The sequence below is a fragment of the Pandoraea sp. genome (assembly GCF_004297875.1).
Classification (GTDB): domain Bacteria; phylum Pseudomonadota; class Gammaproteobacteria; order Burkholderiales; family Burkholderiaceae; genus Pandoraea.
On record NZ_SCSK01000035.1, the window covers coordinates 287,416 to 335,701 of the forward strand.

Consider the following 48,286-nt stretch of genomic DNA (forward strand, 5'->3'; position numbering starts at 1 on the left):
GAGCCGCCCGCCGCTGTTCAGCAACCCCGTGATAAGTTCGTCCATCACGGCACCGTTCTGACGCACGTCATCCGGCACGAGCCAACCGCCGGTCGCGGCGTCGATCTCGACTGCGGGTTTTGTCCCCGCACGCCCTTCGAACGGGTACGCAAAGCGGATCGGCATTGCACACCGGGGGTTGACGTCGATCTGGTCCGGAGTCAACGGCAATCCACCCGGCCGGATCGTCGCGATTACGCTTTGCGGCGGCACAACGCCGTCCACGCCCACCGCGCTGCTGTCGACGATCGCGACGCCGTGCGACTCATTGGCTATCCAGCGAGCTTCGCCCAACGAACCGTAGGATGAACTCAAACCGTGCTGCGCCGGGTCTTGAGCATCTGGTGCGAACACGCCGTAAGTCACCCCCTCGATGCGGCCGTACGAACGCAGCACGGCAGATATCACCTTCGCCAGCGCGACGGGATTGGCGCGGGTTTCGGCGGGGATCTCGTAGCTGCGCATCGGCGGCGCGACAGGCCACTCCGCCGGCTGGTTGCGCGCCGGCGGTTGGGTCGGCACATGCGCGTCCCCGCTGCTCGGCCCCAGCGACATTGGAACCGCTATGGCGCCCCCCGGCGGGTCCGTCAAACCGGCGCCGGGCTCATCGGCCTTGACGATCGGCAGCGACGGATAGAACCGCGAGAAGCGCAGGTCTCCGGTGTCGATGATCGACACCTGCCGCTGACTCAGCCAGGTCGCCACGGCCGGCGAGTTCTGCCAAGCCTCCTGCGACGCGACGTGGACCTCCGTCGCATAGGGAGCGACGTTCGCGCTGGATACCGTATCAATATCAACCAGACTGTTCGCCGCGATGGTGTGAAAGCCTGCGTCGACCGGCTTGCCGCGCATCAGCGGGTACAACCGCTGCAAGGCATCGGTGACCCGCTGGATGACCGGCGTCGGAATCAGTTGATCGCCGCCTGGGTCGATCTGCGTGCTCGGCGCGCACGAGTAAAACAGGATCGGTGCCTTGCCGTCCCACCCCGCGCCGATGATCAGCGCCGCTTCGGCTTCGGGTATCAACACCGCGTCGGAGCGATTGACGAACCCAATCGGGTTCGAATGCTGCTCGACAATGAAATAACCCGGCGGCGCGGGCAGCAATGAGGCGTTGCCCGATTCGTCGCTGCCGGGTACCCGGTTCTGCGGATCCGTATTGGCGCTGGAAACCACAGAGAGATCGGCCCCGCGGCGTGGATAACTCGCGAGTTGCGTGGGGCCATCTCCGGTCAACGCATTGATGGCGTCAATGCCATTGCCGCGAATCAGCGGCTTGCCCGCTTCGAAATTGTCGGGATACGCGACCGATACGTTTGCGCTGTAATCGCCCAGGAAGCCAGCTAGCCAACGGTTCCTGACTGGATCGCGGTATAGCGTCGCAACCATGCGGCCCGAGTCGTCGACGATCGCAGCGAGGCGGGGCCGATACCTGTTGTTGTTTGCGTCGCCTTGTCCGCCGCTCGATCCCTGCTGGGGTGACGTATCGATCGCCCGCGCGAGGGCATCGAGGTTGCCGAAGTGTTCGACTTCATCGGCTTGATCGCCGATCGCGTGCGCCGGATCGATGCGCCCCTTCGGGCTGAACAGCGCGTAGTGGGTGCCCGCGAGCCGCCCGCCGCTGTTGAGCAGTCCGGTAACGAACTCGTTCATCAGCGGGGCATTCTGACGCACTTCGCCAGGCACGAGCCAGCCGCCTGTGGCTGGATCGATCTCGACCGGGGGTGGCGCGCTCGCGCGCCCTGCAAACGGATACGAAAAGCGAATCGGTTTCACGTAACCGGTGTTGATGCCGATCTGCTTCGGGCCCGGCGAGAGTCCTCCCGGCCCGACCGTCGCGATCACATCTTGCGGCAGCACCTGGCCGTTCTGGCCCACCGCACTGCCATCGACCATCGCAACGCCATACGACGGCGACGCATTCGCGACCATGCGCGCGTCGGCCAGCGAGCCGTAGCGCGTCGGCGGTAGCGCATTGCGGCTGGCCAGATCGATCTCTTCCAGCAGTTTGTCAGCCTGCGTCGCGGTTTGCGAGGCATTGGACGAATTCAAGCCGCGCTGCGCCGGGTCGAGATCATTCGAGTACACGACGTACGTTGCCCCGTCGATGCGGCCATGCGTGCGCAGCACGAGCGACATGACCGTCGCCAGCTCGAGTGGATTGGAGCGCGTTGCTGCGGGGATCTCATAGCTGCCCGGTGGTGGCGCGGCGATGCTGGACACCTGCGCCGTCAGGGCGCGTGCCGTCTCGTCCGAAACGCCGACGCTGCGTAATGCCGGGTGGAGTTCAGCGGGATTGATTCCGGCGATCGCCTGCAGCGTGGTCGGCGATGGATACTGATCCAGCACGCCGGAATGCAGCGGGTTGGCCAGGTCCATCAAGCCTTGCCGCCACCCGTCCTCGGGCGTCACTGGAACGGAGGGATTCAGGTCATACGCCGCCGGCACCCCGCCCTGCCCGCCCCCCGCCGCCCGCTTCCCCGGTGGCAGCGTTAGTAAGGCATCCTGCAGATTGAGCGCGTTCGGCTTGACGAAGCTGTGCAACCCTCCTTGATTGCCATGCGCCCCATCCCTCCCGCCGATGCCAGCGACCGCGTCCTGCCCCTGCTCGCTTTGCTGCCCCTGTCCGCTCTGGTTCTGTCCTGTCTGGTTCTCCAGCCTGGCGATCACGTTGCCCGCCACGCCCATCGCCGCGGCTTGAGTGATTTCCCCGCTCCCCCGCGGCGTGAATGCCTCGCCCGGCGCGCCCACCGCAGGCACCATCGCGGCGTTCGGGTTGCTCGCCGCCAGCGCGTTGCGCTGCGACACAATGGTCTTGTCCACCGCGAAAGGCACCAGATTCATTGCCATCTGCGCGGCCTGCCACCACTTCTGCCCGCTCGAGAGCGCACTCCAGTTCTGCACCAGCGAGGCGCCCTGCTTGAGCGACATGTATCCGCCGCCGGCCATCGCCGGCAGATTCGTCAGTCTCGCCGCCCCCTCCCAACTGCGCGCGCTCGCCCTGACCGCGTCCACCGCCGCCGGATCGGCCCCCGCCTGTTCCATGCCGTTCGCCAGCGCCGCCACCCGTGCACCCTTGAACGCGAGCCCGCTGGCGCCCATGGCCACCAGGCTCACCGTCCCTGTCATCCAGTCCTGCGTGGCCTTGCCGCCGGCGAACGGGTTGATCGCCTGGCCGTGCTCGCCGAGGTTGGCCAGATCGTCGAACGAGCGATACGCGCCCCATCCCATGCCCGCCGCCATCACCCCCAGCAGCGATGCCCCCGCAACCGAGCCCACCCCGGTAAACATCAGCCCCACGCCAGCCGCGACGGTGGCCACCGTCGCGATGCCGTCCATCGCGCTCTCCACTTCCTGACCGAAGCTGGTCTTGTGCGAAGCCACTTCGGCGTAGCTCGCGCTGGCATTGCCGCTGGCGCCGGCGCTGCTGCCCGGGCTGTAGCTCGCCAGTTCGATGTCCGATCCGGGCGCCGCGTTGCCGTTCTTGAGCCATGTGGGCACATACAGCTTGCCCCCGGCCAGCGCGTTGCTGTGCTGGTAGTCGTTCAGATTGTCGTACCGCCACCCCCGGTCGTCGATCAGTTTGGTGTGACCGTCCCGGTCTTTTGCGCTGAAGAGCGCCGAGGGGCTCGCACCCACCCCGTTTGATGCGTAGAACGTGGGGATCAGGCTCACCGTAAGCACCGCCCCGGTGCCGCCCGCACTGCTCTGACCAGGCAGGCTCACGCCCGCCGTCGTTTGCAGCTCCTTGGCGATCGGATTCACGATCTGCTGCAATTTCGGGTTGTGCGCGTACAGGTTTTCGCCCTGATACGTCCCGATGCTGATCTGGTGCAGCAGCGCGCCTTCCGTGAGCGGCTTGCCATAAATGTCCACCGGCACCGCGTGCCGGCCGTCCAGCGTGCTCTGCGCGCTGAAGTTCACCAGCCCGCCGGCCGGGATCTGGTATTTCCCGGCGCTCAGCGCCTGGGCAATCTGCTGCTCGCTCATCGCCTTGCCCTGGTTGTCCGTAGGCGGGGCCACGTGCGCGTACTGCCCGGTGGCCAGCAGTTTGGCCAACTGCTGCGGCGTGAGCAACTGCGCCTGGCCGCTCAGCGGTAGCGCATATTGCCCATTGACGATCAGCTGCGCCCACGCTTCATTGGAGACCGGCTTGCCCCCGCTTTGCGGCGCCGCATACCCGGCCTGCCTGAGCCACTGCGCGGCCATCAGCGGCGATTGCGCCTGCGCCGGCTGTCCGTTGGCGCCCGGCACGGTCGGCATCGCGATCGTGTCCGGCGCCATGTTCAGCCCCGCCGCGATGAAGTTGTCCAGCTGGGTCGTGTCGCCGAACTGCGACGCCCCGGTGCCGTAGTGTTGCCCGATGTCGTTGAAGTACGCTTGCAGCGTGGCCGGCGCGGCCTGCAGGAAACTCTGGTAGCTTTGCTGCGCATATTGCGCATTCTGCTTGCCGGCGGCTTCCTGTGCGCCCAGCTGGTACGCCTGGGTGAAGTTGTTCGCCGGCACATTCTTGGCGTTGTAGATTTGCGCGTTCAGCGCATCCGACAGATCCGTGCCATACCCGCCGCTCATCGCGTCGCGCACGCTCTGGAACAGCATCATCCCGCTGCCCGCGCTGCCCTGGATGACATAGATCAGGGTGCCGGACTTGCCTGTCGCCGTGGTGTTGCCCGCATCGAGCAGCCATGCCGCCATTTTATTGGCCTCGGCGTGACTCGGGTCTTGCTGGTCGGCCACTTGCACCGCCTGGCTCAAGCCTTTGTAGATGTCCTCGCCGCGCATGGCATCCGGCATGCCGCTGTTGGACTCGAACCACTGGCCGTTGAAGTTCTGCCGCAGCGTTTGCAGCGCCAGCGCCGCAAACTGCGGCGGCGCGTTTTTGGTGACCTGCTGCAGCCACACCCCGACCTTGTCCGCGTTCATCGTCGCGTCGTTTTTTTGCGCCGGCGTGGCGTTCTGCCCAGGGCTTTGAATCAGCGCCGCGTATTGGCTCTGGATGTAGCTCGCGCTGAATTTGGGCGCCCCGATGTTTTGCCACAGCGCGTCGGCTTCGCCCGGCAGCAGCGCCTGGCTCATGTTGGTGGCCAGGACTTGCAGCGCCTTCTGGTCGTTGGCTGTGCTGCGCGCGCCGCTGGTCAGCGCGTTCACCTGTGCCTTGACGCTGTCGTAGCGCACCGCTTCGCCCGCCCCCAGGATGAGGCCAATCTGCTGCTGCGTGTCCGGGCTCGCGTGCGCCATCGCGTATTGCAGGTATTGCTGGTTGTGCAGTTCCGTCTGGTCGGTAGCGCTCAGACTCGGGTCGTCGGGGTTGACCGCCGTGGCGTTGACCCCCGTCATTTTGTAGATCGCGTATTCCAGCGGGTCGCTCTGCGCCAGGTTTTTTTCCCAGGGGTTGCTGATTTGGCTGGGATCGATCCGCACCCCACTCATCTGGATTTGCGCCACAGCGATCGGGTTGGTCTGGGCCAACTGCTGTTCGGCCGGGCTGAGCATCGGATCGCTCGGGTCGAGCGTCGCCACGTAGTGCTGCAGGGTTTGCCTGGCCGAGACGACGCCGATTTGCCCGGCCAAGACCAGCGGCGGGGCATTGTCGCCTTGCGAATAGATTTCGCCGTTGTGCGCCTGGCCGACGGCTTGCTCGGCTTGTGTCTGTTCGTCGGGCGTCACGCTGTTACCGGCCAGGTCATCGCCCGCTTGCACGCGCGCGTATTCCCTCTTGGCTTCGGCAAGCGCCGAGTTCACGTCGCCCTCGTCGGCTCGACGCGCGCCGAGCGGCTCCTTGGCCAGTGCCGCCAGTGCCGCCTGCGCGTTGTCTAGATGCAGTTTGGCCGCGGCCAGCGCGACTTCGTGAGCCAGCGCCTGGTTCATGGCCGCGCTGGCCACGCTCATTTGTGCGGGAGTGGCCCCGGGGCTGTTGCCCACGACCTCCACCCGGAATGCCGCTTCGCTGGTCGCGCGCGACGCCGCGCTTTGGCTCTGGACCTGCGTGAGCGAATCGTCCACCACAGCGTCCAGGGTCGGGTCGTCCTTGCCGGTTGCCTTGATTTGCTTGGCTTGCGCGGCGATTGCCGCGTTCACGCTGCTCGTGTCGCCCGGGTCCCTCGCCGCATCCGCGGCCAGCCTCAGTTCGTTGGACACCGAGCGCTGCACCGCCGACCAGTCCGCATTGAATTTCTGGCCCGTCGGGTCGTTTTGCAGGAACGCACTGAATTGCGCGTCGGTCATCCCGTTCGGATATTGCTTCTGCAGCGCAGTCTGCACCGCCTTCGTATCGGCCTGGGCGATCGCCAGACGCCGCGCAGTCTCCGCCGCGGCGGCCAGCAGCGCCTGTTGAGTGCTCTGGCCGGGGGCGTTCACCTGGGAAGCTGGGGGCGTCGCTGGATCGCCGCCGTTGGGCGATCCGCCTGGGGTGTTGGCGTTAGCCGGCACATTCGCCCTGGTTGCAAGCGCAGATGGGTCGACGAGACTGCCGTCCACGCTCGCTATGTACATGTTCCATCCCCCTTGAAATGACGCCGGCCACGCAGTATCACTTGGCCGCCCGCGAGCCACGGAACGGCCGGGAATACGTCTGACGTCTGGAATCGGCTACGAAATCCGTAGGCGCGTCGGTTCGAGCAGCACTTGCCCCGATAGCTTCGGTGCCGAAGACGTTACAGGAGAGCAGGCTTGCGCAGACCGTCAGCGCGACCCATTTTGCGATATGGCACGGTACCGCTCAATCCAGCCATTTCGTAGTTCAAGACGGATGCTTTTGGGAAAACTTTGCAATCCTCGGTATTTTCGTAGGAGAGGGGCTATTCGGATTGAAATACCGAGGCAATCCAATGTGGCAATAAGCTTGGCAATGCCAGTGTCCACATTGCGTGTGGTACAACTGGGTCATCGTTGACCGCCGGCTTACCCCGACATTTGAGGGCCGGAGGCAGCTCTTGGAGGATTTCGCCGCGGCGTGTTAATTGCCCGCCGGGCTAACGCCGCCGCCGCCCACTTCTGGCAGCCTCGAAAATCATCGAGCGATGACGGGTGAGTGCTTTACGCCACGCGCCGATCCTGTCCCCGCCAATATCGCTCCTTGACGTCCTTGCGCGATAATTTTCCGTTGCCATTCTTCGGTAATTCGGCAACAAACTCGATCGAGCGCGGCTTTTTGAAGTCGGCCAGCAGGCCCCGGCAATGTTCGATCAAGTCGACGCTGCTGGCTTTGGCACCGTCGCGCAATACGACCACGGCCTTGATCGCCTCACCCCAGTGTTCGTCGGGCACACCGATGACGCACGCCTCGTAGATTGCCGGATGCCGATATAGCACCTGCTCGATTTCTGACGGGTAAACATTGAATCCGCCGGATATGATCATTTCCTTCTTGCGATCTACGATGTAGATGTAGCCCCGCTCATCGGTGCGCGCAAGATCGCCCGTGTGCAAACGCCCGCCCACCAGGGCGGCCGCAGTCAGTTCAGGCTCCCGCCAATAGCCGGCGAACACATCTGGACCGGCAATGACAATTTCACCGACTTCGCCATGGGGCAGCACATGACCGGCATCGTCGACCACCAGTACCTGCGACTCGCCGAACGGCCTGCCGCACGACGATAACAGATGCTCCTGCCCGCCCTCGATGGCAAGCCGGTGGTCATCGGTGCTCAATGTCACGAGTCCGCCGGTCGTCTCGCCGGCACCATAGCCTTGCGAGAGCACCGGACCGACGTTTTGCCACGCTTCCCTGACCAGCGCTGGTGCAATCGGCGCGCCGCCATATGACATCGTCTGTAGTGCACTTAAATCGTAAGCACCGATACGGGGATGCTTGACCAGCATGTTGATCATCGTCGGCACCAGGAAGCACGCCGTCGCGCGATGTCGTTCGAGCGAGGCAAGATAGGCGTCCGGCTCGAAGCGATCGTGCAGCAGGATCGTGCCACCCTGACTCAAGAACGGCTGAATGAACATGCCGCTGGCGTGCGTGATGGGGCCAGCCAATGCCAGCACATCACCCGGGCGCGCGCGCATGCGTCCCATGACGACCTTGCGCAGTGAAGCCATCCGGTTTCCCACGGTTTGCATCGCCGCCTTGAGCTTGCCGGTGGAGCCCGAGGTGAAATGCAGTACGGCAAGGTCGGTCTGCGCCATCTCGACGTCGGGGCTGGTGGATGCCCCCTGCGAAAGCAGAGTCTCGTATGCAATGAAATCCGGCGCCTCGCCGTCGATTGCGACATAGTATTCGACGCTTGGCAGCGAGGCACGCATGGCGTCGATCGAGCCCAGGTGATGTGCGCCTGCGAGCACGATGCGCGCCTGCGCGTTGTCTATCGTCTCTTGAGTCTCGGCGGGCGACAGTCGCGCATTCAAGGCAACCTTCACGAGCCCGGCTTTATATAGCGCACACTCGAGTTCGATCAGTTCCGGGCAGTTCCAAGCTTGCACGGCAATGCGGTCGCCCTTGACTGCGCCAAGCCCCAGCAACGCGTTGGCGAGGCGATTCGAGCGTTCATCCAGCGCCCGGTAAGTGATCCGCCGGTCCCGGAAAATGACCGCGATATGCTCGGGCCAGTAAGTCGCACTGCGGCTGATAAAACGTCCCTGGTTCATCAAAAGCTCCATTGGCATCGGTTTTGGTAGCGATTGATGTTAGGCGGGCGAGCGCCGCAAGCCGATGCGCCAACACGCCAAGACGATAACCCGGCGGAATGACCCCGCTACGGCTGGTTTGGCACGGCCTCTTTGAGCAGTTCGATGAAGCGCTGAGCCAGCGGCGACAGGTAGGCGCCTTTGCGAGTCGCGACACCGATGGTGCGCGGCCACATGCCCTCGCCCAATGGCAAAGCGCGCAGGCCATGACCACTGCGCGACAGGGTCAGGTCGCCGGTGATGCCGAGTAGATCGGAGCGCAACAGCACGCTCATGAGCGACCCGATGGTGGAATTGGTTTCGATCACCAGCCTCGGCGGCGGCAGCCCGGCATCGGCGAAACGCGCCTCGAGTCGCTGGCGGGCCGACACGTGACTGCCTGGCAGCAGCCAGCCAGCCTGTGCCAAGTGCACCAGGCGCAGGCGCGGCACTGAGAACAAGGGATGATCCTCTCGCGCGACGATGTGCATAGGGTCGTCGAACAGAGGTTGTTGCTCGAGGTCCTCGGCGTCGTGTTCAGTCAAGGCGCCGATGCACAAATCCAGATCGCCAAGACGCAGCGCGGCCCGCAACTTGTCATTCAAGCCGCTCATCACGCTCAAACGGGCGGCTGGGCGCAGGCGCAGCAATTCGGCGCAGGCGTCGCCAAAGAAGGTTTCAGCATAGTTGGGTGGCACACCGACGCGAACCAGGCCTATCTTGCCCAGACTCAGATCGCTGGCTTCCTTGATCGCATCGTCCAGATGCGTGCGCACGTGCTGCGCGCGCATGAAGAACGCCTGGCCGGCCGACGTCAGCGTCATGCCCTTGGCGGTACGGTCGAACAACTGCAAACCCAGTTCACGCTCCAGTCGCTGGATGCCCTTGGTCAGCGCCGGTTGCGTCTGGCCGACACGCTCCGCGGCACGGCCAACGTGGCCGGCTTCGGAGACCGCCAAAAAATAGTTCAGATCTTCCAGGCGCATTTCATTCCGCCGCGTTATTGAAAAGTCTTTGCAGATAATCCTTCGTCACATCCGAACTGTCAACATGGGGTTCCGACGTTCTCTTCAGGTTTGCCCTCATGGCCTATGAAATCAGTCCCCGTTTGCAAGCGCTACGTGAACGCTTGGCTACGTATCTCAATGACGAGTTGATCCCTCTCGAACGATCTGCCAATTATGGTTACGAAGACATCTTCCCAAGGGAGGTCGTTCGCGCCGTCTGGCAGCGTTCACGCGCGCTGGGGCTCTACGGACTGCAACTCCCGCCCGAATTGGGCGGCGCAGGCCTGCCTGTGAGCGAGTTGTGCGTGCTCAAGGACGACGCGGCGGCGTCCGGCGCCATTCTTTTCCCGCACGTGCTGGGCGACTGGGGCGGTCCGTCGCGCATCGGCAACCTGGTCAAGTATGCGACGCCGTATCAGGCCGAGCGCTACATTCTGCCGGTCGTGCGCGGCGAGAAAGGTGCGTGCTTCGCGATGACCGAACCGGCCTCCGGGTCGGATGCCGCCAGCATTCAGACGCGTGCCGTGCGCGATGGCGATGCTTTCATCGTGAGCGGTCGCAAGCATTACATCAGCGCATCGGCTTTTGCCGATTTCGCGGTAACGATCTGCGTGACGACACCGGGGTGCGGGACCGACGGCATCTCGGCGCTACTGATCGATCTCGATCAGCCAGGCGTGACGCTGAGCTACGACTGCGTGCCGATGACGGGCCAGCATGTCGACGCGGACATCACGTTCGACAACGTTCGGGTGCCAGCGGCAAACCTGATCGGTGCTGAAGGTCGGGGCTTCAAGATCGCCATGGACCGCATCAGCGTTAACCGCTTGCTGCACTGCCCGACCATGATCGGGCTGGCTCGCCAGGCGTACCGCATGGCGCTCGACTATGCCCACAAGCGCCAGCAATTTGGCGGACCGATCAGCCGCTTTCAGGCAATCCAACACATGCTGGCTGATATGGCCACGAGCCTGTATGCCTGCGAAAGCATGGTGACTGCCGCGGCGCGCGCGGTCGATGCAGGCCAGGACGTACGTGTCGAGGCGTCGATGTGCAAGCTCTTCGTCTCTGAGAAATGCTTCGAGATTGCCGACAAGGCGATGCAGATTCACGGCAACGTGGGCGTGACCAGGAACCATCCCGTCGAATTCATCTTTCGCCGACTCCGGCTCTACCGGATCGTCACCGGCACCAGCGAGATTCAACGCAATACCATCGCCAAGGCGATTCTGAACTGAAGCCGGCACATAATAAGCAAATCACGGAGACAAGCAGATGCAAGCCCTATTGAAGCACTACAAGATCATCACCATTCTGTTTCTCGGGTGGTTTTTAAGCTACGTCGATCGCTTCTTGATCAACATCGCCTTGCCTTTCATAGGCAAGGACTACCATCTGAGCGCGGCCTCCCAGGGATTGATGTTAAGCGTCTTCTTCGCCGGCTACGCACTCGTACAGATCCCCGGCGGCTGGCTTTCCGATCGTATAGGTTCGCGCAAGGTAATGGTGTTCTCGGTATTGATGTTGTCGGTCTTTACCGCGCTGACCGGTCTGGCGTGGTCGGTCACGTCGCTACTGGTGATCCGCTTTTTGTTCGGCATGGCTGAAGGCGGCTTTCCGACGGCCAGCTTCAGAGCGCTGTCGGAATATTTCCCAGCCACCGATCGATCCAAAATTCAGTCGGTTCTGTTATCGTCCAATCCCTTGGCGCTGGTGATCGCCCCCCTGGTGGCAGCACCACTGATTTACTGGCTGGATTGGCGACGGATGTTCATGATCGTGTCTGCCATGGGTATTCTTGCCACTGTGCTCTACGCACGCGGACTCGGCCGCCCCACGCAGTCGTCTTCAGCCGCGCAAGCACCTGGGCGGCACGGACCATTGATCAGCGTGCTTCGCGATCCGGTGGTGTGGAAAATCTGTGTCGTCAATTTCGGATTGAACGTGCTCATCTGGGGCTTCCTGTCGTGGTTGCCGTCGTATTTGTTGCGGGTCCGGCATCTGGATCTGCTGCATGTCGGTGTGCTCTCGTCGTTGCCTGGCATTGCAGGCATCGCAGGCATGTTGATCGGAGGGTGGCTGGCGGACTCGTACTTCGCCTACCGCGAAAAGTATCTCCTGATGATTACCGTGGGCCTGGCCGCACTGTGTTTGCTGGCCATGATCAATGCCTCATCGCTCTCCGCGGTGATCGTTTGCCAACTGATCATCGCCTTCTCTCTGAAGGTCGCCTTTATCGCCATCTGGTCGATGCCGCTTAAGTTCGAGAATACCAATGCAACAGGATCCACGGCTGGCGTGATCAACATGGGCAGCCAACTGGCAGGGGTTGTTTCGCCTGCCGTCATGGGATTTCTGATTTCCGCCTACGGCGGGTCATATACCGGCGCGTTCGTCTTCCTTATCGCTTGCGCGGTGCTGTGCATCGTCATTTCTATGACGATGCGCGTCGCATCACAGCGAAACTACCCGGCCTCCATCGAGCAGCAGACCCAGCCGCATTGACAGTTGCCGCGCGCCCGGCGCGGCAACTGTCATTCACGAAGTAAAGCGCCCGGTTTCGCCCTCGGGTGCAGGGGTTGCACACCCCCAGCGACTTGCGCGGTGCGCGACGCGCGGCGCGTTATCCGTGATCGGCTCTTAATCCATAGCAATTAATTCACCATTAAAGATAAGCACTGCTATTTATAAATAGCGTTGAATTCGTGATCCCGAATTCGGCATCGACGAATTCACTAAAAAGGAGACATTGATGAAAAAGTATTTGGTTGGTGCAATCGTCGCCGGACTGATGGCGGTAAACGTGCACGCCCAGAGTCATGTCCAGCTCTATGGCATCCTCGATGCCGGAGTGACCTACGTGAACAATCTCGGAGGCAGCCGCGCGCTTCTGGAGAACGCCGGCATTATGCAGGGCAATCGCTGGGGACTGCACGGGACGGAGGATCTGGGTGGTGGACTGAAGGCCATATTTGTCCTCGAAAACGGCTTTGTCCTGAATAGCGGCGCCTTTGCGCAGGGAGGCCGGGAATTCGGCCGCCAGGCCTTTGTGGGCCTTGCGTCAGCTCGCGCGGGCAGGGTCACCCTCGGCCGACAATACGATTTCATGCACGACGCATTGATCGCCGACACCGCCGCCGTGCAGGTCACCACCGCCAGCGGTTTTCACCTGCTCGATGCCGACCGGCTGGCAGGTCAACGCGTGGATAACGCGATCAAATACCTGACGCCCGGATTCGCGGGCCTTCGGTTGGGCGCCCTCTATGGCTTCAGCAATACGCCCGACGCCTTTGCGGGCACGGCAAGCGCACCGCGCGTCATCAGTTTCGGTGCGATGTACCGACGAGGCCGCTTGTCACTTGGCGCGGCGTACGCCAAGGCAGACGGCAGATCGGGCAGTTTGGCTACCGAGGCGCTGGCAGGGGACTCGCTGCGCACCATGGGTCTTGGCGGTCGCTACAATTTCCGCAGGCTGGTGGTATTCGGAAACGTGACCAATACCCGCCTTACACATATGGCCGGCGGCGGGAATGCGATCATGAACAACTACGAGCTAGGCGCCGCTTATCAATTGACGCCCGCCATTCGCTACGGCGGCGGCTATACATATACTACTTTTTCCGGTCATCCGTACCACCAAATCAACGCCGCAATTCATTACTATTTCTCGAAACAGACCGACCTTTACCTCGGTTTGAATTTTCAGCACACAAACAATAATAAAACCGGTGCTGGCATGTTCCTGATCGCTACGCCAGGCAGCTTCAAGGGCTTTTCCACATCAGGCAATCAGTTGGCCGCTCGCATCGGTCTGCGGCACATCTTTTGATCGACGCCGCGCATGAGCGCCTACCGCGCACCCCGCCGCGCCGCCCAATAGGTCGCGCCCTGTGGGCCATATCGTTCCGAGTGAGGCGCCTGGCGAGCAACGGCGAAGGTGTCGCCCTCGCTCAGATGGCGTGTTACGCCATCGCAGGTGAGCCACATATCGCCCTGTGTGACGAGGCCGCGCGCGTCGAAATCGTGAGTATGCGTATCGAGATTCGTATCGGGCGCCCAGCGACGCTCGAGCATCTCGTCGAAACCGGCGGCGCGGGCTTCGGCGGCAAACTCGTCAAAGGTCTTTGCGTTCATGATTTTTCCTGGACAAACGGTTTGGCCGCGACGCGTCGAACCGGCCGGGTAACAGCCTGGCAATAGCTCCACCGATCACCGCAGGCGCGGGTGTCTGCGCCCAATCCCCGGAGTGGGGCCGGCCAATACGGCACCCGGCAAACGCCGCAGGACTCAAACCAGCGTCAACTCGACTTCGATATTGCCGCGTGTCGCGTTCGAGTAGGGGCAAACCTGGTGCGCGGTGTCGACCAGATCCTGCGCCACGGACCGATCGAGGCCAGGCAGATGGATCGCCAGTTTGACTGCAATGCCGAAGCCGGCCGGAATAGGGCCGATGTCGACGCTCGCGTCGATGGAGGCGTCACCAGGAACCACAACTTTTTTCATTCCTGCCACATGCTTGAGTGCCCCCATGAAGCACGCCGAATAGCCGGCGGCGAAGAGTTGCTCGGGATTGGTCGCGTTGCCGGCGCCGCCCATGACTTTGGGCAGTGCGAGCTTGACGTCCAGCAATCCGTCGTCGCTCACCGAGCGGCCGTCGCGGCCACCCGTGGTATGCGCTTTTGCGGTGTAAATCACTTTATCGAGTTTCGTCGTCATCATGCATCCTTGGATAGGTGAACAGGTGAGATTGAGGGGAAATCAGGCCATCAGCCGTTGACGGAAGGCCTTGACGCTTTGGCCCAGAGACATTAATTCAGATACCGAACAACCCGAAAGCTGGCGAATGCACGAGGGTATGCTCGCGGCCGCGCCCTTGAGGTCGTTACCCGCCTTTGACAACTTGACGCGCACGCGACGCTCGTCGTCGGCGTCGCGTAGCCGGGTGAGCAATCCGTTTGCCTCCATGCGTTTAAGTAATGGCGTCAACGTACCGGAATCCAGAAACAGACGTTCGCCGATTTCCGACACAGTCAGTCCATCGCTCTCCCACAACACCAGCATCACCAGGTATTGCGGGTAGGTCAGCCCGATCGCATCGAGCAACGGTTTGTAGATTTTCGTCATGGCAAGCGACGTCGAATACAGCGCAAAGCAGAGCTGATTCTCTAGACGCAGGTCTGGACTTAAGGCTTGATCGGCGGGTTTCGATTTCTTCGGCATGGCTCCAATATAGTACACAATTAAATTGTGTGCAATTTAAAATTTCAATCGATCACATGATGAGCACTGTTGAAAACCTTCTTTGGAGCCTGCCTGCCAGCAATTGCGGGAAACGCCGCGCCGGATTGTTCATTCAGACTGCAGAAGCGAATATTCGGCCGAATCTCATATTTCAAAATGACGCCGACTCGCATAATGCATGCACCTCTTTGTGCAGAGGTCGGCCTTTTCATCCCCGTGAAAGGCCCGTTTTTACACCCGCCCTCGTGGCGGGTTTTTTTTAGCCCGCGGCGCGTGCACGAATGCCCCGCACACGCCATATCAATGCGCGCCAACTCAATAAAATGGGATCGAGAAGTTCGCGTTGAGCGACTCGAAACGATAAGCCCAGCCGCCGGCACCGGGCGCCGCCGGCGCCAGCGGCGAACCCACCCGCTGCAATAGCGAGAAATCGACATACCCCATGCCGAGATAATGGCGCTGCGTCAAGCCAATTTGGGCGTAGGTGTTGCCTGTCGTTTGATCGCCAGCCGCCTGATCGATGCTGCGCGTGACCGTGAACAACAGAGATGTCTGGCCATCGCGCGAGCCATTCAACACGTGCCGCACCCGCCATTGCAGCGAGTGGAAAGCATTGTCGCTCGACGGCACGCTCTGATCGGTCGAAAAGACCGAACTGCCGGAGACGCCGAATGTCCACGCGTCGCTCCACGGCACTATGTAGTTGGCCCTGAGGCCCTGGTTGGTTGGATCGTTCGCCGCGTTCTGCAGATCCTTGCTCCAGGTGGTGTTGAGCAAGCCTCGCAAGCCCAATGGATCGTTGACAGTCAGGCCGGCGGTACCCTCCATTTTGCCGGTGCTGGTCATGCCGTTGTTGTTCAGACCGACGTTGAATTGCCAGGGCCGCTCGTTGATGACTTGCCAACCGACATCACCCTCGCCCGGCACGCTGCTGCGCCGCACATTCAGGGTCGGCAGCCAACTGCCGCGTTGCGGTTGGTATTGGGTGATCGCGTAGCGGATATTTTGCGTGATGCGGTTCGCGCCACGCGCTTCGAGCCGGAAGCAGTCCGACACCAGTGCGGTTCGATTGGCGAGCACAGACGGCGCGTTTGCCGATGCGTTTGCCGGCGAGGGGACGCTTGCCGCGCTGGCGGGGTCGGGCGCGGTGCCGTCGACCTGGGACGCGCCCGGCGGTTGGGGCAACGGCGTGACCTCGACGCCGCCTGACGTTATCGGAGCGGCCGTCACTTCGGTCAGCGGCGCAGTCACGATCGAATGCCGGCCGAGCTCGCCGCCGCTATTGAACGTCTGGCGGGGCAGCGGGACGTCGGTCGATGCCGATGACCATTGGCTTGCCGGCAACGTGAACCCATAGGCGGCCGACGCCACGAAACAAGGCATGCCGGCCGCCTGGGCCAAGCCTGGAAAAGCAGTGACGCCAGCGACACCCAGCCAGAACCACTTCACGAAACGTCCGAGAGAAACCATACTGCCGTCACTTGAATAACACTTCAGTGGTCAAAGCGATATTTTAGTGCCTTATATTTGTTCGGTGAACGCATGCGCGCGGAACCAACTGGAGATTTGTCGACTCCCATGAATGCAGGACTTCCCCAGAAGTAATTTCACCCGCCACCGGTATCTCGCCGTCGGCGGGTTTTTTTCTTCTTCGACTCGCCCCAGGATTCAGTCGAAGATCGGCCCGCCCTTCTCTTATCGATGCCTTATGCATGGCAGTGCGTCGTCGGCGTCGGCCGCGCTAGACGTCGACGCCGGGCCTCACCCGCCGCGCCGATAGGGTTCCGACTCCCGATAGAGTCGCTCGAATTCTTTCCGATACCTGTCGAGCAACGCCGGCGCGCCACGAAAAATATTGAAATTCTCGGCATTTTTTTCATCACCGGCACGCGTGAAATTCATTGATCCGAATCCCAAAGTACGATCCGCAATAATGAACTTGTGATGCATGATCGCGTACTTTTTATCGATCGCCACGTCGACGCCCGCTCGCGCCAGATAGGTGGCGCCGCTATATCGGTCAGTTTCATTGGCGGAATCGAGCACTACCCGCACGTGCACGCCGCGAGCGTGGGCTTGCTTCAGCGCCCGTGCGATCTGGTACGAGGTCAGGAGATACCCGGCCAGCATGACACGCTGACGAGCGCCGTCGATCATTTCGACCACTGCGCGTGCCGCGCCGCCGTCGGGAGAGAAGACCACCTGCACGGTGGCGCCGTGCAATGCCACCGGCGGGTTGGGTTGCGCATGTAACGCGCCGGCGAGGCACAACAACACGGCGGCATAGCGTGAAAAGCGTCGCATAGGGTTCGGCAGGAAGCGTTTGAGAGGCCGGCCATTGTAGCGGCACGGCACGCGTTACGAATGAGCCCCGTCGACGCCAACGCGACTCCCGGAAAATTCCTGTCGCCATCGGGGCGTTGTCCAGCGCCTCGAACGCAGGGTGCATCCAAATCGCGCTCCCGACCGTATTTAGAGATACCTTTGCCAACCAGCATTTTTCCGCGGAGCTTTTATGCCTGGCCCGATCTGGTCGAGACTTTTTCTGACGCCGCTCTTACTGGCCTCGCTCACCGCCTGCTCGCCACTGCGCACCATCGATCGCCTGACGCCCGACAATACCTATCGCCTGAGCGCGGGCATCGCCTATGGCCCGCTGGCCAGACAAAAGCTCGACATCTACGCGCCGCTTGGCGCGACCCGGCCGACGCCGGTCGTCGTGTTTTTCTACGGCGGCAACTGGGACAGCGGTGCCCGCGGCGAGTACCGCTTCGTCGGCGAGGCGCTCGCCGCGCGCGGCATCACCGCAGTCATTGCCGATTACCGCCTGTATCCGCAGGTCGTCTATCCGGCCTTTGTGGAGGATTCCGCGCGCGCGGTTGCGTGGACGCTCGCGCATATCGGATCCTATGGCGGAGACCCGCATCGGCTGTTCGTGATGGGACACAGCGCCGGCGCCTACAACGCCGCCATGGTGGCACTCGATCCGCGCTGGCTGGCCAGTTATGGCGACTCGCCAGGCATGCTCAGCGGCTGGATCGGGTTAGCCGGTCCGTACAATTTTCTGCCGATCGACGTCGACGAAATCAAGCCGATTTTTTTATTCCCGCACACGCCGCTCGCCTCGCAACCGATCAATCACGTCGCCGCAAACGCGCCGCCAGCGTTGCTGCTCACGGGCTCGGCCGACACGATCGTCAGTCCGGTGCGTAATTCCGGCGCCCTGGCCTCCGCGTTGCGCGCCGCGCACGACGCGGTCCAGACCGAAAACTACCGAGGGGTGACGCATGCGCTGCTGATCGGCTCGTTCGCCAAGCCGCTGCGCTGGGTCGCGCCGGCGCTGGCCCAGGTGGTGGCCTTCGTGAAGGATACGGCGCCGGCTGCGCGCCCGACGCCCAACCATGTGGCGCAGATCCTGCCGCGCGGGGCGTCGTGATGGCCGGCCGCGACATGGGGGGCGCGGCGGCCGTGCGGGGAGTCGGGTCAGCGCAGTCCGTCGAAACAAACGCGCAGCATGCTGGCGACGATCGCCTCGTCGTCGAGCTGGCTGTACAGACGCAGGTAGTCGACCGACGGGTCGCAGGTGCGGGCGTAATAGCTGAACAGGATCACATCGTCGGGCAATGCTGCGTCGAGTTGCCCGGCGGCCTTCGCCTGGCGCACCAGCGCCTTGAGTTGTTGATGCAGCTTGAGCACGCGCGCGACGTAGCGCAAGTTGCGCGTCAGCATATCGCGCACGTGGGGGCTGGTCGACGGCAGGAACGGCAGGCCGCCGCCGAGCCGCACGCGCAGCGCCCATTCGAGCAGATCGCTCAGGCGCTGAAGCGGCGTGAGCGTGGCCGGCATTTGCCCGAGATGCTCGATCGCGCCGTCGATCAGGCGGATCAATGCCTCGCCCACCAGATCCTCCTTGGACTTGAAGTGCTTGTAGAGGCTCGGCTTGGAAATTCCGACCTCGAGCGCGACGTCGTCCATCGTCATCAGATCGAAGCCCTTGCCGGCGAGCATCCGCGTGGCGGCGTCGAGGATCGCATCCTCGCGCAATTTGAAGGCTTGGTCCTTGAAACTCAATTTGCTGAAAATACTCATTGGTAAATATCGCTACTGTGTAGTAGTATTTTTTCCATAACGGTTTAAAGCATCTTAGCATCGTTCCGGGCAAAGACAACCGAAAATGCCGAAAAATCAGTATAAATCTTTATTTAACAATAACTTACGGGAAACCCCGGAGATTAATCAAAGTTGCCGGAGAAGGTAAATCCATGGGGAAGCAAGCGATCAACAGCGTCAATCCGACAACACCGAATGGACTGCGCATTGCCGTGGTCGGCTCCGGCATCAGTGGTCTGGCCAGTGCCTATTTTCTGGCCAGGCGTCACGCAGTCACGCTGTTCGAAGCGGGCGGCTATCTCGGCGGCCATACCAATACCGTCGAGACCGAACTCGACGGCGAGCGTTATCCGGTCGACACGGGTTTCCTGGTTTTCAACGACCGCACTTACCCCAATCTGATCGCTCTTTTTGACGAACTCGGCGTGGCGAGCCATCCCAGCGACATGACGTTTTCAGTGTCGCTCGACCAGGGCCGGCTGGAATGGGCCGGCAGCGATCTGAATACGGTATTCGCGCAACGCCAAAACCTGTTTTCGCCGAGCTTTCTGTCGATGCTGCGCGACACGTTGCGTTTTAACGACGCTGCCGAGCGCCACCTTGCCGAATCGCAGCATACTGGCTGCTCGGTGGGGGAGTTGCTGATGGCCGGCGGATACGGCGCGCCGTTTCGCGACAACTACCTGCTGCCGATGGCCGCAGCGATCTGGTCGAGCGCGACGGCCGATATCCTGCGTTTTCCGGCCGCGACGTTTCTGCGTTTTTGCCTGAATCACGCGCTCCTGCAAATTCGCAACCGCCCGCAGTGGCGAACCGTGCTCGGCGGTGGCCGCGAGTATGTGCGCCGCATCGCCGCGCAGTTGGACGACGTGCGCCTCGATACCCCGATTCACGCGATCCAGCGTGACACGGATGGCGTCACGCTGCTGACGCCGTCGGGCCCGGCGCGCTTCGATGCGGTGGTACTGGCCACCCATGCCCCGACTTCGCTGCGCCTGCTGACCGACGCCGACGAGGCCGAGCGCGATACCCTGGGCGCGGTGCGTTATCAGAGGAATATCGCCCTGCTGCACACCGATACACGCCTGCTGCCCAAGCGGCGACGCGTCTGGTCTGCCTGGAATTACCTGGGCGGGCGCACAGTCGCGGGCAATCGCCCGGTATGCGTGAGTTATTTGATCAATCAACTGCAGCCGCTGCCGTTTCGCCGCCCAGTGGTCGTCACGCTCAATCCGATCGAGATGCCGGCCGAGGGCACCGGGCTGGAGCGTTTCGAGTACGAACACCCGCTGCTGGATTTGTCCGCCATCGCTGCCCAGGAGCGCCTGCCGGCCCTGCAAGGCAAACGGCGCACCTGGTTTGCCGGTGCCTGGACCGGTTACGGCTTCCATGAGGACGGCCTCAAGTCGGCATTGCGGGTCGCCAAAGATTTCGGTGTGTTGCCGGCCTGGGCCAAGCTATGAAAACCTCCCATCCCCCGCAACGCATCGGCGATGACGCCCTGTTGCTCACCGGGCAGGTCATGCACGAGCGCCTGCGCCCGACGCGCAATCGCTTCGTCTACCCGGTATTTTGCGTGCGCGTGAATCTCGATCGCCTGGCGGGCCTGAGCCGCTGGTGGTTCGGTGTCAACCGCTGGCGGCTTTTGAGCCTTTTCGCGCGCGATTACGGTCCTTGCGACGGCACCGACCTGGCAACCTGGATGCGCGCGCAACTGGCCGGCGCCGGCCTGCCGAACGACGGGCCGATCTGGCTGCAAACCTTTCCGCGCGTGTTCGGCTATGCCTTCAATCCGGTCAGTTTCTGGTACTGCCACGACAGTGCGGGGCAATTGCGGGCGCTGCTGGCCGAAGTCAACAACACCTTCGGCGAACGCCACCGCTATTTGCTGGCCGCCGGCGACGGCGAAGCGATCGGCCCGGGCACGACACTGACTTGCCGCAAGTCATTCCATGTGTCGCCGTTCTGCCGGGTCGAGGGGCATTACGAGTTTCGGCTGCGCGAGAGCGCCGAGACCGCATTCACCGGCATCGATTACTTCGATCGCGACGGCCTGCTGTTGCGCACCTCGGTGGGCGGACGCAAACAGGCGTTCTCGCGCGCGGCGGTATTGAGCGCCGTGCTGCGACAACCGCTGCTGACCTTCGGCGTGGTCGCGCGCATTCATCGGCAGGCACTGCGCCTGTGGCTGCGCAAAGTGCCGTTTCATACCAAGCCCGCGCCCCCGACGGTCGCGCAAACCATCCACGTCAATGAGTCCTCGTCGGAGAAACACCCATTATGAATCTCTCCCGCACTCTCTATTCGTCGCGCACGCACATCCCGGCATTGGCACGCGTTTTCGTCTCGCTGCTCGAGCAAATCCGCTGTGGACATCTCGTGCTGATCACGCCCTCCGGCGAGCAGCGTGTGTTCGGTGATCCGCACGGCAGCCCCAGCGCCCGCCTGGAAGTGGCCGATTGGCGCGGCTGCGCGCTGGTGTTGCGCGCCGGCGATATCGGGTTTGCCGATGCGTATCGCCGCGGGTGGCTCAGGACGCCTGATCTCGCGGCATTGCTGCGGCTGGCAATCCGCAATGAAAACGCCGTCTCGCAAACGGTGTGGGGTAACCGCCTGGCGCGCCTGTGGTACGGCCTGCTGCATCGGCTGCGCCCCAACACCAAAGCGGGTAGCCGGCGCAACATTCACGCGCACTATGACATCGGCAACCCTTTCTATGCGCTGTGGCTGGACCCGACATGGAGCTACTCCAGCGCATGGTTCGACGGCAACCTGCAGCGCTCGCTGGCCGAAGCCCAAACCGCGAAATATCAGCGCATCATCGACACACTCGGCCTGCGGCCTGGCATGCACGTGCTCGAAATCGGCTGCGGCTGGGGCGGCTTTGCCCTGCATGCCGCGCGCCAGGGCGTTCGCGTGCATGGCGTGACGATTTCCGAAGCTCAGCTTGCGCTGGCGCGCCAACGCGTTACCGAGGCGGGCCTGGGTACGCTGGTCACACTGGCGCTGTGTGATTATCGCGACATCGCCGGCAGGTATGACGCCGTGGTGTCGATCGAGATGTTCGAGGCGGTCGGCGAGCGCTTCTGGCCAGGCTTTTTCAATGTGCTGCACGACCGCTTGGTGCCGGGCGCCAGTGCGTTGCTGCAGTCGATCACGATCGACGAATCGCGTTTTCTCGCGTATCGCGCCAGCAGCGATTTCATCCGGCACACGATTTTCCCGGGCGGCATGCTGCCGAGCCCGGAACGGCTGCTCGACACGGCGCGCCGTGCCAAGCTGGCCGGCCGCGTTTCACTCGCGTTCGGCAAGGACTATGCCGAGACGCTGCGGCGCTGGCGCCAGGCGTTCGAGACGCGGCTGGCCGACGTGCGGCTGCAGGGATTCGACGAGGAGTTCATCCGCCTGTGGCGCCTGTACCTGGCCTATTGCGAGGCGGGCTTCGACGAGGCTCGTACCGACGTCATGCAGTTCGTACTGAAGCGGCAGGCCTGACATGCGCCGCCTGATTCCCGCGATCTCGCTTGCTGTGCTGCTAACGCTGTCGACGGCCTTTGCCGCGCCGACGCACGCTGGCTGGCGGGCCGATGTGCCGGCCGCGCAACTGTGCGGCCAGGGCGACTTTCGCATGATCGGATTCCTGATCTACACCGCGCAAATGTGGCGCGCGTGCGACGCGGCGAACCAGGCTGCACCATTTGCGACCCCCTTCGCGCTAAAGCTGATTTATCACCGCCACATTACCCGCGCCCGGTTGGTGCAGAGCAGCCTCGACGAAATCACCCGCATGGCGGCGCACCCGATCGACGCGGCCACCCTGCAGCAATGGCGCACGGCGATGCAGCGCGCTTTCGTGGGCGTCGCGCCGGGCGACAGCATTACCGGCGTGTTCCTGCCTGGCCAGGGGGCGCGTTTTTATGCCGACGGTCGTCTCACCGCGACGATCGACGACCCGGCGTTCGCCAAACGGTTCTTCGGCATCTGGCTCGATCGCGACACGCGAGCGCCCGGCCTGCGACGGCATTTGCTGGGGCGGGCCTCATCATGAGCGAAAAGGTCTCGTCTCTGGCCGCCTATGGCGCACTCGGCATGCCGCTGGCGATGGCTGCGCTGCCGGTGTATGTGCAGGTGCCGATTTATTACACGTCCCATCTCGGGCTGGCATTGTCGCTCACGGGCACGGTACTGTTCGCAGCCCGGCTGGTCGACACCGTGCAGGACCCCTGGCTGGGGCAATGGATCGACCGGCTGGCCCGCCGCGGGCGACTCACGCCGATGCTCTGCGGCGCGGCGTTGCTGCTGGCCGTGACGTTTGCCGGCCTGTGGCTGCCCCCATTGTCGGGCAATGCGCTGGCGGCGTGGCTCGCGCTCGCGCTGATCGCCGTCTACACCGCGCACAGCCTGCTCAATATCACCTACCTCGCCTGGGGCGCCCGCCTGGCGCCAAGCACCGCTGGACTGACCAATGCCGCTGGCTGGCGCGAGGGTGCCGGACTGCTCGGCGTGATGCTCGCCAGCGCCTTGCCGACCTGGCTCATGAACAGCCGGACATGGTCGGCCGAGCAAGGCATGGCCGTCTATTCGGCATTATTCGCCGTGCTGCTGCTCGCCGGCCTGCTTGCATTGCTGCGCTACGCGCCGCGCTGGCGCGATCCGGCCCTGACGGTTGCGCCGAACTGGATGGCGACACTGGCCAATGCGCGCTTTCGCCAGTTGCTGGTGCCGTATTTCCTGAATGCGATTTCCGTGTCGGTGCCGGCCACGCTGGCGCTCTTTTTCATTGCCGACCGGCTGCAGGCGCCTCGCTGGTCCGGCCTGTTCCTGGCCATCTACTTCGCCGCCGGGGCGGCTGGCTTGCCCGGTTGGACCCGGCTTGCCGCTCGCATCGGCCCGGCGCGCGCCTGGCGCCTGGGAATGGCGCTGGCGGTAGCGGCCTTCGTGTGGGCGACCCTGCTCGGCCCGGGTGACGCGCCCGCCTATCTGGCCGTGTGTGTCATGGCGGGACTGGCACTGGGAGCCGATTTGATCCTGCCGCCGGTGCTGTTGGCTTGCCTGATCCCGCCGAACGAGCAGCCAGCCGGCTATTACGGGGTGTGGAGCTTGTTCGGCAAGCTGGCGTTGGCCCTCTCAGGTCTGACACTGCCTTTGCTGGCCGCGTTGGGTTACCAGCCGGGCGCCGTCGCCGGCGGCGGTGCGGCGCTTGCGCTTGCCTATGGCGGGCTGCCGTGTCTCTTCAAGCTCGCGGCGTGGGGAACCCTGCGCGCCGCGGAATTCTCAACCAGCGAGGAACCTTCGACATGATCTCGATGAAATACGCGCTCGCGCTGGGCGCCACCATGATGCTCTCGGCTTGCGCCACACAAAAGATTTCCGATTACGCACAAAATCAGCCGCGCTTTGATGTCGTCAAATTCTTCAGCGGCAAAACCGAGGCGTGGGGTATGTTCCAGAAACGCAACGGCGAGGTGGTCAAGCGCTTTCACGTCAATATGGAAGGCCATGAGGAAAACGGCAAGCTGGTGCTCGACGAGCATTTCACCTACAGCGATGGCACCAGGCAAAGCCGGGTCTGGACGCTCACCCCGCAGCCCGACGGATCCTGGCGAGGCATTGCCGCCGACGTGATCGGCCAGGCGATCGGCCACACCGCCGGCAACACACTGCACTGGCGTTATACGGTAAAGCTGCCGGTCGACAAGACGACCTACAACGTGCAATTCGACGACTGGATGTATCTGGTCGACGAGCACACGATGATCAATCGGGCCAGGGTCACCAAGTTCGGCTTCGAAGTCGGACAGGTCACGCTGTTCTTTCGGCATCCTGCCTAACCTTATGCGCTCGCCGCGAGGCCATCATGAAATGGACGTCTCTTAACCCTCGCTGGACCGATTGGCAGGGCAAGCGGGTGTGGGTGGTCGGGGCCTCCAGCGGCATCGGCGCCGCGCTGGCGCAGAACCTGCTGCGGCGCGGCGCGAGCGTGGCTCTGTCTGCGCGGCGCATCGACGCGTTGCAGGCGGTCACGACCGGCCTGCCGAACGCCTGGGTCGTGCCGATGGACGTGACCGACCCGGCCGCATGGGGCGCGGCCCACCGGATTCTGCGCCAGGAATGGGACACCATCGACCTGGTCGTCTTTTGCGCGGCCGATTATCGTCCGCTGCGCCCCTGGGACATCCGGGCAGACCAGGTTCGCCAAACGGTCGAAGTCAATCTGAACAGCGTCTACTATGGCCTCGAGGTCGTGCTGCCGGGGCTGCTCTCGCAGCAAAGCGGCGGCATTGCGCTCATCGCCAGCATCGCCGGCTATCTCGGCCTGCCCAATGCCACCGTGTACGGGCCGACCAAAGCGGCGCTGATCAATCTGGCCGAATTGCTGTACACGGAGCTTCATGCCAAAGGGCTCGGCGTCTACCTGATCAATCCCGGTTTTGTGAAGACACGCCTGACGGCCGCCAACAGCTTTCCGATGCCGGCGCTGCAAACGCCCGAGGCGGCGGCCGAGGCGATCGTCGACGGCCTGGCGCGCGGACGCTTCGAAATCGACTTTCCGAAGCGCTTCACGCGCTTGTTAAAATTAACCAGCCTGCTGCCCTATCGGATTCGCCTGGCGGCGCTGCAACGCGTGACCGGCACATCCTAGCCCCCGCCTCTCCTTGAAATTACCATGTCCGTAACATCATCACCGTCACCCGCGATCGTCTGGTTCCGCGACGATCTGCGCGTGGCGGACAATCCCGCCCTGCATCACGCCGCCGCCTCGGGCCGTCCGCTGATCTGCGTCTATGTATTCGACGAACAAAGCGACGGCTTGCGCCCGCTTGGCGGTGCCGCTCGCTGGTGGCTGCACGGCGCGCTCGAAGCGCTCGATGCGAGCCTGAGCTCGCTTGGCGGGCGCCTGGCGATATTGCGAGGCCCCGCGGCACCAGAGATCGAAACCCTGGTGGCGCAAACGGGCGCCGGCGCGGTTTACTGGAACCGCCGTTACGGCGCGGCCGAGCGTACGCTCGACAGCGGCCTGAAAAGGAATCTGGAAGCCCGCGGCATAGCAGTGCGCAGCAGCAACGGCCAATTGCTGACCGAGCCATGGACGATTCTCAATGGCGCGGGGCAACCGTTTCGCGTTTTCACGGCTTACTGGCGGGCATGTTCCCGGCAGGATGAACCGGCCGCCGCCTTGCCCGCGCCTGCCACCCTGACCTTTCATCCCTGGCCCGGCCCGATACGCACCGTGCCGCTTGCCAGCCTGCGGCTCGAGCCGAGCGCACCGGACTGGGCCGACGGGTTGCGTCGCGCCTGGCGGCGCGGCGAGGCTGCCGCGCACGAGCAGCTCGATGTCTTCCTGGAGGATGGATTGGCCGGCTACGCCGATAACCGCGACTTGCCACACGTCGCCGGCACGAGCCGCCTGTCGCCGTATCTGCGCTTCGGTCATCTGTCGCCTCGCCAAGTTTGGCACGCGGCCAAAGCGGCGATGCGAGCCGGTACGACGCAAGCGAGCCAGACCGACCTGGACAAGCTGCTAGCCGAACTCGGCTGGAGAGAGTTCTCTTATCACCAGCTATATCATTTCCCCGATCTCGCGCGCCGCAATTTTCAAGCGCGCTTCGATGCAATGCCCTGGCGCACCGATCCGGCTGCGTTGCGGGCCTGGCAACAGGGCCGTACCGGCTACCCGTTGGTGGACGCCGGCATGCGGGAGCTCTGGGCCACCGGCTGGATGCACAATCGCGTGCGCATGGTATGCGCATCGTTTCTGGCCAAGCATCTGCTGCTCGACTGGCGCCACGGCGAGGCTTGGTTCTGGGATACGCTGGTGGACGCCGACCCAGCCAGCAACCCATCGAGTTGGCAATGGGTGGCGGGCTCCGGGGTGGATGCCGCGCCGTATTTCCGCATTTTCAATCCGGTGCTGCAAGCCGAGAAGTTCGATCCGCAGGGCGAGTATGTGAAACGGTGGGTGCCCGAGCTGGGCGATTTGCCGGCCTCTGTCGTGCATCACCCATGGGACGCTTCGCCAGTGCAACGCGCCGCGGCGGGGCTGACGCTCGGTCAAACCTACCCCGCGCCAATCGTGGCACACCAGGCGGCGCGCGAACGCGCCTTGGATGCGCTCAAGCAAACGACAGCTCCGTTCGCGTAAGACGCGCCCGATGCCGCTGCCGGCACCGAGCTGCTAGCGGTGCCAGTCGCCCGGGTGAAACCGCCACTCGCGTCCGTCACGTACCCAGTGCGGCGGCTGATACCGGTAACCACGGCGCGCGCGCACCCATTGGCCATTGACCCAAATATGGCGCCGACCAGTCCAGCGCCAGTAGCCTGGCGACCAGATATAGCCACGACGCGGTGAGGGCATCCGTTCGTAGACGGGCGGTGGCGGTGCCCGGTCGATCATCACGGTCACGTTCGACTGCGGTTGCGCCGACGACACCGGCGAGAACAGTGCGGTTGCCAGCGAAATGGCAGCCGCCATGAAAAACCAGGTGAGGCTCATGCGGATTCCTTCTGCGATGCGATTTGCGCTTCATGTTAAAGGCTGCGGTCCGCTCGCACTGTAAGGATTTGTGCGTCGATTGTTACAAACGCTTACCCGCGTGGGACCGCGCGAATCACATCCAGGGCCTGTCGATGGAGTTCGAGGTTCGCCGCGGCCAGCACCTGCGAGCCGGAGCTCAACGTCAAGGCGCGGCCCTGCCAATCGGTGATGACGCCCCCCGCACCCTCGATGACCGGCGCGAGCGCAAGGTAGTCATATGGCTGGAGGCCCGCCTCCATGACGAGATCGACATGCCCGGTGGCCAATAGCGCATAACTGTAACAGTCGCCGCCGAAACGGCGCATGCCGACGCGACGGCTCAGCGCATCGAACACGGCGAGTTCGGCCGCGTCGAAGATGTCGGGCGTGGTGGCGTAGAGCGTGGCATCGGACAAGCCGTCGCGGGCACCGGTATGGCACGGTTCGCCGTTCAGGCGCGTGCCTAGGCCACGTAAGCCGACCCAGCACTCGTTCAACACCGGCACGTCGATCACGCCGAGCACGGGCGCGCCATGGTGCAGCAGCGCCAGTAGCGTGCCCCACAGCGGATACCCGGAGATGAAGCTGCGTGTGCCATCGATCGGATCGATCGACCAGACGTATTCGGCCTCGCCGTGCGCCAGGCCAAATTCCTCACCCAGGATGCCGTGCTGCGGAAAGCGTTCGGCGATGCGCTGGCGCAGCGCTTGTTCGATCTCGCGGTCGGCGATGGTCACCGGGCTCTGATCGGCTTTGGATTCGATCTCGAGCGGGTGGCGAAACCACTGTCGCGAAATGGGCCGCACCGCTTGAGCAAGTTCGACCGCAAAAACGGCGAGTGCTTCCGGCGTGGGTGAAGTCGTCGGCAAGAGTTGCACTGAATGCCTCCAAAAACATCGAGCAGGACGGCAGAGCCGCGCCAAACGGCGCCAGCAGGGCATCAAGCGCTACTTTAGCGCGGCCCGCCATTCTTTGCATCGGGGTCGCCGCGCAAGGACGCGGCGCCGCGCTATACTCCCGGCATCTGGATTTCCTCGTCACACTCTCCCGTCATGAAAACTGCCATCTGCGTGAGCGCGCTTGTCTTGACTGCCTGCAGTTCGGCTCCGCCGTTATTCACGTCCGACAATCGGCCGACCAACCTGATCGCCTGTCCGGGCAACTCATGGGACTTATGCCAGTTGCGCGCGGCCAAGCAGTGCGGCACCGCAGGCTTCGACGTGATCCAGCGCAACGATGATGACGACACCACGCGCTCGATGCTGATCGCGTGCAAGGCGGCGCCGAATTGAGTCGCGCTGATTAATTTGCACTGCTGATGACGATGCCGCCCGCCGGTGCGACAATGGCGAGGTAGTCATGACGAACGGCGTCGATCCATGTAAAACGCCCTCCCATCGAGAGAACATCCTATGTACGAACGCATCCTGGTTGCCGTCGACGGCAGCACCCCGTCGCAACGCGCGCTTGACGAGGCCGTCAAGCTGGTCGGTCTCACACAAGGCAGGCTCCATCTGGTTTCGGTCGTGCCGCCAATGCTCGACCCATCGGCCGCCGGGGCCTATGCCGGCTTTGTGCCAGTCGACACGCAAGCGGTCATGGAGAAGGACGCCGACGACATCCTGCAGGCGGCGCTGGCGCCATTGCAGGCCAAGGGTATCGCCGCCGACGTTAAGCGCCTCGATCTCGACATCGGTGCGCAGACCATCGCCGACGCCATCCTCGCTGAGGCAGTCGCCTGGAAAGCCGACGTCGTGGTGCTGGGCACGCATGGCCGGCGCGGCGTGACCCGACTGTTGCTGGGCAGCGTGGCGGAAGCGCTGCTGCGCATCTCGACCTTGCCGCTGCTGCTGGTGAAGTCTCCGGAGACGACGTGAGGCGGCGGCGCCAGTCGGCGCCCTGCTTCGTTGCACGCTGTGATGCAATCGTGAAAGTGGCCAGACCGGCTCACCTCATGCCGTGATGCTCCAGATATTGGGCAAGACGGCGTTCGAATAGCCGGAGACGAAGGTTTTGCGACCGCCTTCCGGCAGATAGACCGATCGCTGGACGCCGCCGATGTTGGCGCCATAGACGTGGATGCTGATCGACACGCGGTCATCGAAAGCGTTGCGCACCTGATGGACGTCGCCGATCGCCGGCGAGACGACTTCGACCTGCCCCGGCTCCAGTCGCTTCGCCGGATCCTGCGCGATTGGCCGATCCCCGGGCGACAGACGATAGGGCTGGGAATATTCGGCGCCACGCAACAACCCTATGATTCCCCACACCGTGTGATCGTGAATAGGCGTCGATTGTCCGGGGCCCCACACAAAGCTGACAATCGAAAAGCGCTGCTCGGAGTCGGCATGCAGCAGGTATTGGGTGTAGCGGACCGGATCGGCCTGAGCAAATTCGTCCGGCAGCCAATCGTCGACCGACACCAGACCGGCCAGTAGCGGGGCCCCTTCCCGCAACAACTCGGCCTCGCTGGGCCGAGTGGCGACCAACGCGCCAAAGGCCGTCACAAATTCACGGAGGCGGGACAAATTCGGATTCATCAACGGTCGACCTCATGCCAAAGAACTGATTGCGGGGTAGTAGCCATTGCTCGTTGCGCGCCTGCGGGGAACGATGCCACGCATTGACCGGCTGAAGCGTTGCAATAGAGCAACACCTCTATTAAGAACTATCCCTGATAGGGATTTCCCTGATATTATTCACCTGTCTCCTCCACCTCCTCCTGGTGGATTTTATGGCCAGCAGATTGCTGGCCATTTTTTTTGCCCGCCGATTCACCTGAGCGGGGCATCACTGTGTCATTTTAGCTGCGCAGCCGCTGCCGCACCTCCAGCGCATCGCGGCCACCGCTATTCAGCGGCCTTGCGGAAAGGTCTCCAAGCGAAGCGGCAGGCCAACTGGCGATAACCACCTGTCCAAAGAAAAAGCGGGTTAGCAAGCATACGCTTGCTAACCCGCATATATGGTGGGCCGTGATGGGTTCGAACCATCGACCAAGGGATTATGAGTCCCCTGCTCTAACCGCTGAGCTAACGGCCCGTCAAACGATAGGCGGTTACCAGCGGATCAGTTGCCTTCCAGGAACGACTTGAGCTTATCCGAGCGGCTCGGGTGACGCAGCTTGCGCAAGGCCTTGGCTTCGATCTGGCGAATGCGCTCGCGCGTGACGTCGAACTGCTTGCCCACTTCCTCGAGTGTATGGTCAGTGCTCATTTCCACGCCAAAGCGCATGCGCAGGACCTTGGCCTCGCGCGGCGTAAGCGAGTCGAGTACGTCCTTGACGACGTCTCGCATGCTGCCATGCAGGGCCGCGTCGGCCGGCGCCACCGTGCCGGTGTCCTCGATGAAATCGCCCAAATGGGAGTCGTCGTCGTCGCCGATCGGCGTTTCCATGGAAATCGGCTCTTTGGCGATTTTCATGATCTTGCGGATCTTGTCCTCCGGCATTTCCATTTTCTCGGCCAGCGTCGCGGGATCGGGCTCGAGGCCGGTTTCCTGCAGAATCTGGCGAGAGATGCGATTCATCTTGTTGATCGTCTCGATCATATGCACCGGAATACGGATAGTGCGTGCCTGATCGGCAATCGAACGAGTGATCGCCTGCCGGATCCACCAGGTGGCATAGGTCGAGAACTTGTAGCCGCGGCGATATTCGAACTTGTCGACCGCTTTCATCAGACCAATGTTGCCTTCCTGGATCAGATCGAGGAATTGCAGGCCACGGTTGGTGTATTTCTTGGCGATCGAGATGACCAGCCGCAAATTGGCTTCGGTCATTTCACGCTTGGCCTGACGGGCGCGCCGCTCGCCTTCCGACATCTTGCGATTGACGTCCTTCAGTTCGGGCAACGGCAGCACCACGCGCGCCTGCAGATCGATCAGCTTTTGCTGCAGCTCCTGCACCGCAGGCACGTTGCGCTCGACGATCGCGCTATATGGCTTGCCGTCGGCAACCACACTGTGCACCCAATTCAGGTCGGTTTCGTTACCGGGGAAGCGGCTCACGAAATCGGCGCGAGGCATGCCGCATTTATCGACGATGATGTGCAGAATCGCGCGCTCGATCTTGCGCACTTCATCGACTTGCGAACGCAGCGTGTCACATAGGCGCTCGACCGTGCGCGCCGTAAACCGGATCGACATCAACTCGGTCTGGATCGCTTCGCGAGCCTTCAGATACGGCTTGGACCGATAGCCTTCCTTTTCGAAGGCGCGACGCATCTTCTGGAACCACTCCGCGATCGACTGGAATTTCTCCAGGGACTCGCGCTTGAGCTGCTCCAGTTGGGCGGCGTTGGCGCTGGCGCCGCCGTCGCCATCATCCTCGTCGTCGGCTTCTTCGGTGTCTTCTTCCTCGGTGTCAGCCTCGAATTCTTCCTCTTCGGCTGCTGCTGCGGCAGCCAGCGCGTTCTCTTCAGCGTTCGGGTCGATCAGGCCGTCGACGAATTCGTCGATACGGATTTCGTCATTGGCGACCCGGTCGGCTTGCGCAAGGATTTCAGCAATCGTGGTCGGGCACGTGGAAATCGCCTGCACCATGTGCTTGAGTCCTTCCTCGATCCGCTTCGCGATCTCGATTTCACCCTCGCGCGTGAGCAACTCGACGGTACCCATTTCGCGCATATACATACGCACCGGGTCAGTCGTACGACCGAATTCGGAGTCGACGGTGGACAGCGCCGCCTCGGCTTCTTCTTCCACTTCGTCGTCGCTGGTGGCGGCCGGCGCATTGTCATTGAGCAGCAGCGTCTCGGCATCGGGCGCCTGCTCGTAGACGGCGATCCCCATGTCGTTGAAGGTGCCGATCACGCCCTCGAGCGCTTCGGTTTCCACCAGATCGTCCGGCAGGTGATCGTTGATCTCGGCGTACGTGAGGAAGCCACGCTCCTTGCCGAGCTTGATCAGCGCCTTCAGCTTGGTGCGGCGCTCTTCCAGCTCTTCGGCGGTTCCGGGCTGGTGCGAGGCGAACGCATCCTTCAGGAGGGCTTTTTCCTTGGCGCGGCGATCACGCGCCTTTTGCTTTTCAACTTTGGTCTGATCTTCGTTCACGGATTCGTTGTCAAGAGACTCTGGGGCCACCGGTTGCGTCGCGGGGACGACCACCTTTGCCGACGCGGCTTTACCGCGTTTGGCGGGCGTCGGGGCCTTGGAGTGTTTCTCGGAGCCAGCATGCTGCCCGGATGGGGTTTTGCGTTTTTCCATGACGGGTCTTTTGCCGGTTAGGGGTTTCGATGCGGGCGCCTTGGCGTCCGTTCCGTTGCGAGCAGATTGCTTTGCCTTGGGCGCAGCGCTCGCCTTGCTGCCGGTCTCCGTCTTGCGCACTGCGGCGTTTGCCGCTCTCGCAGCCGTCGTGCCAACCGATTTGGCCGCTGCGTTTTTTTGTGCCTTTACGTTTCCCGACGTCTTTCGGTGGCCTGCCGCGGACGGCGTGGCGGCAGCAGATCTCGCGGAGCGAGCCGACTTGCCCGGAACGGGCGCTTTGTGTCCGGCCTTTGCTGCCACTGCCTTCTTGCCCACCGTTTTTCCGCTTGTCATCTTTGCCATAGCGATCTCGCTTCCGCTAGAAAACAGCCCACTGAAAACTCTCAATTATAGCACTCGGACGCCAGTTGCTCCGATGCCACCCTCTACTTCACGCCAACTGCTGCTTGAGCGCGGCCCGCTGGCGCGTCAGGGCCGCCGCTTCGGTCATTTCGTCCGGGCTCAAGGACCCGCGCTTGAACATCTGCTCAAGCCGATCGCACACGCTGTCGTAATGCAGCTTGCGCACTGCCGCCTTGAGTTCGGCCAGGCGCAGGCGCCATTGATCCTCAGCCCGCTCGGCCTGCTGGGCATCGTCCGGATCGTAAAGCAGCAAATCACGAACGTTTTCGTCCATCGACAGGATTTCTTTGAAGAGGTCCTCGTAGCTCGCTGCATTCTCGGAGTCGCGCAAACGGTCCGACAAATAACGGAACTCGGCTTGCGCCCCCATCGCACGACAATGCGAAAGCACTTCTTCAAACAATTCGGCATGGGACGTCGACGCTAAAACTTGGATATCGTCGGCGCTCAATTCGTTTCCCAGCCTGGGATACATGAGCAAATTCTGCAGCGCGCGATGCGCCTGGCCCTGCACCCGGCGCTTTTCGCGCTTGGCCGGCGCCCGGTCCCACGCCGGCTTGCCCGCATCGAGTCCGCACAGGCGCGTCACCTCGTCGAGCGGACTGCCCAAGCGTTCGGCCAGCGCATGGACGATCTGCGCCCGCAACGCGTTGGCAGGTAGTGCCTGCAGCAGCGGCTTGGCCTCGAACAGCGCGCGCGCGCGCCCTTCAGGTTGGTGCAATTCCTTGTCGTGCAATACTTCGTTGAGCAAAAATTGCGATAACGGCAAGGCCTTGGCAATCTCTGCGCTGAATGCCTCAGGCCCCCGCTCGCGCACGAAACTGTCCGGGTCGTGCTCGATAGGCAAAAAAAGGAATTTCAGCGTCCGGTTATCGGAGGCATGCGGCAAGCACGCATCGAGCGCCCGACGGGCCGCTCGCCGGCCGGCGGCGTCGCCGTCGAAACTGAACACGATTTCGTCGGTTTGCCGCAGCAGCTTTTGCACGTGAATCGGCGTGCATGCGGTGCCGAGTGTGGCTACCGCATTCGGAAAGCCCAACTGCGCCAGCGCCACGACATCCATATACCCTTCGACCACCAGCACATAACCCGCGTCGCGAATCGCCGCGCGCGCCTCGAACAATCCGTACAACTCGCTCCCCTTGCTAAATAGGGGTGTTTCCGGCGAATTCAAATATTTCGGCTCGCCCGCCCCAAGTACACGGCCGCCGAAAGCGATCACCTGCCCCTTGGTGTTGCGGATCGGGAACATGATGCGGTGGCGAAAGCGGTCATAGCGGCGATGGCGGCCTTGGACGTCGGTTTTTTCGCTGTCGATCACCAACCCGGCCTCAAGCAGCGTATCGTCCTGGTAGCGCTCGAATACGGCTTCGAGGTTCTGCCAGCCATCGGGCGCGTAGCCCAGGCCAAAGTGCGCCGCGATTTGTCCTGACAACCCGCGGCCCTTGAGATACTCGATGGCACTCAATGCGGCGCGCAGTTGCTGCCGATAATAGTCACAGGCGCGGGTCATAACGTCCGTCAGCGCCACCGCATGGCCGCGCGGCGCCATCTGCCCACCCACGCCAGGTTCCTGGGGCACGGTCATGCCGACGTTCCTGGCCAGATCGTTGACCGCCTCGACAAATGACAGTCCGGTGTGTTCCATCAGGAAGCCAATCGCCGTGCCATGCGCGCCGCATCCGAAGCAGTGGTAAAACTGCTTGGTTGGACTGACCGTGAAAGACGGCGATTTTTCGTTATGGAACGGGCAGAGCCCCATGAAGTTGGCGCCACCCTTCTTCAATTGCACGTAACGGCCCACCACCTCGACGATATCGACGCGGTTGAGCAGATCCTGAAGAAAGGATTGTGGGATCACGGGGCTTGGTATCGAATCCGAGGCGTTCCTGTGCCGCTCAATGGCGGCACCCTTGCCACCACCAGAAGACCAGGCACAGCCGACGGCTCATCGGGCCAGCAGTGCCTTGACCTGGGCCGACACAGTCGTCATGTCGGCACGCCCCGCCAGCCTGGCCTTGAGAATACCCATGACCTTGCCCATGTCCTGCGGCCCCGCCGCGCCGGCCTGAGTGATCGCCGCCTGCACCTCCTGAGCGACCTCCTCGGCCGAGAGCTGCTGCGGCATATAAGCCATCAGCACGCTCAGCTCGGCATTTTCCTTGGCGACCAGGTCGTCACGCCCGGCGGCCTGGAACTGCGTGATCGAGTCCTTGCGCTGCTTGATCAGCTTGTCGACCACCGCCGTAACGGCGGCGTCGTCCAGCTCGATGCGCTCGTCGACCTCCTTTTGCTTTATCGCTGCCAACAACAGCCGAATGGCGCCCAGGCGCTCGGCCTCCCTCGCTCGCATGGCTGCTTTCATATCGTCGTTGATACGGGCTTTCAAACTCATCGGCAAACCTTTTTGGGTCAAATACAATTCAGTGTAGACCATGCCCCGCCAAAACGCTGGCGCGAAGCCGGCAAAAAGCCGGGGCGGCCGGCGTGACTACGGGTTGTTGGGGCATACGTTTGAAACACAAGAACCCGCTTGCGCAAAACCGCAAGCGGGTTCTTTGACATCTTGGCCAGTATGCCGCCGGCAGCGGGTTCAGTAGAGCTTTTTCGGCAGCATCTGGCTGCGCAGCCGCTTGAAATGGCGCTTGGCCGCCGCCGCCTTCTTGCGTTTGCGCTCGGCTGTGGGCTTCTCGTAGAACTCACGGGCGCGAAGATCGGTCAGCAGACCGTTTTTCTCGATCGTGCGCTTGAAACGGCGCATCGCGACTTCGAACGGTTCGTTCTCTTTTAAACGAATAGTCGTCATTTGCTGATTGGGGGGTTGACTTTTTGCAACGACTGAAAATCTTACCACAGCTCCCCCCTATCCGCAGCACGTCCGTCACGGCGGTTTTGAAGCCAATACGGCGGCGCCCTGCGCGACGTCGGACGGTATTTGCCGGTTATTCGTCCCCGCCGCTCACATCGACGTCGCCGAAAATCCGCGTATGCCGGCCACGCACCGCCCGAGCGGCCCAGACCACGTATCCGGACACACTGTAGGCGACGAACAGGCAAAACAGCACCACCGGCGGATCGGACGACACCAGCACGAACCCCACCATGAACAGCAGAATCATGCCGAATGAAACCCGGTGGCGCACGTCGAGCGCCTTGCCGCTGTAAAACGGCGCATTCGAGACCATCGACGCGCCGGCATAGACGGTCAATCCAAAAGCCACCCAGGGCATCCACGCGTCACGCACGGGCAGTTTGTTGTCGATCGCCAGCCAAACGAAGCCGGCGACCAGCGCAGCGGCCGCCGGACTGGCCAGCCCCTGGAAGAAACGCTTGTCGACAACCCCGATATTGGTATTGAAGCGAGCCAGCCGCAGGGCCGCGCCGGCGCAGTAGACGAAAGCCGCCAGCCAACCCCACTTGCCGAGATCACGCAGGATCCATTCGTACATCACCAGCGCAGGCGCGGCGCCGAACGAAATCATGTCGGACAGACTGTCGTACTGCTCGCCGAACGCGCTCTGCGTGTTCGTCATGCGGGCCACGCGGCCATCCATGCCGTCGAGCACCATCGCGCAGAAAATCGCTATCGCGGCGTACTCGAAGCGCAGATTCATGGCCTGCACGATCGCATAGAACCCACAGAACAGGGCCGCCGTGGTAAAGGCGTTGGGCAGCAGATAAATGCCCCGCTTGCGCGGACGCACCACCGTCACGTCATCGTCGTCGTGCTCGAGCTCTTCGTTCATTGTCTGATCCGTCCGCGACAGCCGTGGCAAATGAGTGACATTGTTACGCGGCCGGCGGCGATTGTTACCCGCCATTGCTTGCTCCTGAAACTTGATTATGCGGTTTGACCGCATGCACTACTAGAGTTCGGCAAGGATCGTCGAAGTTGCCGACACCTTGTCGCCGATGGCCACGCGTGGCCGGGCCGTCAACGGCAGATAAACGTCGACACGCGAGCCGAAGCGGATGAAACCGTAGCGTTGGCCGCGCGTAAGCCCATCGCCGACCTTGACGTAACAGAGGATGCGGCGTGCCACCAACCCGGCCACCTGAACGCATGTCACGGTATGTCCGCCGGCATCGATCAACAGCGCATTGCGCTCGTTCTCCAGCGAAGCCTTGTCGAGCGCGGCGTTGAGAAAACGCCCAGGGAAATATTCCACCTTCGTGATGGTGCCGTCAACTGGCGCGCGGTTCGAGTGCACGTTGAAGACGTTCATGAAAACGCTGATTTTGAGGGCGTCGCGCTGTCCGTACGGGTCCTGCGTCGCTTCGATCGCCACGATGCGGCCATCGGCCGGCGAGAGCACCGCACCGGCCTCGGACGGCACCACGCGAGGCGGATCGCGAAAGAACTGCAAGACGAACAGGGCCACGAGCCACAAGGGCGCGGCCCACAACACACCGACGATGAAATGGACGATCAACGCTGCCGCAACGGCCACGGCCAGGAACGGCCAGCCTTCTTTGGCAATGATCGGATGGGGATAATTCATGCGAATCGCTCGCGTCCTAAAAACGGGTGGATGAGGGGCAAACCAGCCTCGCGGCTACCCGCGCTTGCGCGGTGTGGCCGCATTGTAGCAACTCGGTCGGCGCGTGACCGGATTTTCCCGATCCGGAAGCCAACAGAAAAGCCGCTTCAGACGCCGGTGGCTGCCTGAAGCGGCTTTCTCCGGGCAGGCATAGCGCCAGCCCTCAATGCACGGATACGATCCCGGTCAGTTCTTGGACTGGTCGACCAGCTTGTTTTTGGCGATCCAGGGCATCATCGCGCGCAGCTTGCCGCCAACCTGCTCGATCTGATGCTCGGCCATCAGGCGGCGACGGGAAATCAGCGTCGGCGCGCCGGCACGGTTCTCCAGAATGAAGCTCTTCGCGTACTCACCGGTCTGGATGTCCTTCAGAGCCTGGCGCATCGCGTTCTTGGTCTCTTCGTTGACGATGCGCGGGCCGGTCACATACTCACCGTACTCGGCATTGTTCGAAATCGAATAGTTCATGTTGGCGATGCCACCCTCGTAGATCAGGTCGACGATCAGCTTCAACTCGTGCAGGCACTCGAAATAGGCCATTTCCGGCGCATAACCGGCTTCGACCAAGGTTTCGAAACCCGCCTTGATCAGCTCGACGGTGCCGCCGCACAGCACGGCCTGTTCACCGAACAGGTCGGTTTCTGTCTCTTCACGGAAATTGGTTTCGATCACGCCGGCGCGACCGCCGCCATTGGCTGCGGCGTACGACAAAGCGATGTCACGAGCAGCGCCGGACTTGTCCTGCGCAACGGCGATCAGGTGCGGCACGCCGCCGCCCTGGGTGTAGGTCGAGCGTACGGTATGGCCCGGCGCCTTGGGAGCGATCATGATGACATCGAGGTCGGCGCGCGGCACAACGCAGCCGTAGTGCACGTTGAAGCCGTGGGCGAACGCCAGCGCGCCGCCTTCCTTGATGTTCGGTGCGACTTCGCGCTGATAAACCTCGGCAATCTGCTCGTCGGGCAACAGCATCATGACGATGTCGGCGCCCTTGACGGCCTCGGCGACTTCCTTGACCGTCAAGCCGGCATTGACGGCCTTGTTCCAGGAGGCGCCGCCGCGGCGCAACCCGACGGTGATGTTGACGCCGCTGTCCTTCAGGTTCAGTGCGTGGGCGTGGCCTTGCGAACCGTAGCCGATGATCGTGACTTGCTTGCCTTTGATCAGGGAGAGGTCTGCATCTTTGTCGTAATAAACTTTCATGGAATTGTCCCGTAAATCGAACTCAATAATATGCAACCGTGGCGGCCCCGCCCGGGATGCGCGCTGCTTTCACTTGTTTTTCAAGCTGTGATTGATCTCAACCAGATTCTCGTGGATTCTGAACAGAAGTATCAATAACTCGCAGTACACCCGCACGCCGAGCAAACCAAATACGATAATGCCGATGGCATGCCAAAACTCGCCGTGAAACAGGGTGATGACCCCGGAGACTACCACTGCGATCATGGCCAGGATGTAGACGATCTTGAGGATGACCGGTGTGATCATCTTGTCAAACGACAGCCAGTCTTTCATGCCACCTCCTTTTGACTTACACCTTTAGAATGCGCTCCCCCCTGCCAATCCCCGAGCCGCCGGTGCGTACGGTTTCCAGGATAGCCGTCTGGTCGATCGCCTCCAGGAATGCATCCAGCTTCGAAGCATCGCCGGTGAGCTCGATCGTATAGGTCTTCTCTGTCACATCGATGATGCGCCCGCGGAAAATATCCGCCATGCGCTTCATTTCTTCCCGTTCCTTGCCGACCGAGCGCACCTTGATCAGCATCAGTTCGCGTTCGATGTGCGACCCCTCGGTCAGGTCGACCACCTTGACGACTTCGATCAGACGATTCAGGTGTTTGGTGATCTGCTCGACCACGTCGTCCGAGCCGTTCGTGACCACCGTCATGCGCGACAAAGAACGATCTTCCGTGGGCGCCACGGTCAGCGTTTCAATGTTGTAGCCCCGCGCGGAGAACAGGCCCACCACGCGCGAGAGCGCTCCCGCCTCATTCTCCAGCAAAACAGAAATTATGTGCCTCATGGGTAGTATCCGGTTGTTCTGGTGACAAAATCGCCGCGCCGCCCAGGTCCGTCATCGCGGGCCCGGCAACGGCACGCGCTATAGGTCCTCCGAGCCAAGCAGCATCTCGGTGATGCCCTTGCCCGACTGAACCATGGGCCAGACGTTTTCCGTCGGGTCCGTTTGAAAGTCCAGAAATACCGTACGATCCTTGAGACGCAGCGCCTCTCGCAACGCACCCTCCACGTCCGCAGTCCTGTCCACGCGGATGCCCACATGCCCATACGCCTCGGCAAGCTTGACGAAGTCAGGCAGTGCATCCATATAAGAATGCGAATAGCGCTTGCTGTATTCGATCTGCTGCCATTGGCGAACCATGCCGAGATACCGGTTGTTCAGGGCGATGATTTTGATCGGCGTGCTGTACTGCAGGCAGGTCGAAAGTTCCTGAATGCACATCTGGATCGAGCCTTCGCCGGTGATGCACGCGACTTCGGCATCCGGATGCGCCATCTTCACGCCCATCGCCGCCGGCAGGCCGAAACCCATCGTGCCCAGTCCGCCGGAGTTGATCCAGCGGCGCGGCTTGTCGAATTTGTAGTATTGTGCCGCCCACATCTGATGCTGGCCGACGTCGGAACAGACATACGCCTCGCCGTGGGTCAGCTCGTACAGCTTTTCCACGACATATTGCGGCTTGATGATCTCGCTGTCGCGATCGTATTTGAGGCAATCACGCGCGCGCCACGTTTCGATCTGCTTCCACCAGGCATCGAGCGCTGCACCGTCCGGACCATGCTCGGCCGTTTGCAGGTGATCGATCATCTCGCGCAGCACTTCCTTGACGTCGCCAACGATCGGAATGTCGACTTTGACGCGCTTGGAAATCGACGACGGGTCGATGTCGATATGGATAATCTTGCGCGGCGACTCGGCGAAATGCGCCGGGTTGCCGATCACCCGGTCGTCAAAGCGGGCGCCCACGGCGATCAGCACGTCGCAATTTTGCATCGCCATGTTGGCTTCGTAGGTGCCATGCATGCCCAGCATGCCGAGAAACTTGGGGTCGCTCGCGCGATAGCCGCCCAGCCCCATCAGGGTATTCGTGACCGGGTACCCCAGCAGGTCGGCAAACTGGTTCAGCTCCTTGGAAGCGTTGGCCAGAATCACGCCGCCGCCGGTGTAGATATAGGGGCGCTTGGCCTGCAGCAGCAGGTTGACGGCCTTGCGAATCTGACCGGAATGGCCCTTGGTAACCGGATTGTACGAACGCAGCGAGATCGTCTTGGGATACTCGAAAGGCGCCTTCGCCTTGGAGACATCCTTCGGAATATCGACCAGCACCGGGCCGGGCCGGCCGGTACGGGCGATATAGAACGCCTTTTTGATTGTCGCGGCGAGATCGCGTGGATCCTTGACCAGGAAATTGTGCTTCACGCACGGCCGGGTGATTCCGACCGTATCGCACTCCTGGAACGCATCCTGGCCGATAGCCGCAGTCGGCACCTGGCCCGTGATGACCACCATCGGCACGGAGTCCATATACGCGGTAGCGATCCCAGTCACCGCATTGGTCACGCCGGGACCGGAGGTCACCAGACATACGCCGACCTTGTCGGTGGAGCGGGAATAGGCGTCGGCAGCATGCACGGCAGCCTGCTCGTGGCGCACCAGGATATGCTGAATCCTGTCCTGCTTGTAGAGTTCGTCGTAAATGTAGAGCACGGAGCCGCCCGGGTAACCCCAGATGTACTCCACCCCTTCTTCCTGCAAGGCGCGCACGAGAATTTCGGCGCCAATGAGTTCCGGGGCTTGATGTCGAGAAGCGTCCGCTTCGGAAAATTCCGCGCTTGGCATATTCATCGTCAACCTTTCAAGTTTTCGGCAAAAAATTTGATCGGATGCTCTCTCCTCGCGCTTGTGGCGCGGGTTCAAGCGGCGCGTCTGAATGATTGGCGCTCCGGATAGGCTGCGCCGATATTGAGACAATCACTTTATGTTGCGAACTTGAGACAATAATCCGTCACCGACGATTGGTCAAGCATCGTCGACAGTTTGCACGTACTATTGGCGCGCAAAAAGACGCTTTTGCCGGCGATAATGTCGCAAAATCACAAAACGCGATACAAGCCAAGCAAATTTTGTTACGATCCGCTCCGTTTAAGCACTTGCTGCATTTGATTGTTTTGGCCCATCTGGATGGCATCTGACAAAGAACTGGCGGATTTTCTCGAAAATGTCGAGCGGCGCGCCTTCAAACAAGCCGTTTTCGCCGTCAGGGACGACGACGCGGCACTGGATGTCGTTCAGGACGCCATGATCCGGCTGGCGGAAAAGTACGGCGACAAGCCGGCCGCCGACTTGCCCCTATTGTTTCAGCGCATCCTCCAAAACGTCATTTTCGATTACTTTCGTCGCCAAAAAGTACGCAATACCTGGATTTCACTGTTCTCCAGCCTGAATCCCGACGAAGAGCGCGACGATTTCGATTTGCTGGAAACCTTCCAATCCGAGGACAGGTCAACGCAGTCGGAAAGCACGGAAGACCAGGTTTCCCGTGCCGAAACCCTATCGCTGATTGAAAACGAAATTAAGAAATTGCCGATACGTCAACGGGAAGCGTTCCTAATGCGTTATTGGGAAGATATGGATGTCGCCGAAACCGCTGCCGCCATGGGATGCTCCGAGGGCAGTGTCAAGACGCATTGCTCTCGCGCCACCCATGCGCTGGCCCATGCGTTGAAGGCGCAAGGAATCAAGTTATGAGCCACACGCCCGACCCAGAGGAAATTCGCTTCGCCTACCAGATCCGGCAAGCATTGGATGAGTCCGCCAGTCAGTTGCCCGCGGGGGCGGCCGAGCGGCTGGCCGCCGCGCGCCGGCAGGCGATTGCCCGCAAGAAGCCCGAGGCGCGGATGGTGCGCGAACCGGTGCTGGTCACCGCGATGGGCGCTCCGCTCGGCCTGAGTGCCGGCAACAAGCGGCCTGGCGGGCTGCTCAATCGCTTCGGCCTGCTGTTGCCGTTGTTGGCAATGATCCTCGTACTGGCCGGCATCAGCTATTGGGAGCGGCAACAGCGCATCAACGATCTCGCGGATATCGACGCAGCCGTCATGAGCGACGAATTGCCCTTGTCCGCCTATCTGGACCACGGTTTCGACGTCTACCTCAAGCACGACGCCCAATAGCGCCGCCCCCCCCAAACGCCCCGTGACGATCCGCACCCGCCCTCTCCTGCTGACATTGCTGGTTATCGTCGCCGTCGTCGGCGCGGTGGTATGGTGGCGTCCCTCTCGGCAACCCGCCGTGCCCTTGCCCGCCCCATCCGCGCCAGTCGGCGCGCCGGCTGGCACCTCGGCTGGAGGCGCCTCGCAGCCTGCCGTCACCCCGGTCAAGCTCTCGGCTGCCTGGCTGGCCCTGACGCCGGCCCAAAAGAGCGCGCTCGCGCCATTGGCTGACAGTTGGGGGCACATGAGCCAGCTTCAGCGCGACAAGTGGCTCGCCATTGCCCGCCGGTATCACCGGCTGTCGCCCGCTGGTCGCGACCGGCTGCACGAACGCATGCGCGCCTGGCTCAAGCTGACGCCGCAGCAAAAGCGTATCGCCCGCGAAAATTACCTCAATGCCCGATCGCTGGCCCCCGATGCCAAGGCCGAGGCATGGGAGAAATATCAGCAATTGTCCGAGGCCCAGAAGAAGCGGCTGGCGGCTGAATATCACGACCACAAGCGTCCCAGCGTCGTTACCGCACCGCCCAGCGGCAAGCCTGGCGTTCAGAATCCATACGACGCGGTCCACCGCCGCGTCGCCGCCAAGGCGGCCAGCGCGCCGGCGGCAGCCTCGGCATTGCCCGCCTCGGCTCCCGCGCTGCCGTCGTCAGCGCCGTCCTTGCCCCCTTCGCCGATCAATTCCGACCTCTATCAACATTGAAATCGCGGCGGCCCGCGGCAATCGCCGTCTCGCTACGGCGGCAATCCCCGCGAGTCGGCATTTCTGGCAGATAATGTTGGCCAGCCAAGGCGCTCGCCTGCCGCCGCCCGATATCCCGTAACCGACCACGCGCCGCAATGTCCAATCCCTCGCACGCCACCGCGCCTTGCTCCGCCCGCCCAGCCTTGCTCGCCGTACCGACGTTGCGCCGGCGCGTGCTCTGCGTGATTTATGAAGCATTGATTCTGTTCGGCGTGCTGTTCATCACCGGCTACCTGTTCGGCACCCTGACGCAGCAACGCAGCGCGCTGATGTACCGGCATGCACTGCAGGTCTGGCTATTCCTGGTCCTCGGAGCATATTTCACATGGTTCTGGCGCCACGGCGGCCAGACCCTGCCGATGAAAACCTGGAAAATCCGCGTGGTCAGCGCCGATCTGCGCGCCCTTTCGCTGCCTCGCGCCGTACTGCGTTACTGCCTTTGCTGGCTGTGGTTTCTGCCCGGTATGGCGCTCGACTGGCTGTTCGGTATCAAGGATTGGAGCAGTGTCGGTATCGCGACCGCTTGGGCGGTCTTGTGGGCCTGCACCATGTTCGTCGACCGCGACCGGCAGTTCCTGCATGACCGTCTGGCAGGCACCCGGCTCGTCAGCGTCATCGACACGCCGAGCGTGCCCAAGGCTGCCTGACCGACCGGTCACGCAGCACCGCGTCATCGCGCTACCGCGACGCGCGCTGGGTCGTCGCGGCAGATCGCCAAAAATGCTCGCACGCTCGGTGCGCGGCAGACCAGAACATGTCCACCAAAGCTGTTGGCAAAGCACAACAGAGCGCTTCACATTGTGACTGTCATCGGCATTTCACATCAGCATGGCGCAATGCGGTCATGTTGAATGCGATGGACGGTCGGCATGACGACACCACACAGAATGCTCTCGCGCACCCTGGCTCGCCAGAGTGACAACTTTCCGGCAGAGCGTCCCGTCGTGAGCCCGAGCGGGCTGCGTCACGACGATCCCGATACGGACCGGCACAGTCCGTCGCCGGAAAACACCCGGCGCTATCGGGCGATCTGGCTATCCGACATTCATCTCGGCACCAACGGATGCCAGGCCGATTACCTGCTCGATTTCCTGCGCCACCACGAATCCGATTACCTCTACCTGGTCGGCGACATCATCGACGGCTGGCATCTTCGCAAAGGCTGGCACTGGCCGCAGGCGCACAACGATGTCGTTCAGAAGCTGCTGCGCAAAGCGCGCAAGGGTACGCAGGTCACCTACGTGCCAGGCAATCACGACGAAGTCGCTCGGCAATTCTGCGGGCTCGCGTTCGGCGACATTGCTGTTCGCGACGAAGCGTTCCACACCACGCTGGCGGGCCAGCGCCTGTGGATCACTCATGGCGACCTCTTCGACGGCGTGGTGCAGCATGCCAAGTGGCTCGCTTACCTGGGCGACTCGCTCTACACGATGGTGCTGGTACTCAACCGCTGGTTCAATCGCGTGCGTCACCGGCTTGGCTTTCCGTACTGGTCGCTGTCGCAGTATCTCAAGCATCAGGTGAAAAACGCGGTCAATTTCATCTCGGCTTTCGAACACGTGATGGCCGACGAAGCGCGTCGACGAGGCTGCGACGGCGTCGTGTGCGGACACATTCACAAAGCCGAAATACGCGATATCGACGGCGTCCTGTATTGCAACGACGGCGACTGGGTCGAGAGCCTGTCAGCGCTCGTGGAGACCGACGACGGCGAGCTGCGCATCGTCTACTGGACTCAGCGGCAAGGCGCCGCGGCGCACACCCTTAAAAGAAGCGCTACCGTTTAACAACATATTCACTCAGCGACCGAGAGGCATCCTTATGAGAATCATGATCGTGACCGACGCCTGGGAGCCGCAAATCAACGGCGTGGTCCGCACGCTGAAAAACACCACGACGCAACTGCAACAGCTCGGCCACACCGTGGAATTGCTCACACCGCTCGAATTTCACACGGTGCCGTGCCCGACGTACCCCGAGATCCGCCTGTCGATTTTGCCGGCGCGACGCTTCACACAGCGAATCGAGACCTTCCGCCCGGACGCCCTGCACATCGCCACAGAAGGCCCGCTCGGCCTGGCCGCACGCCGCTGGGCAGTGCGCAACGCCTTCCCGTTCACCACGGCCTACCACACGCGCTTTCCCGAATACGTACAAGCCCGCTTCGGCATCCCGCTGTCGGCCACCTATCGCTTTCTGCGCTGGTTTCACAGTCGCTCTCAAGCGGTGATGGCACCCACACCGGTCGTCAAGCGCGATCTGGAAGCGAATGGCTTCCGGAATGTAACCCTTTGGACTCGCGGCGTCGATCTCGACATCTTTCACCCGCAGGAGTCGCACGTCTTGAACACCTCCCACCCGATTTTCCTGTACGTCGGGCGCGTCGCGGTCGAAAAAAACATCGAGGCATTCCTCGCGCTCGACCTGCCTGGCTCCAAATGGGTCGCCGGCGAAGGTCCTCAACTGGCTCACCTGCGCTCGCGCTACCCCGACGTCAATTACCTCGGCATGCTCTCGCAGTCCGAGCTGGCCAAGGTCTATGCGTCGGCCGACGTGTTCGTGTTTCCCAGCAAAACCGACACCTTCGGTTTGGTCTTGCTCGAGGCGATGGCCTGCGGGCTGCCGGTGGCAGCCTATCCGGTGACCGGCCCGATCGACGTGCTGGCCGGCAGCGCCCCGGGCAGCGCCGGCGCGCTGCATGAAGATCTGCGCGAAGCTTGCCTGAACGCGCTGAAAGTACCGCGCCAGGGAGCGCGCGCGTGGGCCGAGCGCTTCTCCTGGCAAGCGGCGTCGCTGGAATTCCTGGCCCACCTGCATCCGCGCAACGCCAACGCGGGGCCAGTCGCACAGACCGCATGAGGCATCGCGCGGCTGACGCTTCGCCCAGCCCATCGGGGCCAAAACGGACTTGGCAGTCCAATCGCGCCGGGTATAATCAATCGGATAATATTCCGATAAACGCTAGCGGAAATTCCTCCGCATACCGGGCCGCCAGTCATGGAAGCAAAACCGCCGCGCCGCACTCGCGAAAGGATTCTCGAAGTTTCGCTGAGATTGTTCAATGACATCGGCGAACCCAACGTCACCACAACCACGATTGCCGAGGAGATGAAAATCAGCCCCGGCAATCTTTATTATCATTTCCGCAACAAAGACGACATCATCAACAGTATCTTCGCGCAGTTCGAGCATGAAATCGAACGGCGCCTGCGCCTGCCCGACGATCATAAGCCGCTGATCGACGAGGTCTGGACCTACCTGCAATATCTGATCGGCTTCCTGTGGCAATACCGCTTTCTGTATCGCGACCTGAATGACCTGCTGGCCCGCAACCGCACGCTCGAGACCCACTTCAAGCAGATCATCATCCACAAGCAGCGCTTCGCACGGGAGATGTGCGACCTGCTGGTGGCCGACGGCGAAATGGATATCAAGCCCGGAGAAATCGAACCACTGACCACCAATATGGTCGTCATCTCGACTTATTGGCTGTCCTATCAATTCGTCATGAATCCGCGAAAGTACAACGACCCAGAGGAAATCGGCGCTGATCTGCGGCTGGCCAGCTATCACATTCTCTCGCTGATGGCACCCTATCTGCGCGGCCGTTCGCGCGAACTGTTCGACAAGATGGCCCGCGAGCAGGACGCGGGGCGCGCGGCATGATGCGATCGGTCTGCGTCTACTGCGGCGCCAGTGCCGGCGTGCGCCCGGCCTATGCGCAGGCCGCGGCGATGCTCGGGCGCCGGCTGGCCGAGCGCAATATCCGCCTGGTCTACGGCGGTGGCAAGGTCGGTCTGATGGGCGTCGTGGCCGACGCCGTCCTGGCGCATGGCGGCCAGGTCATTGGCGTCATTCCCGAAGCGCTGCTGAAAAAGGAAGTGGGACATCACGGCCTGACCGAGTTGCATGTGGTCGCGAACATGCATCAGCGCAAGCAGATGATGGCCGACCAGTCCGATGCGTTCATCGCCATGCCCGGCGGGATCGGCACTTGCGAGGAACTGTTCGAAGTCTTCACCTGGCTGCAGATTGGCTACCATGCCAAGCCGATCGGCCTGCTCAATGTCGAGCATTATTACGACCCGCTGCTCGGCTTCCTGCAGCACATGGTCGGCGAAAATTTCCTGCAGCGTGCCCAGCTCGAACAATTGCAGATTGCCGCCGAGCCGGTCGCGCTGCTCGATTGTCTTGCGCACTTCAAGCCGACCCACGTTGATCGCTGGACACAGCAGCGCGATCAGGTCTGAACGCGCCGAGGGTACTTAGAAGGACGACCCCGGCAACCTCAGGAAAGCCTCTTCCTCAGGCGTCGATACCCGGCCCAGCGCGCGATTGCGGTGCGGATACCGACCGAATCGCTCGATCACCTCCGCATGCTTGCGCGCCCATTCGAGCGGACCTTCGATATGCTCGTGCTGCGCAAGCAAGCCAAACAGCCGCAGTGACTCGCGCTGGCTTTGCAAGCTTTCGTCATGCTCGAACGGTAAATAAACGAACCAGCGGTGATACGGCGTCGGCAAGAGTTATCGTTGAAAGTGGTGTACGGCGTGAGGGAGGCAGGAGAAGGCGGTGGCGATTGAAGGAGAATGTTGCTTTCCACAGTAACACTTCCCCAATCGAACTCCACCACCATGGCGAA

43 protein-coding genes, 1 tRNA gene and 2 pseudogenes (1 of these 46 cut by a window edge) are annotated in these 48,286 nt (G+C 62.2%); 22 read left to right on the forward strand and 24 right to left on the reverse strand.

Going from position 1 to position 48,286, the window contains the following annotated elements:
* The 3 genes from EPN80_RS10535 to EPN80_RS10545 form a co-directional block, all read right to left on the reverse strand.
* A protein-coding gene (locus tag EPN80_RS10535; RefSeq protein ID WP_293026484.1) for a DUF4781 domain-containing protein crosses the window boundary here: on the reverse strand, positions 1-6,396 show its 5' portion. 2,082 nt of this gene lie to the left of the window's left edge; 6,396 of the gene's 8,478 nt are visible here — the first part of the coding sequence; the start codon lies at positions 6,394-6,396; its stop codon lies off the left edge, out of view.
* A 678-nt stretch (positions 6,397-7,074) separates the two neighbouring features.
* On the reverse strand, positions 7,075-8,631 hold the full coding sequence (locus EPN80_RS10540) for an AMP-binding protein (protein WP_293026486.1): 1,557 nt from the start codon (positions 8,629-8,631) through the stop codon (positions 7,075-7,077).
* A gap of 107 nt (positions 8,632-8,738) precedes the next feature.
* Positions 8,739-9,635 carry a LysR family transcriptional regulator gene (locus EPN80_RS10545; RefSeq protein WP_293026488.1) on the reverse strand — a complete coding sequence of 299 codons (897 nt, stop codon included), beginning with the start codon at positions 9,633-9,635 and terminating at the stop codon, positions 8,739-8,741.
* 98 nt (positions 9,636-9,733) lie between these two features.
* On the opposite strand from EPN80_RS10545, the gene EPN80_RS10550 reads away from it, so the two are divergent.
* The 3 genes from EPN80_RS10550 to EPN80_RS10560 all read left to right on the forward strand — a co-directional run bounded on the left by EPN80_RS10550 (position 9,734) and on the right by EPN80_RS10560 (position 13,485).
* Positions 9,734-10,894, forward strand: a complete 1,161-nt coding sequence (locus EPN80_RS10550) for an acyl-CoA dehydrogenase (RefSeq protein ID WP_293026490.1) — start codon at positions 9,734-9,736, stop codon at positions 10,892-10,894.
* A gap of 37 nt (positions 10,895-10,931) precedes the next feature.
* Positions 10,932-12,161, forward strand: coding sequence for an MFS transporter (locus EPN80_RS10555; RefSeq protein ID WP_293026492.1), 1,230 nt, complete (start codon positions 10,932-10,934; stop codon positions 12,159-12,161).
* A 247-nt stretch (positions 12,162-12,408) separates the two neighbouring features.
* Positions 12,409-13,485, forward strand: coding sequence for a porin (locus tag EPN80_RS10560; RefSeq protein WP_293026494.1), 1,077 nt, complete (start codon positions 12,409-12,411; stop codon positions 13,483-13,485).
* A gap of 20 nt (positions 13,486-13,505) precedes the next feature.
* Here EPN80_RS10560 and EPN80_RS10565 read toward each other — a convergent pair whose 3' ends face one another.
* The 5 genes from EPN80_RS10565 to EPN80_RS10585 form a co-directional block, all read right to left on the reverse strand.
* Positions 13,506-13,790 (reverse strand): AraC family ligand binding domain-containing protein, encoded by a 285-nt coding sequence (locus EPN80_RS10565; protein ID WP_293026496.1) that lies wholly within the window; start codon positions 13,788-13,790, stop codon positions 13,506-13,508.
* Between the two features lie 153 nt (positions 13,791-13,943).
* On the reverse strand, positions 13,944-14,372 hold the full coding sequence (locus EPN80_RS10570) for an organic hydroperoxide resistance protein (RefSeq protein ID WP_293026593.1): 429 nt from the start codon (positions 14,370-14,372) through the stop codon (positions 13,944-13,946).
* Positions 14,373-14,414: 42 nt separating this feature from the next.
* A complete protein-coding gene (locus EPN80_RS10575) occupies positions 14,415-14,876 on the reverse strand; it encodes a MarR family transcriptional regulator (protein WP_293026498.1) in 462 nt (153 codons plus the stop codon).
* A 336-nt stretch (positions 14,877-15,212) separates the two neighbouring features.
* The gene (locus EPN80_RS10580) at positions 15,213-16,367 is read right to left on the reverse strand and encodes a ShlB/FhaC/HecB family hemolysin secretion/activation protein (protein WP_293026500.1); all 1,155 of its coding nucleotides are present in this window, start codon (positions 16,365-16,367) and stop codon (positions 15,213-15,215) included.
* Positions 16,368-16,658: 291 nt separating this feature from the next.
* Complete coding sequence (locus EPN80_RS10585) at positions 16,659-17,201, reverse strand: phospholipase D family protein (RefSeq protein ID WP_293026502.1); 543 nt, start codon at positions 17,199-17,201, stop codon at positions 16,659-16,661.
* A 211-nt stretch (positions 17,202-17,412) separates the two neighbouring features.
* On the opposite strand from EPN80_RS10585, the gene EPN80_RS10590 reads away from it, so the two are divergent.
* The gene (locus EPN80_RS10590; protein WP_293026504.1) at positions 17,413-18,333 is read left to right on the forward strand and encodes an alpha/beta hydrolase; all 921 of its coding nucleotides are present in this window, start codon (positions 17,413-17,415) and stop codon (positions 18,331-18,333) included.
* Between the two features lie 47 nt (positions 18,334-18,380).
* On the opposite strand, the gene EPN80_RS10595 is transcribed toward EPN80_RS10590, so the two are convergent.
* Positions 18,381-18,986, reverse strand: coding sequence for a TetR/AcrR family transcriptional regulator (locus EPN80_RS10595; RefSeq protein ID WP_293026506.1), 606 nt, complete (start codon positions 18,984-18,986; stop codon positions 18,381-18,383).
* 173 nt (positions 18,987-19,159) lie between these two features.
* On the opposite strand from EPN80_RS10595, the gene EPN80_RS10600 reads away from it, so the two are divergent.
* Genes EPN80_RS10600 through EPN80_RS10635 form a run of 8 tightly spaced genes read left to right on the forward strand, consistent with a single transcriptional unit; the run spans position 19,160 to position 27,150 of the window.
* Positions 19,160-20,470, forward strand: a complete 1,311-nt coding sequence (locus EPN80_RS10600) for an FAD-dependent oxidoreductase (RefSeq protein WP_293026508.1) — start codon at positions 19,160-19,162, stop codon at positions 20,468-20,470.
* Positions 20,467-21,291: a DUF1365 domain-containing protein gene (locus tag EPN80_RS10605; protein WP_293026510.1), complete on the forward strand. Its 825-nt coding sequence runs from the start codon at positions 20,467-20,469 to the stop codon at positions 21,289-21,291. Before EPN80_RS10600 ends, EPN80_RS10605 begins: the two co-directional genes overlap by 4 nt.
* Entirely contained in the window at positions 21,288-22,502 is a 1,215-nt protein-coding gene (locus tag EPN80_RS10610; RefSeq protein ID WP_293026512.1) for a cyclopropane-fatty-acyl-phospholipid synthase family protein, read from the forward strand. Before EPN80_RS10605 ends, EPN80_RS10610 begins: the two co-directional genes overlap by 4 nt.
* A gap of 1 nt (position 22,503) precedes the next feature.
* Positions 22,504-23,055, forward strand: coding sequence for a chalcone isomerase family protein (locus EPN80_RS10615; RefSeq protein ID WP_293026514.1), 552 nt, complete (start codon positions 22,504-22,506; stop codon positions 23,053-23,055).
* Positions 23,052-24,308, forward strand: a complete 1,257-nt coding sequence (locus EPN80_RS10620; protein ID WP_293026516.1) for an MFS transporter — start codon at positions 23,052-23,054, stop codon at positions 24,306-24,308. Before EPN80_RS10615 ends, EPN80_RS10620 begins: the two co-directional genes overlap by 4 nt.
* Entirely contained in the window at positions 24,305-24,838 is a 534-nt protein-coding gene (locus EPN80_RS10625) for a DUF3833 domain-containing protein (protein WP_293026517.1), read from the forward strand. Before EPN80_RS10620 ends, EPN80_RS10625 begins: the two co-directional genes overlap by 4 nt.
* 26 nt (positions 24,839-24,864) lie before the next feature.
* A complete protein-coding gene (locus tag EPN80_RS10630; protein WP_293026519.1) occupies positions 24,865-25,650 on the forward strand; it encodes an SDR family NAD(P)-dependent oxidoreductase in 786 nt (261 codons plus the stop codon).
* A gap of 24 nt (positions 25,651-25,674) precedes the next feature.
* Entirely contained in the window at positions 25,675-27,150 is a 1,476-nt protein-coding gene (locus EPN80_RS10635; RefSeq protein WP_293026521.1) for a deoxyribodipyrimidine photo-lyase, read from the forward strand.
* 33 nt (positions 27,151-27,183) lie between these two features.
* On the opposite strand, the gene EPN80_RS10640 is transcribed toward EPN80_RS10635, so the two are convergent.
* Together EPN80_RS10640 and hisN are read right to left on the reverse strand one after the other, a co-directional pair.
* A complete protein-coding gene (locus tag EPN80_RS10640) occupies positions 27,184-27,501 on the reverse strand; it encodes a YXWGXW repeat-containing protein (protein ID WP_293026523.1) in 318 nt (105 codons plus the stop codon).
* 92 nt (positions 27,502-27,593) lie between these two features.
* Positions 27,594-28,400 (reverse strand): histidinol-phosphatase, encoded by an 807-nt coding sequence (gene hisN, locus EPN80_RS10645; protein ID WP_293026525.1) that lies wholly within the window; start codon positions 28,398-28,400, stop codon positions 27,594-27,596.
* A 174-nt stretch (positions 28,401-28,574) separates the two neighbouring features.
* On the opposite strand from hisN, the gene EPN80_RS10650 reads away from it, so the two are divergent.
* Both EPN80_RS10650 and EPN80_RS10655 read left to right on the forward strand, forming a co-directional pair.
* Positions 28,575-28,814: a hypothetical protein gene (locus tag EPN80_RS10650; protein ID WP_293026527.1), complete on the forward strand. Its 240-nt coding sequence runs from the start codon at positions 28,575-28,577 to the stop codon at positions 28,812-28,814.
* 120 nt (positions 28,815-28,934) lie between these two features.
* Positions 28,935-29,399 carry a universal stress protein gene (locus EPN80_RS10655; protein WP_293026529.1) on the forward strand — a complete coding sequence of 155 codons (465 nt, stop codon included), beginning with the start codon at positions 28,935-28,937 and terminating at the stop codon, positions 29,397-29,399.
* 75 nt (positions 29,400-29,474) lie between these two features.
* Here the strand turns inward: EPN80_RS10655 and EPN80_RS10660 are convergent, their stop codons facing one another.
* From EPN80_RS10660 to EPN80_RS10715, 12 genes are all read right to left on the reverse strand, one after another.
* Complete coding sequence (locus EPN80_RS10660) at positions 29,475-30,062, reverse strand: cysteine dioxygenase (protein WP_293026531.1); 588 nt, start codon at positions 30,060-30,062, stop codon at positions 29,475-29,477.
* Positions 30,063-30,485: 423 nt separating this feature from the next.
* Positions 30,486-30,561, reverse strand: a tRNA-Ile gene (locus EPN80_RS10665).
* 27 nt (positions 30,562-30,588) lie between these two features.
* Positions 30,589-33,066, reverse strand: a complete 2,478-nt coding sequence (rpoD, locus tag EPN80_RS10670; protein WP_293026533.1) for an RNA polymerase sigma factor RpoD — start codon at positions 33,064-33,066, stop codon at positions 30,589-30,591.
* An 88-nt stretch (positions 33,067-33,154) separates the two neighbouring features.
* Complete coding sequence (gene dnaG / locus EPN80_RS10675) at positions 33,155-34,987, reverse strand: DNA primase (protein WP_293026535.1); 1,833 nt, start codon at positions 34,985-34,987, stop codon at positions 33,155-33,157.
* A gap of 87 nt (positions 34,988-35,074) precedes the next feature.
* Complete coding sequence (locus EPN80_RS10680; RefSeq protein ID WP_293026537.1) at positions 35,075-35,521, reverse strand: GatB/YqeY domain-containing protein; 447 nt, start codon at positions 35,519-35,521, stop codon at positions 35,075-35,077.
* A 198-nt stretch (positions 35,522-35,719) separates the two neighbouring features.
* A complete protein-coding gene (gene rpsU, locus EPN80_RS10685) occupies positions 35,720-35,932 on the reverse strand; it encodes a 30S ribosomal protein S21 (RefSeq protein WP_047212801.1) in 213 nt (70 codons plus the stop codon).
* A 136-nt stretch (positions 35,933-36,068) separates the two neighbouring features.
* Positions 36,069-36,947, reverse strand: coding sequence for a CDP-diacylglycerol--serine O-phosphatidyltransferase (pssA, locus tag EPN80_RS10690; RefSeq protein ID WP_293026540.1), 879 nt, complete (start codon positions 36,945-36,947; stop codon positions 36,069-36,071).
* 45 nt (positions 36,948-36,992) lie between these two features.
* Positions 36,993-37,628, reverse strand: coding sequence for a phosphatidylserine decarboxylase (locus tag EPN80_RS10695; protein WP_293026542.1), 636 nt, complete (start codon positions 37,626-37,628; stop codon positions 36,993-36,995).
* 225 nt (positions 37,629-37,853) lie between these two features.
* On the reverse strand, positions 37,854-38,870 hold the full coding sequence (gene ilvC / locus EPN80_RS10700; RefSeq protein ID WP_293026545.1) for a ketol-acid reductoisomerase: 1,017 nt from the start codon (positions 38,868-38,870) through the stop codon (positions 37,854-37,856).
* A gap of 69 nt (positions 38,871-38,939) precedes the next feature.
* Entirely contained in the window at positions 38,940-39,185 is a 246-nt protein-coding gene (locus EPN80_RS10705) for a DUF4282 domain-containing protein (protein WP_293026547.1), read from the reverse strand.
* Between the two features lie 16 nt (positions 39,186-39,201).
* The gene (ilvN, locus tag EPN80_RS10710) at positions 39,202-39,693 is read right to left on the reverse strand and encodes an acetolactate synthase small subunit (protein ID WP_047212796.1); all 492 of its coding nucleotides are present in this window, start codon (positions 39,691-39,693) and stop codon (positions 39,202-39,204) included.
* Between the two features lie 78 nt (positions 39,694-39,771).
* On the reverse strand, positions 39,772-41,535 hold the full coding sequence (locus EPN80_RS10715) for an acetolactate synthase 3 catalytic subunit (RefSeq protein WP_293026549.1): 1,764 nt from the start codon (positions 41,533-41,535) through the stop codon (positions 39,772-39,774).
* A 336-nt stretch (positions 41,536-41,871) separates the two neighbouring features.
* On the opposite strand from EPN80_RS10715, the gene EPN80_RS10720 reads away from it, so the two are divergent.
* The 8 genes and pseudogenes from EPN80_RS10720 (at position 41,872) to EPN80_RS10755 (ending at position 47,894) form a co-directional block, all read left to right on the forward strand.
* Complete coding sequence (locus EPN80_RS10720) at positions 41,872-42,438, forward strand: RNA polymerase sigma factor (RefSeq protein ID WP_293026551.1); 567 nt, start codon at positions 41,872-41,874, stop codon at positions 42,436-42,438.
* Complete coding sequence (locus tag EPN80_RS10725) at positions 42,435-42,860, forward strand: DUF3619 family protein (protein ID WP_293026553.1); 426 nt, start codon at positions 42,435-42,437, stop codon at positions 42,858-42,860. Before EPN80_RS10720 ends, EPN80_RS10725 begins: the two co-directional genes overlap by 4 nt.
* Before the next feature lie 22 nt (positions 42,861-42,882).
* A complete protein-coding gene (locus EPN80_RS10730; protein ID WP_293026555.1) occupies positions 42,883-43,602 on the forward strand; it encodes a DUF3106 domain-containing protein in 720 nt (239 codons plus the stop codon).
* A 137-nt stretch (positions 43,603-43,739) separates the two neighbouring features.
* Positions 43,740-44,291, forward strand: a complete 552-nt coding sequence (locus EPN80_RS10735) for an RDD family protein (RefSeq protein WP_293026557.1) — start codon at positions 43,740-43,742, stop codon at positions 44,289-44,291.
* Between the two features lie 369 nt (positions 44,292-44,660).
* A pseudogene (locus tag EPN80_RS10740) lies at positions 44,661-45,431 on the forward strand (UDP-2,3-diacylglucosamine diphosphatase); the annotation flags it as partial.
* 34 nt (positions 45,432-45,465) lie between these two features.
* Complete coding sequence (locus EPN80_RS10745; protein WP_293026561.1) at positions 45,466-46,503, forward strand: glycosyltransferase family 1 protein; 1,038 nt, start codon at positions 45,466-45,468, stop codon at positions 46,501-46,503.
* A 138-nt stretch (positions 46,504-46,641) separates the two neighbouring features.
* The gene (locus EPN80_RS10750) at positions 46,642-47,310 is read left to right on the forward strand and encodes a TetR/AcrR family transcriptional regulator (protein ID WP_366468589.1); all 669 of its coding nucleotides are present in this window, start codon (positions 46,642-46,644) and stop codon (positions 47,308-47,310) included.
* Entirely contained in the window at positions 47,310-47,894 is a 585-nt protein-coding gene (locus tag EPN80_RS10755) for a TIGR00730 family Rossman fold protein (RefSeq protein WP_293026595.1), read from the forward strand. The genes EPN80_RS10750 and EPN80_RS10755 overlap by 1 nt, the downstream gene beginning before the upstream one ends.
* A gap of 15 nt (positions 47,895-47,909) precedes the next feature.
* Here EPN80_RS10755 and EPN80_RS10760 read toward each other — a convergent pair.
* A pseudogene (locus EPN80_RS10760) lies at positions 47,910-48,167 on the reverse strand (DUF924 family protein); the annotation flags it as partial.
* Positions 48,168-48,286: the final 119 nt, after the last annotated feature.

Bases quoted from the DNA above. Each gene is read 5' to 3' on its own strand.
- EPN80_RS10540 (WP_293026486.1), bottom strand. From the start codon at position 8,631: ATGAACCAGGGACGTTTTATCAGCCGCAGTGCGACTTACTGGCCCGAG.
- EPN80_RS10650 (WP_293026527.1), top strand. From the start codon at position 28,575: ATGAAAACTGCCATCTGCGTGAGCGCGCTTGTCTTGACTGCCTGCAGT.
- EPN80_RS10625 (WP_293026517.1), top strand. From the start codon at position 24,305: ATGATCTCGATGAAATACGCGCTCGCGCTGGGCGCCACCATGATGCTC.
- EPN80_RS10550 (WP_293026490.1), top strand. From the start codon at position 9,734: ATGGCCTATGAAATCAGTCCCCGTTTGCAAGCGCTACGTGAACGCTTG.
- EPN80_RS10615 (WP_293026514.1), top strand. From the start codon at position 22,504: ATGCGCCGCCTGATTCCCGCGATCTCGCTTGCTGTGCTGCTAACGCTG.
- EPN80_RS10640 (WP_293026523.1), bottom strand. From the start codon at position 27,501: ATGAGCCTCACCTGGTTTTTCATGGCGGCTGCCATTTCGCTGGCAACC.
- ilvN (WP_047212796.1), bottom strand. From the start codon at position 39,693: ATGAGGCACATAATTTCTGTTTTGCTGGAGAATGAGGCGGGAGCGCTC.
- rpsU (WP_047212801.1), bottom strand. From the start codon at position 35,932: ATGACGACTATTCGTTTAAAAGAGAACGAACCGTTCGAAGTCGCGATG.
- EPN80_RS10755 (WP_293026595.1), top strand. From the start codon at position 47,310: ATGCGATCGGTCTGCGTCTACTGCGGCGCCAGTGCCGGCGTGCGCCCG.
- EPN80_RS10660 (WP_293026531.1), bottom strand. From the start codon at position 30,062: ATGAATCCGAATTTGTCCCGCCTCCGTGAATTTGTGACGGCCTTTGGC.
- EPN80_RS10565 (WP_293026496.1), bottom strand. From the start codon at position 13,790: ATGAACGCAAAGACCTTTGACGAGTTTGCCGCCGAAGCCCGCGCCGCC.
- EPN80_RS10635 (WP_293026521.1), top strand. From the start codon at position 25,675: ATGTCCGTAACATCATCACCGTCACCCGCGATCGTCTGGTTCCGCGAC.
- EPN80_RS10595 (WP_293026506.1), bottom strand. From the start codon at position 18,986: ATGAGTATTTTCAGCAAATTGAGTTTCAAGGACCAAGCCTTCAAATTG.
- EPN80_RS10745 (WP_293026561.1), top strand. From the start codon at position 45,466: ATGAGAATCATGATCGTGACCGACGCCTGGGAGCCGCAAATCAACGGC.
- EPN80_RS10600 (WP_293026508.1), top strand. From the start codon at position 19,160: ATGGGGAAGCAAGCGATCAACAGCGTCAATCCGACAACACCGAATGGA.
- EPN80_RS10655 (WP_293026529.1), top strand. From the start codon at position 28,935: ATGTACGAACGCATCCTGGTTGCCGTCGACGGCAGCACCCCGTCGCAA.
- rpoD (WP_293026533.1), bottom strand. From the start codon at position 33,066: ATGGCAAAGATGACAAGCGGAAAAACGGTGGGCAAGAAGGCAGTGGCA.
- EPN80_RS10705 (WP_293026547.1), bottom strand. From the start codon at position 39,185: ATGAAAGACTGGCTGTCGTTTGACAAGATGATCACACCGGTCATCCTC.
- EPN80_RS10560 (WP_293026494.1), top strand. From the start codon at position 12,409: ATGAAAAAGTATTTGGTTGGTGCAATCGTCGCCGGACTGATGGCGGTA.
- EPN80_RS10555 (WP_293026492.1), top strand. From the start codon at position 10,932: ATGCAAGCCCTATTGAAGCACTACAAGATCATCACCATTCTGTTTCTC.
- EPN80_RS10680 (WP_293026537.1), bottom strand. From the start codon at position 35,521: ATGAGTTTGAAAGCCCGTATCAACGACGATATGAAAGCAGCCATGCGA.
- pssA (WP_293026540.1), bottom strand. From the start codon at position 36,947: ATGGCGGGTAACAATCGCCGCCGGCCGCGTAACAATGTCACTCATTTG.
- EPN80_RS10715 (WP_293026549.1), bottom strand. From the start codon at position 41,535: ATGAATATGCCAAGCGCGGAATTTTCCGAAGCGGACGCTTCTCGACAT.
- EPN80_RS10695 (WP_293026542.1), bottom strand. From the start codon at position 37,628: ATGAATTATCCCCATCCGATCATTGCCAAAGAAGGCTGGCCGTTCCTG.
- EPN80_RS10620 (WP_293026516.1), top strand. From the start codon at position 23,052: ATGAGCGAAAAGGTCTCGTCTCTGGCCGCCTATGGCGCACTCGGCATG.
- EPN80_RS10725 (WP_293026553.1), top strand. From the start codon at position 42,435: ATGAGCCACACGCCCGACCCAGAGGAAATTCGCTTCGCCTACCAGATC.
- EPN80_RS10585 (WP_293026502.1), bottom strand. From the start codon at position 17,201: ATGCGACGCTTTTCACGCTATGCCGCCGTGTTGTTGTGCCTCGCCGGC.
- EPN80_RS10750 (WP_366468589.1), top strand. From the start codon at position 46,642: ATGGAAGCAAAACCGCCGCGCCGCACTCGCGAAAGGATTCTCGAAGTT.
- EPN80_RS10720 (WP_293026551.1), top strand. From the start codon at position 41,872: ATGGCATCTGACAAAGAACTGGCGGATTTTCTCGAAAATGTCGAGCGG.
- EPN80_RS10610 (WP_293026512.1), top strand. From the start codon at position 21,288: ATGAATCTCTCCCGCACTCTCTATTCGTCGCGCACGCACATCCCGGCA.
- EPN80_RS10735 (WP_293026557.1), top strand. From the start codon at position 43,740: ATGTCCAATCCCTCGCACGCCACCGCGCCTTGCTCCGCCCGCCCAGCC.
- EPN80_RS10580 (WP_293026500.1), bottom strand. From the start codon at position 16,367: ATGGTTTCTCTCGGACGTTTCGTGAAGTGGTTCTGGCTGGGTGTCGCT.
- ilvC (WP_293026545.1), bottom strand. From the start codon at position 38,870: ATGAAAGTTTATTACGACAAAGATGCAGACCTCTCCCTGATCAAAGGC.
- EPN80_RS10570 (WP_293026593.1), bottom strand. From the start codon at position 14,372: ATGACGACGAAACTCGATAAAGTGATTTACACCGCAAAAGCGCATACC.
- EPN80_RS10575 (WP_293026498.1), bottom strand. From the start codon at position 14,876: ATGCCGAAGAAATCGAAACCCGCCGATCAAGCCTTAAGTCCAGACCTG.
- EPN80_RS10630 (WP_293026519.1), top strand. From the start codon at position 24,865: ATGAAATGGACGTCTCTTAACCCTCGCTGGACCGATTGGCAGGGCAAG.
- EPN80_RS10545 (WP_293026488.1), bottom strand. From the start codon at position 9,635: ATGCGCCTGGAAGATCTGAACTATTTTTTGGCGGTCTCCGAAGCCGGC.
- EPN80_RS10605 (WP_293026510.1), top strand. From the start codon at position 20,467: ATGAAAACCTCCCATCCCCCGCAACGCATCGGCGATGACGCCCTGTTG.
- EPN80_RS10590 (WP_293026504.1), top strand. From the start codon at position 17,413: ATGCCTGGCCCGATCTGGTCGAGACTTTTTCTGACGCCGCTCTTACTG.